Source organism: Bacillus swezeyi (assembly GCF_001969815.1).
Taxonomy (GTDB): domain Bacteria; phylum Bacillota; class Bacilli; order Bacillales; family Bacillaceae; genus Bacillus; species Bacillus swezeyi.
This window is the reverse complement of record NZ_MRBK01000014.1, coordinates 114,105-171,775: the sequence shown is the minus strand read 5'-3', so window position 1 is coordinate 171,775 and position 57,671 is coordinate 114,105. Positions and strand designations below refer to the sequence as shown.

At 44.6% G+C, this 57,671-nt stretch carries 63 protein-coding genes and 1 pseudogene (2 of these 64 cut by a window edge); 54 read left to right on the top strand and 10 right to left on the bottom strand.

All coding sequences use genetic code 11. From position 1 onward, the window contains the following. A protein-coding gene (locus BTA30_RS14005) for a Na/Pi symporter (RefSeq protein ID WP_076761966.1) crosses the window boundary here: on the bottom strand, window positions 1–710 show its 5' portion. Its footprint begins 226 nt before the window's first position; 710 of the gene's 936 nt are visible here — the first part of the coding sequence; it begins with the start codon at window positions 708–710; its stop codon lies off the left edge, out of view. A gap of 185 nt (window positions 711–895) precedes the next feature. Between BTA30_RS14005 and rpsU the strand changes: the two genes are divergently transcribed. The 25 genes from rpsU (at window position 896) to BTA30_RS13880 (ending at window position 24,133) form a co-directional block, all read left to right on the top strand. Further along, window positions 896–1,069: a 30S ribosomal protein S21 gene (rpsU, locus tag BTA30_RS14000; RefSeq protein WP_003152957.1), complete on the top strand. Its 174-nt coding sequence runs from the start codon at window positions 896–898 to the stop codon at window positions 1,067–1,069. Window positions 1,070–1,083: 14 nt separating this feature from the next. After that, window positions 1,084–1,530: a GatB/YqeY domain-containing protein gene (locus tag BTA30_RS13995; protein WP_076761913.1), complete on the top strand. Its 447-nt coding sequence runs from the start codon at window positions 1,084–1,086 to the stop codon at window positions 1,528–1,530. Window positions 1,531–1,667: 137 nt separating this feature from the next. Next, the gene (locus BTA30_RS13990) at window positions 1,668–2,987 is read left to right on the top strand and encodes an NfeD family protein (RefSeq protein ID WP_076761912.1); all 1,320 of its coding nucleotides are present in this window, start codon (window positions 1,668–1,670) and stop codon (window positions 2,985–2,987) included. Window positions 2,988–3,013: 26 nt separating this feature from the next. Next, window positions 3,014–4,006 (top strand): flotillin-like protein FloA, encoded by a 993-nt coding sequence (floA, locus tag BTA30_RS13985; RefSeq protein WP_076761911.1) that lies wholly within the window; start codon window positions 3,014–3,016, stop codon window positions 4,004–4,006. Between the two features lie 29 nt (window positions 4,007–4,035). Then, entirely contained in the window at window positions 4,036–4,473 is a 438-nt protein-coding gene (locus tag BTA30_RS13980; RefSeq protein WP_076761910.1) for a YqfB family membrane protein, read from the top strand. 63 nt (window positions 4,474–4,536) lie between these two features. After that, complete coding sequence (yqfC, locus tag BTA30_RS13975) at window positions 4,537–4,818, top strand: sporulation protein YqfC (RefSeq protein ID WP_006637608.1); 282 nt, start codon at window positions 4,537–4,539, stop codon at window positions 4,816–4,818. Between the two features lie 16 nt (window positions 4,819–4,834). Continuing rightward, the gene (gene yqfD, locus BTA30_RS13970; protein ID WP_076761909.1) at window positions 4,835–6,031 is read left to right on the top strand and encodes a sporulation protein YqfD; all 1,197 of its coding nucleotides are present in this window, start codon (window positions 4,835–4,837) and stop codon (window positions 6,029–6,031) included. Next, on the top strand, window positions 6,028–6,987 hold the full coding sequence (locus tag BTA30_RS13965) for a PhoH family protein (protein WP_076761908.1): 960 nt from the start codon (window positions 6,028–6,030) through the stop codon (window positions 6,985–6,987). Before yqfD ends, BTA30_RS13965 begins: the two co-directional genes overlap by 4 nt. 108 nt (window positions 6,988–7,095) lie before the next feature. Further along, complete coding sequence (locus tag BTA30_RS13960) at window positions 7,096–9,180, top strand: HD family phosphohydrolase (protein WP_076761965.1); 2,085 nt, start codon at window positions 7,096–7,098, stop codon at window positions 9,178–9,180. Next, complete coding sequence (gene ybeY, locus BTA30_RS13955; protein ID WP_076761907.1) at window positions 9,177–9,653, top strand: rRNA maturation RNase YbeY; 477 nt, start codon at window positions 9,177–9,179, stop codon at window positions 9,651–9,653. Before BTA30_RS13960 ends, ybeY begins: the two co-directional genes overlap by 4 nt. After that, window positions 9,631–10,011, top strand: coding sequence for a diacylglycerol kinase family protein (locus tag BTA30_RS13950; protein ID WP_076761906.1), 381 nt, complete (start codon window positions 9,631–9,633; stop codon window positions 10,009–10,011). The genes ybeY and BTA30_RS13950 overlap by 23 nt, the downstream gene beginning before the upstream one ends. Before the next feature lie 134 nt (window positions 10,012–10,145). Next, window positions 10,146–10,556 carry a cytidine deaminase gene (locus BTA30_RS13945; protein WP_076761905.1) on the top strand — a complete coding sequence of 137 codons (411 nt, stop codon included), beginning with the start codon at window positions 10,146–10,148 and terminating at the stop codon, window positions 10,554–10,556. Beyond that, on the top strand, window positions 10,537–11,442 hold the full coding sequence (gene era / locus BTA30_RS13940; RefSeq protein ID WP_076761904.1) for a GTPase Era: 906 nt from the start codon (window positions 10,537–10,539) through the stop codon (window positions 11,440–11,442). The genes BTA30_RS13945 and era overlap by 20 nt, the downstream gene beginning before the upstream one ends. A gap of 161 nt (window positions 11,443–11,603) precedes the next feature. Continuing rightward, window positions 11,604–11,747 (top strand): YqzL family protein, encoded by a 144-nt coding sequence (locus tag BTA30_RS13935; protein WP_076761964.1) that lies wholly within the window; start codon window positions 11,604–11,606, stop codon window positions 11,745–11,747. Window positions 11,748–11,783: 36 nt separating this feature from the next. After that, the gene (gene recO / locus BTA30_RS13930; RefSeq protein WP_076761903.1) at window positions 11,784–12,554 is read left to right on the top strand and encodes a DNA repair protein RecO; all 771 of its coding nucleotides are present in this window, start codon (window positions 11,784–11,786) and stop codon (window positions 12,552–12,554) included. 355 nt (window positions 12,555–12,909) lie between these two features. Beyond that, a complete protein-coding gene (gene glyQ / locus BTA30_RS13925) occupies window positions 12,910–13,797 on the top strand; it encodes a glycine--tRNA ligase subunit alpha (RefSeq protein ID WP_076761902.1) in 888 nt (295 codons plus the stop codon). Beyond that, window positions 13,790–15,829: a glycine--tRNA ligase subunit beta gene (glyS, locus tag BTA30_RS13920; RefSeq protein ID WP_076761901.1), complete on the top strand. Its 2,040-nt coding sequence runs from the start codon at window positions 13,790–13,792 to the stop codon at window positions 15,827–15,829. The genes glyQ and glyS overlap by 8 nt, the downstream gene beginning before the upstream one ends. 202 nt (window positions 15,830–16,031) lie before the next feature. Next, window positions 16,032–16,670, top strand: coding sequence for a transcriptional regulator CcpN (gene ccpN / locus BTA30_RS13915; RefSeq protein ID WP_025804968.1), 639 nt, complete (start codon window positions 16,032–16,034; stop codon window positions 16,668–16,670). Between the two features lie 25 nt (window positions 16,671–16,695). Then, window positions 16,696–17,508 (top strand): pyruvate, water dikinase regulatory protein, encoded by an 813-nt coding sequence (locus tag BTA30_RS13910; RefSeq protein ID WP_076761900.1) that lies wholly within the window; start codon window positions 16,696–16,698, stop codon window positions 17,506–17,508. A gap of 264 nt (window positions 17,509–17,772) precedes the next feature. Then, window positions 17,773–18,264, top strand: a complete 492-nt coding sequence (locus tag BTA30_RS13905; RefSeq protein ID WP_076761899.1) for a YaiI/YqxD family protein — start codon at window positions 17,773–17,775, stop codon at window positions 18,262–18,264. A gap of 33 nt (window positions 18,265–18,297) precedes the next feature. After that, window positions 18,298–20,121 (top strand): DNA primase, encoded by a 1,824-nt coding sequence (gene dnaG, locus BTA30_RS13900; RefSeq protein WP_076761898.1) that lies wholly within the window; start codon window positions 18,298–18,300, stop codon window positions 20,119–20,121. A gap of 206 nt (window positions 20,122–20,327) precedes the next feature. Further along, the gene (rpoD, locus tag BTA30_RS13895; protein WP_076761897.1) at window positions 20,328–21,449 is read left to right on the top strand and encodes an RNA polymerase sigma factor RpoD; all 1,122 of its coding nucleotides are present in this window, start codon (window positions 20,328–20,330) and stop codon (window positions 21,447–21,449) included. Between the two features lie 372 nt (window positions 21,450–21,821). Continuing rightward, window positions 21,822–22,181 carry a cytochrome c550 gene (gene cccA, locus BTA30_RS13890; protein WP_076761896.1) on the top strand — a complete coding sequence of 120 codons (360 nt, stop codon included), beginning with the start codon at window positions 21,822–21,824 and terminating at the stop codon, window positions 22,179–22,181. 121 nt (window positions 22,182–22,302) lie between these two features. Next, complete coding sequence (locus BTA30_RS13885; protein WP_076761895.1) at window positions 22,303–23,019, top strand: tRNA (adenine(22)-N(1))-methyltransferase; 717 nt, start codon at window positions 22,303–22,305, stop codon at window positions 23,017–23,019. After that, the gene (locus BTA30_RS13880; protein WP_076761894.1) at window positions 23,012–24,133 is read left to right on the top strand and encodes a Nif3-like dinuclear metal center hexameric protein; all 1,122 of its coding nucleotides are present in this window, start codon (window positions 23,012–23,014) and stop codon (window positions 24,131–24,133) included. The genes BTA30_RS13885 and BTA30_RS13880 overlap by 8 nt, the downstream gene beginning before the upstream one ends. 28 nt (window positions 24,134–24,161) lie before the next feature. Here BTA30_RS13880 and BTA30_RS13875 read toward each other — a convergent pair whose 3' ends face one another. Continuing rightward, window positions 24,162–25,106: a 4-hydroxy-3-methylbut-2-enyl diphosphate reductase gene (locus BTA30_RS13875; RefSeq protein WP_076761893.1), complete on the bottom strand. Its 945-nt coding sequence runs from the start codon at window positions 25,104–25,106 to the stop codon at window positions 24,162–24,164. 122 nt (window positions 25,107–25,228) lie between these two features. After that, window positions 25,229–25,876 (bottom strand): VrrA/YqfQ family protein, encoded by a 648-nt coding sequence (gene vrrA / locus BTA30_RS13870; protein ID WP_076761892.1) that lies wholly within the window; start codon window positions 25,874–25,876, stop codon window positions 25,229–25,231. Between the two features lie 260 nt (window positions 25,877–26,136). Here vrrA and BTA30_RS13865 point away from each other — a divergent pair, with 260 nt between their 5' ends. Both BTA30_RS13865 and BTA30_RS13860 read left to right on the top strand, forming a co-directional pair. Then, window positions 26,137–27,456, top strand: coding sequence for a DEAD/DEAH box helicase (locus BTA30_RS13865; RefSeq protein ID WP_076761891.1), 1,320 nt, complete (start codon window positions 26,137–26,139; stop codon window positions 27,454–27,456). An 11-nt stretch (window positions 27,457–27,467) separates the two neighbouring features. Further along, on the top strand, window positions 27,468–28,361 hold the full coding sequence (locus tag BTA30_RS13860) for a deoxyribonuclease IV (RefSeq protein ID WP_076761890.1): 894 nt from the start codon (window positions 27,468–27,470) through the stop codon (window positions 28,359–28,361). Between the two features lie 27 nt (window positions 28,362–28,388). Here the strand turns inward: BTA30_RS13860 and BTA30_RS13855 are convergent, their stop codons facing one another. Continuing rightward, entirely contained in the window at window positions 28,389–28,643 is a 255-nt protein-coding gene (locus BTA30_RS13855; protein ID WP_076761889.1) for a DUF2624 domain-containing protein, read from the bottom strand. A 131-nt stretch (window positions 28,644–28,774) separates the two neighbouring features. Between BTA30_RS13855 and BTA30_RS13850 the strand changes: the two genes are divergently transcribed. The 5 genes and pseudogenes from BTA30_RS13850 (at window position 28,775) to zur (ending at window position 31,836) form a co-directional block, all read left to right on the top strand. Next, entirely contained in the window at window positions 28,775–29,656 is an 882-nt protein-coding gene (locus tag BTA30_RS13850) for a YitT family protein (protein ID WP_076761888.1), read from the top strand. Window positions 29,657–29,814: 158 nt separating this feature from the next. Then, window positions 29,815–30,240: pseudogene (locus BTA30_RS24440) on the top strand (metal ABC transporter ATP-binding protein); the annotation flags it as partial. A gap of 6 nt (window positions 30,241–30,246) precedes the next feature. Next, entirely contained in the window at window positions 30,247–30,570 is a 324-nt protein-coding gene (locus tag BTA30_RS24435; RefSeq protein WP_404802516.1) for an AAA family ATPase, read from the top strand. Further along, a complete protein-coding gene (locus BTA30_RS13840) occupies window positions 30,570–31,430 on the top strand; it encodes a metal ABC transporter permease (RefSeq protein ID WP_076761886.1) in 861 nt (286 codons plus the stop codon). Before BTA30_RS24435 ends, BTA30_RS13840 begins: the two co-directional genes overlap by 1 nt. Further along, window positions 31,408–31,836, top strand: coding sequence for a zinc uptake transcriptional repressor Zur (gene zur / locus BTA30_RS13835; protein ID WP_076761885.1), 429 nt, complete (start codon window positions 31,408–31,410; stop codon window positions 31,834–31,836). Before BTA30_RS13840 ends, zur begins: the two co-directional genes overlap by 23 nt. 69 nt (window positions 31,837–31,905) lie before the next feature. Here the strand turns inward: zur and BTA30_RS13830 are convergent, their stop codons facing one another. Continuing rightward, complete coding sequence (locus tag BTA30_RS13830; RefSeq protein WP_076761884.1) at window positions 31,906–32,490, bottom strand: hypothetical protein; 585 nt, start codon at window positions 32,488–32,490, stop codon at window positions 31,906–31,908. A gap of 138 nt (window positions 32,491–32,628) precedes the next feature. On the opposite strand from BTA30_RS13830, the gene BTA30_RS13825 reads away from it, so the two are divergent. After that, a complete protein-coding gene (locus tag BTA30_RS13825; RefSeq protein ID WP_076761883.1) occupies window positions 32,629–33,006 on the top strand; it encodes an MFS transporter in 378 nt (125 codons plus the stop codon). Window positions 33,007–33,045: 39 nt separating this feature from the next. Here the strand turns inward: BTA30_RS13825 and ispG are convergent, their stop codons facing one another. The 3 genes from ispG to BTA30_RS13810 form a co-directional block, all read right to left on the bottom strand. Further along, the gene (ispG, locus tag BTA30_RS13820) at window positions 33,046–34,164 is read right to left on the bottom strand and encodes a flavodoxin-dependent (E)-4-hydroxy-3-methylbut-2-enyl-diphosphate synthase (RefSeq protein WP_094777335.1); all 1,119 of its coding nucleotides are present in this window, start codon (window positions 34,162–34,164) and stop codon (window positions 33,046–33,048) included. 107 nt (window positions 34,165–34,271) lie between these two features. After that, window positions 34,272–34,577 (bottom strand): LysM peptidoglycan-binding domain-containing protein, encoded by a 306-nt coding sequence (locus BTA30_RS13815; protein ID WP_076761881.1) that lies wholly within the window; start codon window positions 34,575–34,577, stop codon window positions 34,272–34,274. Between the two features lie 96 nt (window positions 34,578–34,673). Next, entirely contained in the window at window positions 34,674–35,432 is a 759-nt protein-coding gene (locus BTA30_RS13810) for a DUF1189 domain-containing protein (protein WP_076761880.1), read from the bottom strand. Between the two features lie 146 nt (window positions 35,433–35,578). Here BTA30_RS13810 and BTA30_RS13805 point away from each other — a divergent pair, with 146 nt between their 5' ends. The 9 genes from BTA30_RS13805 to pstB (BTA30_RS13765) all read left to right on the top strand — a co-directional run bounded on the left by BTA30_RS13805 (window position 35,579) and on the right by pstB (BTA30_RS13765) (window position 45,354). Beyond that, window positions 35,579–36,064, top strand: a complete 486-nt coding sequence (locus BTA30_RS13805; RefSeq protein ID WP_076761879.1) for a DUF456 domain-containing protein — start codon at window positions 35,579–35,581, stop codon at window positions 36,062–36,064. Between the two features lie 181 nt (window positions 36,065–36,245). Continuing rightward, window positions 36,246–36,854, top strand: coding sequence for a superoxide dismutase SodA (sodA, locus tag BTA30_RS13800; RefSeq protein ID WP_076761878.1), 609 nt, complete (start codon window positions 36,246–36,248; stop codon window positions 36,852–36,854). A 329-nt stretch (window positions 36,855–37,183) separates the two neighbouring features. Continuing rightward, window positions 37,184–38,470: an MFS transporter gene (locus BTA30_RS13795; protein WP_076761877.1), complete on the top strand. Its 1,287-nt coding sequence runs from the start codon at window positions 37,184–37,186 to the stop codon at window positions 38,468–38,470. Window positions 38,471–38,581: 111 nt separating this feature from the next. After that, a complete protein-coding gene (locus BTA30_RS13790; RefSeq protein WP_076761876.1) occupies window positions 38,582–40,702 on the top strand; it encodes a peptidoglycan D,D-transpeptidase FtsI family protein in 2,121 nt (706 codons plus the stop codon). A 204-nt stretch (window positions 40,703–40,906) separates the two neighbouring features. After that, a complete protein-coding gene (locus tag BTA30_RS13785) occupies window positions 40,907–41,824 on the top strand; it encodes a phosphate ABC transporter substrate-binding protein (RefSeq protein ID WP_076761875.1) in 918 nt (305 codons plus the stop codon). A 73-nt stretch (window positions 41,825–41,897) separates the two neighbouring features. Then, the gene (gene pstC, locus BTA30_RS13780) at window positions 41,898–42,827 is read left to right on the top strand and encodes a phosphate ABC transporter permease subunit PstC (protein WP_076761874.1); all 930 of its coding nucleotides are present in this window, start codon (window positions 41,898–41,900) and stop codon (window positions 42,825–42,827) included. After that, the gene (gene pstA / locus BTA30_RS13775) at window positions 42,827–43,711 is read left to right on the top strand and encodes a phosphate ABC transporter permease PstA (RefSeq protein WP_076761873.1); all 885 of its coding nucleotides are present in this window, start codon (window positions 42,827–42,829) and stop codon (window positions 43,709–43,711) included. Before pstC ends, pstA begins: the two co-directional genes overlap by 1 nt. A gap of 23 nt (window positions 43,712–43,734) precedes the next feature. Then, window positions 43,735–44,562: a phosphate ABC transporter ATP-binding protein PstB gene (gene pstB / locus BTA30_RS13770; protein WP_076761872.1), complete on the top strand. Its 828-nt coding sequence runs from the start codon at window positions 43,735–43,737 to the stop codon at window positions 44,560–44,562. A gap of 12 nt (window positions 44,563–44,574) precedes the next feature. Beyond that, window positions 44,575–45,354, top strand: coding sequence for a phosphate ABC transporter ATP-binding protein PstB (gene pstB, locus BTA30_RS13765; RefSeq protein ID WP_076761871.1), 780 nt, complete (start codon window positions 44,575–44,577; stop codon window positions 45,352–45,354). Window positions 45,355–45,447: 93 nt separating this feature from the next. Here the strand turns inward: pstB (BTA30_RS13765) and BTA30_RS13760 are convergent, their stop codons facing one another. Beyond that, window positions 45,448–45,939, bottom strand: a complete 492-nt coding sequence (locus tag BTA30_RS13760) for an endolytic transglycosylase MltG (protein WP_076761870.1) — start codon at window positions 45,937–45,939, stop codon at window positions 45,448–45,450. Beyond that, complete coding sequence (locus BTA30_RS13755) at window positions 45,936–46,286, bottom strand: hypothetical protein (RefSeq protein WP_076761962.1); 351 nt, start codon at window positions 46,284–46,286, stop codon at window positions 45,936–45,938. The genes BTA30_RS13760 and BTA30_RS13755 overlap by 4 nt, the downstream gene beginning before the upstream one ends. Window positions 46,287–46,460: 174 nt before the next feature. Here BTA30_RS13755 and BTA30_RS13750 point away from each other — a divergent pair, with 174 nt between their 5' ends. The 12 genes from BTA30_RS13750 to BTA30_RS13700 all read left to right on the top strand — a co-directional run. Beyond that, entirely contained in the window at window positions 46,461–46,955 is a 495-nt protein-coding gene (locus tag BTA30_RS13750; RefSeq protein ID WP_076761869.1) for a hypothetical protein, read from the top strand. After that, window positions 46,952–48,076, top strand: coding sequence for a glycosyltransferase family 4 protein (locus BTA30_RS13745; protein WP_076761868.1), 1,125 nt, complete (start codon window positions 46,952–46,954; stop codon window positions 48,074–48,076). Before BTA30_RS13750 ends, BTA30_RS13745 begins: the two co-directional genes overlap by 4 nt. Window positions 48,077–48,181: 105 nt before the next feature. Then, window positions 48,182–48,331, top strand: coding sequence for a 50S ribosomal protein L33 (rpmG, locus tag BTA30_RS13740; protein ID WP_003153056.1), 150 nt, complete (start codon window positions 48,182–48,184; stop codon window positions 48,329–48,331). A 50-nt stretch (window positions 48,332–48,381) separates the two neighbouring features. Further along, window positions 48,382–48,954, top strand: coding sequence for a 5-formyltetrahydrofolate cyclo-ligase (locus BTA30_RS13735; RefSeq protein WP_076761867.1), 573 nt, complete (start codon window positions 48,382–48,384; stop codon window positions 48,952–48,954). Window positions 48,955–48,996: 42 nt separating this feature from the next. Continuing rightward, window positions 48,997–49,170: a protein YqgO gene (gene yqgO, locus BTA30_RS23420; RefSeq protein WP_094777333.1), complete on the top strand. Its 174-nt coding sequence runs from the start codon at window positions 48,997–48,999 to the stop codon at window positions 49,168–49,170. Window positions 49,171–49,274: 104 nt separating this feature from the next. Further along, window positions 49,275–50,813: a rhomboid family intramembrane serine protease gene (locus BTA30_RS13730; RefSeq protein WP_076761866.1), complete on the top strand. Its 1,539-nt coding sequence runs from the start codon at window positions 49,275–49,277 to the stop codon at window positions 50,811–50,813. A 72-nt stretch (window positions 50,814–50,885) separates the two neighbouring features. Continuing rightward, complete coding sequence (locus BTA30_RS13725; protein ID WP_076761865.1) at window positions 50,886–52,340, top strand: spore germination protein; 1,455 nt, start codon at window positions 50,886–50,888, stop codon at window positions 52,338–52,340. Between the two features lie 97 nt (window positions 52,341–52,437). Beyond that, a complete protein-coding gene (locus tag BTA30_RS13720) occupies window positions 52,438–52,635 on the top strand; it encodes a YqgQ family protein (RefSeq protein WP_076761864.1) in 198 nt (65 codons plus the stop codon). A 26-nt stretch (window positions 52,636–52,661) separates the two neighbouring features. Continuing rightward, on the top strand, window positions 52,662–53,636 hold the full coding sequence (locus BTA30_RS13715) for an ROK family glucokinase (protein WP_076761863.1): 975 nt from the start codon (window positions 52,662–52,664) through the stop codon (window positions 53,634–53,636). A gap of 182 nt (window positions 53,637–53,818) precedes the next feature. Continuing rightward, window positions 53,819–55,723 carry an LTA synthase family protein gene (locus tag BTA30_RS13710; RefSeq protein ID WP_076761862.1) on the top strand — a complete coding sequence of 635 codons (1,905 nt, stop codon included), beginning with the start codon at window positions 53,819–53,821 and terminating at the stop codon, window positions 55,721–55,723. 211 nt (window positions 55,724–55,934) lie between these two features. After that, a complete protein-coding gene (locus BTA30_RS13705) occupies window positions 55,935–56,882 on the top strand; it encodes an iron-hydroxamate ABC transporter substrate-binding protein (protein WP_076761861.1) in 948 nt (315 codons plus the stop codon). Between the two features lie 166 nt (window positions 56,883–57,048). Then, window positions 57,049–57,671, top strand: the 5' portion of a protein-coding gene (locus tag BTA30_RS13700) for a M14 family metallopeptidase (protein ID WP_076761860.1). 505 nt of this gene lie beyond the right edge of the window; the window shows 623 of its 1,128 coding nt (coding positions 1–623); the start codon lies at window positions 57,049–57,051; its stop codon lies beyond the right edge, outside the window.

Genomic DNA, 57,671 nt, shown 5'->3' with positions numbered 1-57,671 from the left:
GTTTGTTTGGCGGCGGCGCCTCCTTTGACAGCCGCCATGACAGCTGTGATGCATGTCCCGACATTGGAGCCGAGAACGACGCTCATCGCTTCGGTCAGCCCGACAACCCCCTGATCCATAAAACTCATCAGGATGCCCACGCAGGCCGAGCTTGAATGAATGATAGCTGTCAGCACCATGCCGATGATTAAGGCATAGAGTGATGAATGTTCGACCAGATGAACGATATATGCGCCTGAATCAAGCTGCGACAATGGCACAGCAAGCCGGCTGAACCCGCTGATACAGAAAAAAATCACGCCTAAACCGATCAAGCTCACCCCAACATGCTGAAAAGGGGGTTTTCTTGTTATGACAAGAAACGCTCCTAAAGCAAAAAGGGCGAAAATCAAAAATTCGAGCTTTACCGCCAAAAACTCCGTGGTGAACGTGGAGCCGATGTTTGTCCCCAAAATGAGCGGGATTGAACGTTTAAATGAAAGGGCGCCAATGCTGACAAACCCGATGACGATCACCATAAATGCCGAGCTGCTTTGCAGAATGCCTGTAAACACAATGCTGACCAAAAAAGCTTTTAATGGATGATCCGTGAAAAAAAGCAGGCGTTTTTCAATTTTTTCAAACGTCAGGGAAATCAGGCCTTTCCTCAGCATGCTCATGCCTGCGAGAAAAAGAACGATCAATAACACAAATAAAATAAAGATCATCATCAGATTTTCCAACAGCCTCCTTTTTAGATGTATACAGACAAGCTGCCGGAATCATGACTAAACAATAAAACAATCTCGTTTGGTTGACCTTACCGAAGGCTTATATTATAATGTCAAAGTACATGTTTCAATGTATGTCTTTTTTTAAAGCAGTCGATTGGTGTATTCGGAGGGAGGGAAAGAGAATGTCAAAAACGGTCGTTAGAAAAAACGAATCGCTTGAAGATGCTCTTCGTCGCTTCAAACGCAGTGTATCAAAGACAGGTACTTTGCAAGAAGCAAGAAAGCGCGAATTTTATGAAAAACCTAGCGTAAAGCGCAAGAAAAAGTCTGAAGCCGCTAGAAAACGCAAATTCTAAAAGAGGGTGGATTTATGAGTCTTCTTGAGCGACTTAATCAGGATATGAAGCTCTATATGAAAAACCGTGAGAAGGACAAACTGACTGTCATTCGCATGGTAAAGGCTTCGCTTCAAAACGAGGCAATCAAGCTTAAGAAAGACAGGCTGACCGATGATGAAGAACTGACTGTTCTTTCTCGTGAATTAAAACAGCGTAAAGACTCCCTCCATGAATTTTCAAACGCTAATCGTTCAGATTTAGTAGATAAAGTTCAAAAAGAGTTAGACATTTTGGAAGTTTATATGCCTGAACAGCTGACAGAAGAAGAGCTGCTGGACATCGTCAATGAAACGATCGCCGAAGTCGGCGCCTCTTCAAAAGCGGACATGGGCAAAGTGATGAGCGCTGTCATTCCGAAGGTTAAAGGCAAGGCGGACGGCGGCCTCGTCAATAAGCTTGTCAGCAAACAACTGTCTTAAAGAAAAAGACATCTTTCATCATTTGAAAGGTGTCTTTTTTTATGTGCCGTCATAAAGTAGTAGAAAACTGAAACCTTTGATACATTTGTAACGTATGTAATGTTAATGATAATAGAGGAAGGAGGAGTCAAAAACCGTTGATATTGAAAAAATTTAGAATTTTAGTTGCTCTGGCCTGTGGTTTTGTTTTATTCTTATTATTAGGCGTTCATTTGACCGTGAAAGCGGACGGAGAGACTGTATATGTGATTCCGATCGAAGAAACGGTTGAAAAGGGACTTTCTCAATTTCTTGAGCGCTCTTTTCAGGAAGCAAAAGATATGAATGCCAAGCACATTATTCTGGATATCAATACCCCTGGCGGAGCGGTCGACGCAGTCCTTGACATGGCTGATACGATACATAACTCCGACATTCCGGTGACCGCTTATGTCAATAGAAGAGCACTTTCCGCAGGCGCGTATCTCGCATTGAACGCAGATGACATTTATATGGCGCCGGGCGGGAAAATGGGAGCCGCAGCGATCATTGACACACAGGGAAATGCCGCTGATAAAAAATCGGAATCTCTGTGGCTGGCGGAAATGGAGGATGCGGCCAAAAAAAACGGCCGTGATCCAAAATACGCGCTCGCGATGGCCGATGATGACGTCGATGCCAAAGAAGTGGGAGCGCCAAAGGGGGAATTGTTGACCTTAACTCCTGATAAGGCATTGAAAGTCGGCTACTCGGAAGGCACAGCCTCAAGCCTTGATGATCTTTTACAAAAGCTGAATGTAAAAGATGCCAAGATTGAGCGGGCTGAGGTGAGCTTTGCCGAAAAAGTGGCGCGGTTCATCACCCATCCGGTTGTGATTCCGATCCTCCTTTCGATCGGAAGCCTGGGTCTGGTTGTGGAGCTTTATTCACCCGGTTTTGGAATACCCGGCTTCATGGGTCTTACGGCGCTGATGCTCTTTTTCTACGGCCATCTTGTGGCAGGGCTTGCCGGAATGGAGACACTCCTTCTTTTTATCGCCGGAATCATTTTGATTTTTTTAGAGATTTTTCTGCCGGGCGGAATAGCAGGAATTACAGGCCTTATAGCCGTTGTTGCAAGCCTCTTTTTTGCTTCTGGAAGCTTTACGGTGATGGCCGTATCCATTTTGATTGCAACTGCTGTTTCGATAGCGGCATCCATTCTACTGACAAGGGTGTTGGGGAAACGAATGAAATTTTTTAAAAAATTGATATTAACCGACTCAACAAATACGGAAAGCGGATATATTTCAAACGAGAGCCGGCATGATTTAGTCGGAAAGGTCGGCGTCACATATACACCGCTCAGACCTTCAGGTACGGTCATTATCGGCGATGAAAGGCTCGATGTCGTTTCTGAAGGCTCGTTCACCGCAAAGGATAGAAAAGTCAAAGTGGTTAAAGTGGAAGGCTCACGAATTGTTGTGAGAGAAATATAAATTAAATCTTTTTTAGGAGGAATACTATGGATCCGTCAACTCTATTACTTTTAGCATTAATTGCAGCCGGGATCATTTTATTAGCTGTCTTCTTTACATTTGTTCCAGTCATGCTGTGGATCTCGGCCTTGGCCGCAGGAGTTAAAATCAGCATTTTTACGCTGATCGGAATGAGGCTTCGCCGAGTGATTCCAAACCGTGTCGTCAATCCTTTGATCAAAGCGCACAAAGCGGGATTGGATGTTTCTATCAACCAGCTTGAAAGCCACTACCTTGCAGGCGGTAATGTCGACAGGGTTGTCAACGCGCTGATCGCTGCCCACCGCGCAAACATCGAACTGACTTTTGCTAGATGTGCGGCAATCGACTTGGCCGGCCGCGATGTTCTGGAAGCGGTTCAGATGAGCGTTAACCCTAAGGTCATTGAAACGCCGTTTATCGCCGGTGTTGCGATGGACGGGATCGAAGTCAAAGCGAAAGCAAGAATCACTGTTCGTGCAAATATTGACCGCCTTGTCGGGGGAGCCGGAGAAGAAACGATCATCGCCCGTGTTGGCGAGGGGATTGTTTCGACAATCGGTTCGTCACACAACCATAAAAAAGTGCTTGAAAATCCGGATATGATTTCGCAGACCGTCTTGAGCAAAGGCTTGGATTCAGGTACGGCGTTTGAAATTCTATCGATCGATATCGCTGACGTGGATATCGGCAAAAACATCGGAGCCATTCTTCAGACTGACCAGGCTGAAGCGGATAAAAACATCGCACAGGCCAAAGCGGAAGAACGCCGCGCGATGGCGGTTGCCCAAGAGCAGGAAATGCGCGCCCGCGTCGAAGAAATGCGCGCCAAAGTGGTCGAAGCAGAAGCCGAAGTTCCGCTTGCCATGTCTGAAGCCCTTCGCAGCGGAAAAATCGGTGTCATGGACTACCTCAATATGAAAAACATCGATGCCGACACGGATATGCGCGATTCCTTCGGAAAGATGACGAAAGACCAAAATGAAGAGGATCATAAATAAACAAGCCCCTGTAAAAAGGAGGGAGCTCATTGCTTGATATACTGTTCGACAATCCGATCATAATGGCGGCTATCATCGGAATCATTTCCGTCATATTTAACAAGATAGGAAAAAATGATGAAAGCGAAGAAAAAAATCGCAAACCAGCATCTGAACGGCCCAAAACACAAGCGCCGAAGCAACCGGAAAAACGCCGGCAAACAGCCGGAAAAGCTGCCCCGCAGCCAGCCGCTATGAAAAAGAGCAATGACCTGGTCACCGAGCTTGAAAGGATCAAAGCGGATGCTGAGCGGTCGATGCCGGCTGTTGAACGGTCGATAAAAAAGAAAAGCAGCCAGATGATGAAACCTAAAAAAGAGCTGCTTGACATGAATAAAAACACCGTTGTACAAGGAATTGTCCTCGGTGAGGTATTCGGCCCTCCGCGTGCGCGAAAACCGTATGACACAATGAGGCGCCGCCCTTAAAAATTAAAGTGTTAGAACCCCCTGTTCACTCATACATATGAGATGAAAGGGGGTTCTTTTTTTATGGCGCAAAGAAAAAACCGCATCAAAGCGTGGCTGACAAGAACATTGGAAATTCCCCCTGATGTCATGATGGATCTTCCGAGAATTACAATGATAGGGAGACTTCACATATATATTGAAAATCACAGAGGGCTCTTGCTTTTCAGCGATCGTGAAGTCAGACTGATGCTGAAACAGGGGCAATGCATTATTCAAGGCAAAGACTTTGTCATTAAAACGATTTTGCCTGAGGAAATTTTGCTTGAAGGCACAATCGAGCTCGTTCGTTATATCGATTCATAAGTCAGGGGGAAGAGACGTGAAGAATAAATGGCTTTCTTTTTTTTCGGGAAAGATTCAGCTTGAAGTAACGGGAATGGGAATCGAACGTTTATTAAATGAATGCACAAGGCGAGGCATCCCGATGTTCAATGTGAAAAAAAAGAAAGACGCTGTCTTTCTTTATATTCTGCTTTCTGATGTACATGCCTTTCGAAGAGTCATCAGGGATTTTGACTGCAAATGCCGTTTTGTCAAACGGAAAGGCCTCCCCTTCACAGTGCAGAAATCAAAACGAAACAGCGGGTTCACTCTCGGAGTTGCAGCCTTTTTCATCATCATGTTCATTCTTTCCAATATGCTGTGGAAGATTGAGATTTCCGGCGCCAATCCAGATACAGAACATCAAATCAGACAGCAGCTGGATCAAATCGGTGTGAAAAAAGGGCGGTTTCAGTTTGCCATGCTGACTCCCGAGAAAATTCAGCAGTCGCTGACGAAGAACGTTGAAAATATCACTTGGGTAGGCATCGAATTAAACGGGACAGCCCTTCAGATGAAAGTGGTTGAGAAAAATGAGCCTGACAAAGAAAAATACATCGGTCCGAGGCATATCGTCGCCAAAAAAGGGGCGACCATCTCCAAGATGTTTGTTGAAAAAGGCGAGCCGCTCGTCATGGTGAATCAGCACGTCGAAAAAGGCCAGATGCTCGTTTCAGGGCTGATCGGAAGCGAGGATGAACAGCAAAAAGTCGGAGCCAAAGGAAAAATCTACGGTGAAACATGGTACAAATCGAAGGTGACGGTTCCGCTTGAGACATCATTTGATGTTTTTACGGGTAAAGTAAGGACAAGGCACAAGCTCTCCATCGCCTCTCTTTCCGTGCCTTTCTGGGGATTTTCTTTCAAAAAAGAAGAGTTTTCGCGTCCGAAAACGGAAGTGGAAAAACATACGTTTCATTTTATGAATTTTAAACTCCCCATCGCTTATGAAAAGGAATCGACGAGAGAGAGCGAGCAGGTCAAAAGGGTATATACAAAAGAAGAAGCGGTCCAGGAAGGGATCAAAATGGGAAAAAGAGACGTCCGGAAAAAAATCGGCGAAGATGGGGACATTATCAGTGAAAAAGTTTTGCACGAAACGAGCGAGAATGGTAAAGTTAAATTGATCATCCTTTACCAGGTTATTGAAGACATTGTTCAAACAACACCAATTGTTCAGGAGACTAAAGAATGACAGAACATTTACTTGCGATTAATCAGCAACTGGAAAGTCCGAATGAAGCTCAGGCGCTGTTTGGAAATCAGGATTTACATCTGAAGATGATGGAGGAAGAGCTGGGCATCTCGATTGTCACACGGGGTGAAACAGTATATGTGACGGGTGACGAGGATACATTTCAAATCGTGGACAGTCTGCTCGCTTCCCTCTTGAATCTGATACGCAAAGGAATTGAGATATCTGAACGGGACGTCATATACGCGATCAAAATGGCGAAAAAACGTAAGCTTGAGTTTTTTGAAAGCATGTATGAAGAGGAAATTACGAAGAATGCCAAAGGAAAGCCGATCAGAGTCAAAACGATCGGCCAAAGAGAATATATCAACGCTATGAAAAGGCATGATTTAATCTTTGGCATCGGCCCCGCAGGAACAGGAAAAACCTACTTGGCGGTCGTAAAAGCCGTTCATGAACTGAAAAACGGACGCATTAAAAGAATTATTTTGACGAGACCAGCTGTTGAAGCAGGAGAAAGTCTCGGTTTTTTGCCGGGGGATCTAAAAGAAAAAGTCGACCCTTATTTAAGGCCTTTGTATGACGCCCTCCACGATGTGCTCGGTACGGATCATACAGCGAGGCTCCTTGAAAGAGGAACCATCGAAATCGCGCCGCTTGCCTATATGAGAGGGAGGACGCTTGATGACGCTTTTGTGATTTTGGACGAAGCGCAAAATACAACACCGGCACAAATGAAAATGTTTTTAACTAGATTGGGTTTTGGCTCTAAAATGGTCATTACAGGCGACATTACGCAGATCGATCTGCCGAAGGGAGTCACATCAGGACTTGCCGTCGCAAAAAGCATGCTCCTTGATATTGAAGGGATTTCATTCGTTGAATTGGATCAGACAGATGTGGTCAGACATCCGCTTGTCGCCCGAATCATTGAAGCATACGAAAAGACAAAATAACTGGAATGACCCGATCACCCGCTATCGGGTCATTTTTTAGTTTCCCGCCGAAAAGAGGTGCTTTTTTTGAAGAAGAAAAAAAGAGACGGAAAGAATCGGCTCATCCGGATGAAAAACGTCCGGTTTCTCCCTGTCGTTCTTTATGCAGCCATATCCGCGCTGATGTTTATCCTGCTTTTTTTTCATGTCAAACCAGAATCGCTTGATCTTGATTTATTTTCAATCAGTGAAAATACAATTTATGCGCCGGCAACGGTCGAAGATCAAAAGGCGACAGCCGCTAAAAAGCAGGAAGCAAGGGAGGAGGTGCCTGATCAGTACACCCTTAAAAAAGAGTATTCCGACAACAGGGTTGATCTGGTATCTTCTATATTTGACATCATCAAAGAAGTGAAGAAAGAGAGTACAAAGGAATCTGAAAAAGAGCAGATCAAATCTGTGGAAGGCAAGCTGACTTCCGATGTGACGGACTCGCTCTCACAAGACTCGGTCAAAAACCTGTTGGGGGCAAGCGATGGAGAGCTTTCCATGACGCAGGATTCGGTCATTACGGCTGTCAATGATGTCATGAGCGAAGAAATTCCCGCCGGAAAACTTGATCAAGCAAAAGATAATGTCACAAAAGAGCTCAAAGGCAACTCCGTCCCATCCAAATTAAAGAATGCCGCCAATGAAATCGGACGCTTCGCCATTATCCCCAATTATGTTTATGACCCTGACAAAACGGAGCAGAAGCGTCAAGAAGCGGCGGACAGCATTCAGCAGATCCAGATTAAGCAGGGGCAGATTCTTGTTGAGGAAAACCAGCTGATTGACAGGGAAGTATACCGTAAGCTTGAATTGACAGGGCTTTTAAGCGGAGCCAATATATTTAAGCCGGTCGGCGGACTGCTGCTTTTGATCGGGCTTTTCATCTCAGCTTTGGTTTACTATTTTGAAAAACAGTATAACAACCGGCTTCCGAAGAACAAATCGCTGATGCTGTTTTCATTGGTAACGGCGATGGTATTAATCGTGATGGAAGTGATCAGCCTGTTTCAGGAGCTCGAATTCAGCCATATCGGATACATTGTGCCAATCGCGATGGGCGTCATGCTGATAAAGCTTTTAATTAGCGAACGGCTGGCGATTCTGGCGAGCATGATGTTTTCCATCTGCGGAAGCATGATGTTTAATCAAGGGGTTACAGGCACGTTTAATTACGCGATCGGAACGTATTTCTTAATTAGTTCGATTGCGGGTATACTGTTTTTAGGAAAGCATAACGCGAGGGCAAAGATCCTTCAGGCGGGACTGTTTGTTTCGTTTGTCAACATTGTTGTTATGTTTACCCTGCAGATGATTCAAAATACGGCCCAATCCGGTCTGGAGATGGGCACATATCTCATCATGGGAGCTGTTTCAGGCATCGGTTCTTCCGTTCTTGTGCTCGGCTTTATGCCGTTTTTTGAAAGCGGGTTCGGTATTCTATCGACGATGAAGCTTCTCGAGCTCTCAAATCCGAATCATCCGCTGCTCCGCAAAATCCTGACGGAGACACCCGGCACTTACCATCACAGCGTCATGGTCGCCAATTTGTCGGAGGCGGCGTGTGAAGCGGTCGGTGCAAACGGATTGCTGGCAAGGGTCGGTGCATATTATCATGATATCGGAAAGACGAAGCGGCCCCAATATTTTATCGAAAACCAAATGAACATTGACAACCCGCATGACAAACTGTCTCCGCAGCTGAGCAAAAACATTATCATTGCTCATGCGACAGACGGGGCGGACATGCTCAGAGACCATAAAATGCCGAAAGAGCTGGTCGATATAGCCGAACAGCATCACGGCACGTCTCTGCTGAAGTTTTTCTACTATAAGGCGAAGGAAAAAGGAGATCAGACGACAGAAGAAGAGTTCCGCTATCCGGGGCCTAAGCCGCAGTCAAAAGAAGCGGCGATCATTTCGGTGGCAGACAGCGTGGAAGCAGCCGTCAGGTCGATGCACAACCCGAATCCGGAAAGGATTGAAAAGCTTGTGCGCGGCATCATTTCTGATAAACTTCAGGACGGACAGTTTGACGAATGCGATCTGACGCTAAAGGAACTCAATTTGATAGCCAAGACGCTTTGCGAAACGTTAAAAGGCATTTTTCATTCCCGGATCGAATATCCGGAGGCTAATCCAAAACAGAAGGTGAAACATTCATGAGTTTAATACTTGATATCGCAGATGAGACAGAGCGCCTTTCAGATGAACAGCTTGCTGAAATGGAAAAGCTCCTTCAATTTGCTGCAAAAGAAGAAAATGTCGCCGATCAGGCGGAAGTATCCGTTACGATCGTGACGAATGAGGAAATACAGAAAATCAATAAAGAATACCGGGGAAAAGATTATCCGACCGATGTCATCTCATTTGCTCTTGAGGAAGACGGCGAAGGAGAAGTTGAGATCATCGGCGCTGATATGCCTACCGTTCTCGGCGATATTATCATCAGTGCGGATAAAGCGAAAGAACAGGCTGAAGAGTACGGACATTCATTGATGAGAGAATTGGGGTTCCTGACGGTTCACGGCTTCTTGCATCTGCTCGGATATGATCATATGACAGAGGAAGAAGAGAAAGAAATGTTCACTAAGCAAAAGGAACTTTTAAATCGATATGGGCTCTCAAGATCCTCATAAACAAACAGAATGGCGCCGGCTCAAAAAAAGCTTTTCACACGCCTTTACTGGAATTTTCAAGACGTTCATTTCCGAGCGCAACTTTCAAATTCACACCGGAGCCGCAATCATTGTGATCAGTTGCGGCTTCATCTTTAGGCTGACTGTTTTGGAATGGGCCGTCATTTTTATCCTCATCGGCGGAATGTTCGCATTGGAGCTGATGAACACCGCCGTTGAACACGCTGTCGACCTCATCACAAAAGAAAGCCATCCGCTGGCAAAAGCCGCAAAAGATGCAGCAGCAGGTGCGGTTTGCGTGTTTGCCGCTGTTTCGTGTATCATTGGGTTACTCATCTTTTTGTCAAAATTATTTTGACCAATACTTCCCGCCCTGGCAAAAGATTCTTACAAAAATTTTACATTTGCGATTTGGGCGTGAAATAACAGCCATTTTTATGTAAAATAAAAGTGTTAGCGGTATCATAGCCGCTATAGGAAGGGATACACATATTGAATAAACAAGAATTGATTGCAGAAGCGTTAAAAGCAAGGGAATTCGCATATGTTCCGTATTCAAAATTCAAAGTCGGAGCTGCTCTCCTGACAGAGGACGGTAAAGTGTACAGGGGCTGCAACATTGAGAATGCTTCATACAGCCTGTGCAATTGCGCCGAGCGGACAGCATTATTCAAGGCTTGCTCTGAAGGCGAAAAAGCCTTTAAAATGCTCGCCGTTGCCGCTGATACGCCAGGCCCCGTGTCACCGTGCGGAGCGTGCAGACAGGTGATTTCTGAACTTTGTTCACAAAACATGCCTGTTGTTTTAACGAACCTGAATGGGCAAGTGAAAGAAATGACCGTTCAAGAATTACTGCCAGGAGCATTTTCATCGGAGGATTTACATGACACAGGAAAGCTTTAAATCAGGATTTGTGTCCATTATCGGACGACCAAACGTAGGAAAATCTACTTTTTTGAATCGCGTGATCGGCCAAAAAATCGCCATTATGAGCGATAAACCGCAAACGACAAGAAACAAAGTGCAGGGCGTATTGACAGCCGGCACATCACAAACGATTTTTATCGATACGCCGGGCATTCATAAACCAAAGCACAAACTTGGCGACTTCATGATGAAAGTCGCGCAGAACACGTTAAAAGAAGTCGACTTGATTTTGTTCATGATCAATGCGGCGGAAGGCTACGGAAAAGGCGACGAGTTTATTATCGACCGCTTGAAAGGATTGAACACCCCGGTTTTCTTAATCGTCAATAAAATCGATCAGATTCATCCTGATCAACTGCTTCTGCTCATTGATGAATACAGAACCAGGTACCCGTTTAAAGAAATCATCCCGATTTCCGCTCTTGAGGGAAACAATATTGACACTCTTCTAAAGCAAATTGAAGAATATTTGCCGGAAGGTCCGCAGTTTTACCCGAGTGACCAGGTAACCGATCATCCAGAGCGTTTTATCATTTCTGAGCTGATTCGGGAAAAAGTGCTGCATCTGACAAGGGAAGAGATCCCTCACAGCATTGCGGTCAGCATCGATTCCATCAAAGAACGGGAAAACGGTTCTGTTCATGTCAGTGCGACCATTGTCGTCGAACGCGATTCGCAAAAAGGCATTGTCATCGGTAAAAGGGGCAGCCTGCTCAAAGAAATCGGCAAACGGGCAAGGGCCGATATCGAAGCTTTGCTCGGCTCATCAGTTTATTTAGAACTATGGGTCAAAGTGCAAAAAGACTGGCGCAACAAGATGTCTCAGCTTCGTGATTTTGGATTTAGAGAAGACGAGTATTAACCGGCAGAACTTGACCGTGGTTGAGTCGTTACAAAATCTCTCGAAATCAAAGCGATATTAGAAAAAATTGTTTAACATGAAATGGAGGACACAAGGTCAAGATAATCTTAAGAATTTGGATGTTTAAAAAGCTAGTTATAAACAGAAAGGTGGGGCTTTTTATGTTGAATTTTACTTGGAATGTATTTTCACAAACAGGAAACGTTGATACGTACCTCCTTTTTAAAGAATTGGAAAAGGAGAACCTGGAAAGACCCGAAGTACTTGAGAAAGAGCTAGCGCAAGTTGACTTTCCAATTTTGTGATAACGCTTGACCCCTCCAATTTTGGATGGTGCACATATGCTAACGAAATGTGAAGGTATCGTCCTTCGTACAAATGACTACGGTGAATCAAATAAAATCATCACATTATTGACCAGGGAACATGGAAAAATCGGCGTGCTGGCAAGGGGCGCAAAAAAACCGAACAGCCGCTTGTCGGCCATTTCCCAGCCGTTTCTCTACGGTTCGTTTTTATTCCGGAAATCATCAGGCCTTGGAACTTTGGAGCAGGGAGAGATGATCGATAGCATGCGCACGATCCGGGAAGATCTGTTTTTAACAGCGCACGCGGCATATATCGCAGAATTAATCGATAAAGGAACTGAGGAAAAGAAACCGAATCCGTTTTTATTCGAACTGCTTCTTCAGTCGATGAGGAGGCTGAACGATGGTACAGATCCCGACATCATCACCAATCTCATCGAAGTCAAAATGCTCAGCGTCATCGGCCTGTACCCGGAATTGAACGAATGTGTACACTGCAAAAGCAAAGATGGCACATTTCATTTTTCAATCAGGGACAACGGCTTTATCTGCCACCGCTGTTTTGCGAAAGATCCGTACAGAGTACCAATGTCTCCTGCTTCCGCAAGGCTCTTGAGGCTGTTTTTTTATTTTGACTTGTCAAGGCTTGGGAATGTATCGGTCAAGCAGGAGACAAAGGAAGAGCTGAAAAAGGTCATCCAGCTTTATTATGATGAGTACTCCGGGATTTTTCTAAAGTCGCGGCGCTTCATCGAGCAAATGGACAATATGAAAAAAATGCTCGGTAAAGAAAACAAAAGTTGACATCCTCTTCATCTTTTTATAAGATCATGTCATAAAGATCGCGGGCTTGCCCGCTTTTTAGATTCAATAAAGACGTTGCGGTGACGGAAAGAAGTAGTTGCGCCGTCTCATTGAAGCGACCTCGGGATGGTGAAAGCCGGGGATGAGAGCGTAATGAAAGGCATTCCATGAGCAGCTTTAAAAAAAGAGGCTGAGAGACGTAGGATCTCAGCAATTAGGGTGGAACCGCGGGAGAACTCTCGTCCCTATGTTTGTGAGAAAACAAGCATAGGGACGGGAGTTTTTTTTCTGCCCAAACACAGCCCTATGCGGAAATGTAAAATCTGAAAAAACACGTTTTGTGGAGGTGCTTCATTTGAATATTCAAGATATGATTCTTACACTGCAAAAGCATTGGTCTCATGAAGGCTGTGTACTTTTGCAGTCTTACGATGTGGAAAAGGGAGCGGGAACGATGAGCCCCTATACATTTTTACGGAGCCTCGGGCCGGAGCCGTGGAAGGTCGCTTATGTTGAGCCGTCAAGGCGTCCTGCTGACGGCAGATACGGAGAGAACCCAAACAGGCTTTATCAGCACCATCAGTTCCAAGTCATCATCAAACCGTCTCCGGATAACATTCAAGAGCTGTATTTAGATTCATTAAAAGCGCTCGGAATCGACCCTTTGGAGCACGATATCCGCTTTGTTGAAGACAACTGGGAAAACCCTTCGCTCGGCTGTGCCGGACTTGGCTGGGAAGTATGGCTTGACGGCATGGAAATCACTCAGTTCACTTATTTTCAGCAGGTCGGCGGGCTTGAATGCAAACCGGTTTCCGTTGAAATCACATATGGCATTGAGCGCCTGGCCTCATACATTCAGGACAAAGAAAACGTCTTCGATCTGGAATGGACCAGCGGCTATACGATCAGAGACCTGTTTATGATGGCTGAATATGAGCATTCTGTTTATACGTTTGAGACGTCTGATGTAGAGATGCTGTTCGAATTGTTTGCCACATACGAGAAAGAAGCCAACCGTCAAATGGATCAGGGACTCGTTCACCCAGGCTATGATTATGTCCTGAAGTGCTCCCACACGTTCAACTTGCTTGACGCCAAAGGAGCCATTTCTGTTACGGAAAGGACAGGATACATCGGAAGGGTCAGAAATCTGGCCAGAAAAGTAGCCAAAACGTACTACAATGAACGCGAAAAGTTGGGCTTTCCAATGCTGAAGGAGGAAGAGGCTTCTCATGAGTAATAAAGATTTGCTTTTAGAAATCGGATTAGAAGAAATGCCGGCGCGTTTCATGCTCGACAGCATGACTCAATTGGGAGATAAGCTTGAAGGCTGGCTGAAAGACAAAAATATCGCCTACGGTGAAGTCAGACTTTTTAACTCACCGAGAAGGCTGGCCGTCCTTGTTAAAAACGCAGCAGAAAAACAGGACGATGTGAAAGAAGAAGCGAAAGGACCTGCCAAAAAAATCGCCCTTGATGAAAACGGCGAATGGACGAAAGCAGCGATCGGCTTCTCACGGGGACAAGGAGCAAATCCGGAAGATTTATATTTTAAAGATGTTAAAGGAACAGAGTATGTGTTTGTACAGAAATTCCAGAAAGGCCAGAATACGGTGACATTGCTTCCCGAGCTTCGCGATTTGGTGGCAAGCCTCCACTTCCCGAAAAATATGCGCTGGGGCAGTGAAGATCTTAAATATATCAGGCCGATTAAATGGATTGCTGCCCTTTTCGGCAGCGAAGTTATTCCTTTTTCTGTCGCCGATGTCGAAACCGGCCGGGTGACACAGGGGCATCGCTTCCTCGGAAAAGCGGCTGAGCTAAGCGCCCCTTCAGAGTACGAAGCAAAACTGGAAAGCGAGTTTGTCATAGCTAATCCAGACAAACGGAAACAGCTGATTACAAAACAGCTGGACGAATTGGCCGCAGAAAAGTCATGGAGTATTCCGAGAGATGAAGGTTTATTGGAGGAAGTCAACAATCTTGTTGAATATCCAACCGTTCTGTTTGGAGCATTTGAAGAGGCGTTTCTTTCAATCCCTGAAGAAGTTCTCGTGACGACGATGAAAGAGCATCAGCGCTACTTCCCTGTCAAAGATGAAAGCGGCAGTCTGCTCCCTTACTTTGTGACGGTGCGCAATGGAAATGACCACGCTCTGCAAAACGTTGCGAGAGGAAACGAAAAGGTATTGAGAGCAAGGCTTTCAGATGCCGCCTTCTTCTATAAAGAAGATCAAAAACTGGATATTGATGAAAATGTGAAAAAACTTGAAAAGATCGTCTTCCACGAGGAGCTCGGTTCACTTGGGGACAAAGTAAGGCGGTCAGCTGCCATTGCCGAACGCATCGCGCGAGAAATCAGCGCAGATGAAGAAACGGCCGGGCTGATTAAGCGCGCTTCACACATTTCCAAATTCGATCTTGTCACCCAAATGGTTTACGAGTTTCCTGAGCTGCAAGGCATCATGGGCGAAAAGTATGCGCGGATGCGCGGTGAAAAAGAAGAAGTGGCATTCGCGGTCAACGAGCATTATATGCCGAGACAAGCCGGCGGGGAGACACCTTCTTCAGTTGTCGGCGCTGTTGTCGCTTTAGCTGATAAACTCGACACCGTTGCTTCATTTTTCAGCATCGGGGTGATTCCGACAGGATCTCAAGACCCGTACGGATTAAGGCGGCAGGCGAGCGGAATCGTTCAAATCCTGCTCGACCGAAATTGGGGCATTTCGTTTGAAAAACTGGCTTCTTTTGCAGAACAGGGAGAACACAGCGAGCTGCTTGATTTCTTTAAACAGCGCCTCAAATATGTGCTGACAGCAGAAAACATCCGCTATGACGTTGTGGACGCCGTGCTTGAAAGCACCGGTCTTGAGCCATACTCAGCGCTTAAAAAAGCGGCTGTGCTGGATGCAGCGGCAGGCGGGCCGGAATTTAAAGAAACGGCCGAAGCGCTCGCAAGGGTGATTTCCATCAGCAAGAAAAGCGGGACGGGCGCCATTGATGAGTCCCTGTTTGAAAACCCTCAAGAAAAAGAGCTCTTTAAAGCTTATGGAGAAAGCAAACAGCAAATCGCCGCTCTTTATGAAGCAAAAGATTATGAAGGCGCCTTCCGTGAGCTTTCTAAACTGAAAGAGCCGATCGAAGCTTATTTCGATCATACGATGGTACATGCCGAAGATGAAAGATTAAAAGAAAACCGCCTGGCGCAAATGGCAAGTTTGGCGGAGCTGATCCGATCTTTTGCAAACATAAATGCCATCATTGTAAAATAAACGGCAGAAGACGGTTGCTGGCAGGCTGGCAATCGTCTTTTTGTTGTAAAACAGGAGCTCTCTTTCACAACCTTGTCAAAATGTGCCTGTCTTTTTCATAGAATTCAAATATAATGGCTGTTATTTTAACCTTCATATGCGTTATAATATGTTATCGACTTTTATACATATTGCACGAATTGTAAGCTTCGGCTTAAAGGTGGTGAGTACGATCGAACTAAATAAACGTCAGGAGCATATTTTGCAGATTGTCAAAGAAAACGGACCGATTACCGGAGAGCATATAGCCGAGAAACTGAATCTGACAAGAGCCACCCTTCGCCCGGACTTGGCGATTTTGACGATGTCAGGCTTTTTGGAAGCGAGGCCGAGGGTCGGATATTTTTACACAGGAAAGACAGGCACACAGCTCTTGGCCGACAAGCTTAAAAAGCTGCAGGTGAAAGACTTTCAGTCGATCCCGGTGGTGATTCATGAAAATGTTTCCGTCTATGATGCGATCTGCACGATGTTCTTAGAGGACGTAGGAACGCTTTTTGTCGTTGATGATAATGCCATCTTAGTCGGTGTACTTTCACGAAAAGACTTGCTCAGAGCAAGCATCGGCAAACAGGAGCTCCCTTCTATACCCGTCCATATTATTATGACGAGAATGCCGAACATTACTTTATGCAGGCGTGATGATTTTATTTTGGACATTGCCAAAATGCTGATTGAAAAACAAATTGATGCACTGCCCGTTGTAAAGGATACGGAAAAAGGCTATGAAGTGGTGGGAAGAATCACCAAAACAAACATGACGAAAATCCTTGTCGGCTTATCCGAAAATGAAATCATGTAGTGTGAACAACAAATGGGGGGATATCATGAGCAATCGGACGATTTATGTTGTATCCGACTCTGTCGGCGAGACCGCCGAGCTGGTTGTTAAGGCGGCCATCAGTCAATTTAACGGTTCATCTGAACAGACCAATATCAGGCGTATTCCTTACGTGGAAGACCGCGGAACAATCAGAGAAGTGATTTCTCTGGCTGAAGCGGACGGCGGCATCATCTGCTTTACGCTCGTTGTGCCGGAGATTCGCGAGTTTTTAATTGCCGAAGCTGAGAAAGCAAACGTCGTGTATTACGATATTATCGGTCCATTGATCGAAAAAATGGAGTCGGTGTACGGTTTCAGCGCAAAATATGAGCCGGGCCGCGTTCGCCAGCTTGATGAAGATTATTTTAAAAAGGTAGAGGCGATTGAATTTGCCGTAAAATATGACGACGGCAGAGATCCGCGGGGGATATTGAAAGCGGATATCGTGCTGATCGGAGTGTCAAGAACGTCCAAAACCCCTTTATCACAATATTTGGCGCATAAACGCTTAAAGGTGGCAAACGTGCCGATCGTTCCGGAAGTGGATCCTCCTGAAGAGCTCTTTACCGTTGATCCGGCCAAATGCATCGGATTGAAAATCAGCCCTGATAAGCTGAATCATATCCGCAAGGAGCGCCTGAAATCGCTTGGACTCAATGATAAAGCGATTTATGCGAACATTAACCGCATCAAAGAAGAGCTTGAATACTTCGAAAAAATTGTGGGCCGGATCGGCTGCGATGTCGTAGATGTATCAAATAAAGCGGTGGAGGAAACAGCCAACATTATTCATAACATGATGACAAAAAGGGTCTAAAGAATAAAACTCAGGACACCACATCCTGGGTTTTTGCTTTGACGGTTTTGGGAAAAGTGAAAATGATAGCATCTTTGACCCATTTGTATTATAATAAAAAATTGTGATAAAATAATTAACTTTTAGGTTTAAGCTTAGTACAGAACGAATAAACTATTATGGGTATCGTGTCAAGAATTTCAAGAAAAAAACTTTCGACAAATTCTTATAGAGCGATTATTTTGAAATCTGTGTGATTTTGCCTGTATTTATAGCAGGAGATTGATGGAGGGATGGAGAATTAGTCTTCTTGAAAAAGAAAGGACGATTTTTGTCGATGCAGACGCATGCCCGGTGAAAGATGAAGTGCTGAAAGTAGCGGCGGACTTCCGAGTGAATGTGATTTTTGTGGCCTCATTCGAACATTTTCAAGTCACAAGGAAAGAAGAAGAGAATTGGAAATATGTCGACCCGCATAAAGAAGCTGCGGATCTGTATATAGCCAATCATGTTCGCCCCGGCGATTTAGTCGTCACACAAGATATCGGGCTGGCATCACTCTTGCTTGGCAAAAAGGTCTTTGTGATGTCGGAGAGAGGATTTCTTTTCGAAGAGAATTCCATCGACCTTGCTCTTTTCCGCCGTCACATCTCACAAAAACTGAGAAGAAGCGGACATTACACAAAAGGCCCAAAAAAACTGGTCAAAGAAGACCGGGAGCGATTTGTCAAAGAGCTGCAAAAAATCTTGTCGAAAAATGAAGGATTTACGTGCTAAAGCAGCGAATTATGTACGACGGAGTGTTGGAACATGGGCAATCGTATACCAGATGAAATTGTGGAACAAGTTCAGAAATCAGCTGATATCGTTGAAGTTATTGGAGAGTACGTCCAGTTAAGAAAACAGGGGCGTAATTATTTTGGACTTTGTCCATTTCATGGTGAAAATACACCATCTTTTTCCGTTTCTGGAGAAAAACAGATTTTTCATTGCTTCGGGTGCGGAGCCGGAGGAAATGTCTTTTCATTTTTAAGGCAAATGGAAGGTTATTCATTTACTGAAGCAGTGTCTCACTTGGCGGACAAATACCACATAGATCTGCCGGATCAGGTAACTGCTGTTTCAGCAAACAGTGCGGGCAGCTCAGATGAACAGAAAATGGAGGAGGCTCATGAGCTGTTAAAGAAATTTTACCACCATTTGCTGGTCAATACAAAGGAAGGACAGGAAGCGCTGGATTATTTGCTCGAGAGAGGCTTTAAGATGGAGCAAATCGAGCAGTTTGAAATCGGATGCGCTCTTGATTCATGGGATTTCATAACAAAATTTTTGGAACGGAGAGGTTTTGATGCCGAACTGATGGAAAGAGCAGGGCTCATCATCAGGCGCGAAAACGGGGATGGATATTTTGACCGTTTTCGAAACCGGATTATGTTTCCGATTCATGACCATCACGGCAAAACAGTCGCATTTTCCGGGCGGACTTTCACAGGTGAGCATCCGAAATATATGAACAGTCCGGAAACACCTCTTTTTCGCAAAAGCAGGCTGCTCTATCATTTCCATCAGGCCCGCCTTCATATTCGAAAGGAAGAAAGGGCTGTCCTTTTTGAAGGATTTGCAGATGTCATTTCCGCCGTCCGTTCCGGCGTAAAAGAATCGATTGCGACGATGGGAACATCGCTGACTGAAGAGCATGCAAAAATCATCAGGCGAAATGTAGGTGAAGTCATCCTTTGCTACGATTCGGATCAGGCAGGCTACGAAGCTACGCTTAAAGCAGCTGACGTTCTTCAGAAAAAAGGCTGCACTATCAAGGTTGCCATGATACCTGACGGATTGGATCCCGATGACTACATCAAAAAATTCGGCAGCGAAAAGTTTAAGCAGGATGTCATAGGGGCCAGTGTAACCTTGATGACGTTTAAAATGCATTATTTTCGCAAGGGCAGAAATCTGTCAGATGAAGGAGACCGTCTAGCCTACATCAATGATGTACTCAAGGAAGTCAGCCTTCTCAGCGGGCCTTTGGAGCAGGAAATATACATCAAACAGCTTGCAAATGAATTTTCAATCTCATTCGATTCCCTGAAGGATCAGCTTTCTGTTTTTGAAAAGCAGGCTGCCGGCCGCAGCAAGGAAAGCAGCCGCCAGGAATCAAAAGAAAGACGCGCGGCCGTCTCGCGTTCCCCGCGAAAAAGAACAGGGCTTCGGCCGGCCCATGAGAACGCGGAACGAATGCTGATCGCTCACATGATTCATGACCGGGATGTCATCCGAAAGGTTTTGGATCGGGTGGGCTTTGAATTCAATCTTGATCAGCATCGCGCTGTAGTCGCTTATTTGTATGCCATGTATGAAGAGGGAGCTGAAATTTCCATCCAGCAGCTCTTCAAAAGAATCGAGGATCAGGAGTTAAGCCAGCTTCTGACGGATATTTTAATGCTTCAGGTCAATGAGGAATTGGGCGAAGCAGAATTATCTGATTATGTAAAAAAAGTGTTGAATCATCGAAATTGGTCAATGATAAAAGAAAAAGAAGCTGCAAGAGCCGAAGCTGAAAGGCAAAAAGACTTCATCAGGGCGGCAACCTTGGCTCAGGAAATTATAAAGTTGAACCGTTCGCTAAAATAAACCGTTATATATAATAGGAAAAGCTTTTGGCAATGAATCCTTAAGGAGGAGCAAAAGCTGCGAATCCTAATCACATATTGTCAATTTATGATTTGCTTTACGTTAAGCTCTAGATAGAAATAAGGCTTTAACCGTGAAATAGGAACAAAATAAAGCGGAACGCTTTTTAGAATTCGTCTGTAAGTTTTGGAAGGAGGGATCCATGAATGGCTGATAAACAAGCACCAGAGACTGAAACTGAATTCACGTTTGAACAGGTCAGGGACCAATTGACAGAGGCCGGAAAAAAACGTGGGGTGCTCACATATGAAGAAATTGCTGAGCGCATGTCCAGTTTCGAGATCGAATCAGACCAAATGGATGAGTATTATGAATTTTTAGGAGAGCAAGGTGTTGAATTAATTAGTGAGAACGAAGAAAACGAGGATCCTAATATTCAGCAGCTGGCCAAGGCCGAAGAAGAATTTGACCTGAATGATTTAAGCGTGCCCCCGGGCGTTAAGATAAACGATCCTGTCCGGATGTACTTGAAGGAAATCGGACGGGTAAACCTTTTGTCTGCGAAAGAAGAAATTGAATACGCGAAAAAGATTGAGGAAGGCGACGAGGAATCAAAGCGGCGTCTGGCTGAAGCCAACCTAAGGCTTGTCGTCAGCATCGCAAAACGGTATGTCGGCCGCGGCATGCTTTTCTTAGACCTCATTCAGGAAGGAAACATGGGTCTGATGAAGGCGGTTGAAAAGTTTGACTACCGTAAAGGATACAAGTTCAGCACATATGCCACATGGTGGATCAGACAGGCGATTACAAGAGCGATCGCTGACCAGGCGAGAACAATCAGGATTCCTGTGCACATGGTTGAAACCATCAATAAACTGATCCGTGTTCAGAGACAGCTTCTTCAGGATCTCGGCCGCGAACCAACGCCTGAAGAAATTGCAGAAGACATGGATCTGACACCGGAAAAGGTTCGTGAAATCTTAAAGATTGCCCAGGAACCGGTATCACTCGAAACTCCGATCGGAGAAGAAGATGATTCACATCTTGGAGACTTCATTGAAGATCAGGAAGCGACTTCACCGTCAGATCATGCAGCATATGAATTGCTGAAAGAACAGCTTGAAGATGTGCTTGATACACTGACAGACCGCGAAGAAAACGTATTGCGCCTTCGCTTTGGTCTTGATGATGGACGGACAAGAACATTAGAAGAAGTTGGTAAAGTGTTTGGGGTAACAAGAGAACGAATTCGTCAAATAGAAGCTAAAGCACTTCGTAAATTAAGACATCCAAGCAGAAGCAAACGCTTGAAAGATTTTCTCGAATAAATTTGAACGGGTCACAAGATCCGTTCTTTTTTATTGCCTGACTGCCTTTCTTTTGTATGAAAGCGCTATTATTGGTAAACTCGATTATATTTTACTTAATTTCTTTCGATTTTGCAAATATCCAAAAGTCTATTTTAAGACATTATAACCTTGAGATCATAGGAAAAGCCCTTTATAATGATTGTTGTAACCGTATTCAAAAAATGGATTTCAGATGGCAAATCAAACAATCAGCTTCCTCATTCATCATTTTGTCTAAAATGTGAACTTCATCAGCTTTTGTTTCATAACCGGTTTACTTTTTGTAAAATTAAAGTAGAATTAGAATTGTTTACATAAGGGGCTGGGGTAAATTAAAAAGGGGGATGTAAAATGAACCGCAATCCATTGATACCATTTTTGTTAATTGCCATTATGGGAATAGGCCTGGTTTTTATCCTATCTATTAAAGGGCTGTATGATGAAAAAGAAATTGCCGGCGAAGGGAACAAGACCGCTCAAGAAGACAAAGCGGATGCCTCGCCTGAAGAAATTTATAAGGCGAGCTGTGTATCCTGTCACGGTGAAAATTATGAAGGGGTATCAGGTCCTAAACTGCAAGGAGTCGGGGACCGCATGGATACAGGAGCAATTAAAGAAAAGATTGAAAAAGGCGGAAACGGAATGCCGGCCGGCCTCGTCCCGCAAGAGAAGCTTGATGATATGGCCAAATGGGTTTCCGAAATTAAATAGCAGCAAAAAGTCCTTTATTCAAAAGGACTTTTTTTGCGCAGGTATAGGCGCTTGGAAAAAAAGCAATTTTTTAATATGATGGTAAGGGATAAAATGAATATAGAAAAGTAGTGATGGTTTAGTGAATGAATTAAAGTTGTCAAAAAGACTTGAGACGGTGGCAAAATACATACCTGAACATGCGGTGCTGGCTGATATCGGATCAGATCATGCCTATTTGCCTTGCTATGCCCTTTTAAATGGATTGGCCAAGCGGGCGATCGCCGGCGAAATTACAGATGGCCCGTTCAATTCTGCCAAAAATCAAGTGGAACGGCTCGAGCTGTCCGAACTCATATCGGTGCGGAAAGGCGACGGCCTTGAAGTGGTCAAATGCGGTGAAGCGGATGCGATTACGATTGCAGGAATGGGCGGAGCCTTGATCGCAGATATTCTGGAAAAAGGAAAGGACAAGCTGGAAGGGGTTAGGCGTCTGATCCTGCAGCCCAATATACATGCTTATCACATCAGGGAATGGCTCTACAAAGAGAACTATGAACTGTTAGATGAAGAGATTCTTGAAGAGGACGGCAAATTTTACGAAGTCCTTGCCGCTTCACCGGGCGACAAAGACCGTCCGTATAAGGGAATCGATTTTGAGATTGGCATGTTAACAGGACCGTTTCTGTCCAAAGAAAAAAACGCCGTTTTTATTAAGAAATGGTCAAGGGAGCTTCATCATTTGGAAGGAATTTACCGAGGCCTGGAAAATGCGGCTCCGTCAGCAGAAAATCAACAGAAACAGGAAGACATTCTAAAACGCATGAAACAGCTGAAGGAGGTTCTCGATCGTGGTTAAATCGATAAACGGAAATGAGATCATTCAATTGTTTGAACAATTTTCACCAAAATCTTTTGCCGTTGAAGGGGATAAAATCGGCCTGCAAATCGGCACGCTCAACAAAAAAATCAAAAATGTCATGGTCACGCTTGATGTGCTTGAAGAAACAGTGGATGAAGCGATTGAAAAGAACGTTGACTTGATCATCGCCCATCACCCTCCGGTTTTCAGGCCGCTGAAACATGTCATCACAGATCAGCCGGGCGGGAGGCTGATCGAAAAATGCATCAAACATGATATTGCGGTTTATGCGGCTCATACGAATCTGGATGTTGCCGACGGCGGCGTCAATGACATGCTTGCAGAAGCATTGGGTTTAAAGGAAACAAAAGTGCTGGTTCCAACCTATGAAGAGCCTCTCAAGAAGCTTGCCGTCTATGTTCCGACAGATTACGAGGAACAGGTGCGGACGGCGCTTGGCGATGCCGGAGCAGGTCATATCGGCGTATACAGCCACTGTGCCTTTTCCGCAGAAGGAGTCGGCAGCTTCCGTCCGCTCGAGGAAGCTGATCCGTTTATCGGCGAGTCGGGAAAGCTTGAGCGGGTTGAGGAGGTAAGGGTTGAGACCGTCTACCCTTCAGGCATCGAAAAAGCCGTTATAAAAGCGATGAAGAAGGCTCATCCGTATGAAGAAGTCGCCTTTGACATCTTTCCGGTCGAGCAGACTCCGCTTCAAAAAGGGCTCGGACGGATCGGTGAACTGCAAGAAGAAATGACGCTTCAAGAATTTGCCCGCCATGTAAAGGAAAAGCTTCAGGCGAATGGAGCCCGGATGGTCGGAAAGCCTGATGCTAAAGTGAAAAAAGTCGCCGTGCTAGGCGGAGATGGGAATAAATATATCCACCAGGCGAAAAGAATGGGAGCAGATGTGTATGTGACAGGTGACCTTTATTTCCATACCGCGCATGATGCCATGATGATCGGCCTGAATGTCGTGGATCCGGGGCATTATGCCGAACAGATCATGAAAGACGGGGTTACAAAAAAACTGTCGGCAATGTGTGAAAAGAAAAAGTATGATGTTGCGATTTTCCCTTCGGAAACCAATACAAACCCGTTTGCGTTTATATAAAAAGAAAACCTGAAGCTGATCAGCGGCTTCAGGTTTTTGTTTTTACTTTAGGGAGTATTTTTTGCAGCGGAACATGATGACCGATGCTCCATGTGGATGGATCATCATGGTCAAACTGCTCTAAAAAGCGTATGACTTCTTTTGTAATCGGCGTCGGTGTCGACGCTCCGGCTGTCACAGCCACCGTCTCAACACCTTCAAGCCATTCCAGTTTTAATTCGCTTAAATCCCCGATCCGATATGCTTTCGTCCCGGCAATTTCTTCAGAGACTTGTGCGAGGCGATTGGAGTTATTGCTTTTCGGGTCGCCGACAACGATCGTCAAATCGGCTTTTTTCGCCTGTTCAGACACCGCTTCTTGCCGAACTTGGGTTGCCAGGCAGATTTCCTGGTGAAATTCGACGTGCGGGTACTTTTCTTTTACCATTTCCATAATATCATAGACATCCCATTGAGACATCGTTGTCTGGTTTGTGACGATCAGTTTGTCTGATTCAACCTCCAGGCGCTCCACATCTTCCACGGTTTCGACAAGATGAACGATATCAGGGGCGACGCCCACGGCGCCTTCGGGTTCAGGATGCCCTTTCTTTCCGATATAGATGATGTGGTAGCCTTCCGCCTTCATTTTCCGGATTAAGTCATGTGTTTTCGTTACATCAGGGCAGGTGGCGTCAATGGCGACGAGCCCCTTCTCTTCAGCCGCTTTGCGGACTTCTGGAGATACACCGTGAGCGGTAAAAATAACGGTTCCTTTGTCAACCTTATTCAAAATGTCAAGCCGGTTTGGACCGTCAAGCGTATAGATGCCCTCTTTTTCAAATGCATCTGTGACATGTTTGTTATGAACGATCATTCCTAAAATATATATAGGTCTTGGCAGACTTTTATCAAGAGCCGCGTTTTTAGCGATGACCATGGCATCAACGACCCCATAGCAATACCCGCGCGGCGAAATTTTAATTACGTCCATCCTTTAGTCCTCCTAAAAAGAAGTAAGAGCCGGGCATGATAAAAAGCCGTAAAAAACGGCTTATATTGTTGCAGTCTCTTAGACCTCATTATATCTGATCCAGGAGGAGATATCAAAGAATGTTATATATACAGTTTGGGTTTTGATCCTCCGGTTTTTCTTTGTTTAGGCGAAGGCGCAGAGCGGCCGGATGTTTGAAGACTGTCTTTTTCCGGTTTTGAGGACTCCTTTTTTTCCTCTTGCTTTTTACTGGTTTCTGCTTTCACTTCCGGTTCGTCTTTTTCCTTTTCTTGATCCTCCGTTTCACTGTCTTCAGAATTCAGCTGTCTAAACATTTTCACCATTCCCGGCAGATTGCGGACGAGCGGGCCGTATTGCTGTATCATCGGGGTCACTTGCTGGGCCACTCCCAGCGCTTTTTGCACATTGCCGAGCAAGCTTGATAGTGAAGCAGGGTTGGCGAGCCCCTGTATTCCCCCAAGGCCGCTTCCTGTTCCTCCGAGACCGGCTCCTGTTCCTCCGAGACCGGCTCCTGTTCCTCCTGATGCAGCTGATCCGCCGGGCAGAAATTTGGACAGCAATCCTTGAATCCCGCCTCCGCGGGTTCCGGCTTGCTGCTGAGCCTGGCCCATCTGATTCAAAAATGGCTGAAATCCCTGCCGCTGTCCGTGAGGCTGGCGCACTCCCATTCCTGGATTTCTCTGCAGTACAGTTCTGCTTGGCCTCTGCGGCCCAGGCGGTCTGGGTCTCATAGGCTGCTGTGAAAACATACTTGTACCCTCCTTTCAAACTCCTTCTCTTGATAGGGTATGCAGACCTTGCACAAAGTGCTTTTGTCTCGGGCCGCAGAGCTCGGCGGCAAAGATGGTTTTTTTCCGCAGAATCAGTTATAATTTAATGATGGACATGATATCAGCCTTTTTTTAGCTGTCCGGCATAAAAAAGGATACATAAGCGCACAATTCAGCCATATAGGATAAAGCTTGGGGCGTCTTTCAAAACAGGCGGTTTCCAAGAAGGAGTTGGGAAAATGAAACAAACGAAATTCGAAATGTATGATCTAAAGCCGTTTATCATAGAGGCCGTTCACCAATTAGGGTTTTATGAGCCGACAGATATCCAAAAAAGATTAATCCCGTCAGCACTGAAAGGGGAAAGCGCCATCGGGCAGTCGCAGACAGGGACAGGGAAAACCCATGCTTACCTGCTTCCGCTTTTAAGCAGGATCGATCCCAAAAAAGAGTTCGTTCAAGCCGTGATTACGGCTCCGACAAGAGAGCTCGCAAATCAGATTCATCAGGAAGTGCTGAAAATCACCAAGTTTTTAGGCCCTGATGAAGCGATTCGCTCAAAATGTTTTATCGGCGGAACGGATAAGCAAAAATCGATCGATAAATTAAAAACACAGCCTCATCTTGCAGTCGGAACGCCGGGAAGGATCGCCGATTTGGTCAGAGAGCAGGCGCTGAGCGTGCATAAAGCGGAATCGCTCGTCATTGATGAAGCGGATTTAATGCTGGATATGGGCTTTTTAGAAGATGTTGATTTTATCGGATCACATATGCCTGATCATCTGCAAATGCTTGTGTTCTCTGCAACGATTCCCGAGAAATTGAAGCCTTTCTTGAAAAAGTATATGGCCAATCCGAAATATGCGCACGTCGAGCCGATGCATATCACAGCTGAAAAAATAGAGCATGTTTTGATTCCTTCGAGACACAGAGATAAAAATCAGCTTTTGTTTGAGGTTATGACGCATTTAAATCCATACTTGGCGATTGTTTTTGCCAATACAAAAACAACGGCTGACGACATCGCCGCCTCTCTGGCCGAAAAGGGGATGAAAGTGGGGCTTCTTCACGGCGGCCTTACCCCGAGGGAACGCAAAAAAGTCATGAAGCAAATCGGCGACCTTGAGTTTACCTACATCATTGCCACTGACTTGGCGGCAAGAGGCATCGACATTAAAGGCGTCAGCCATGTCATTAACTATGAGCTGCCGGAGGACCTTGACTTTTACGTGCACCGCGTCGGCCGCACAGCGCGCGCAGGGTCATCGGGAACGGCGATGACGCTTTATGATACATCTGATGAAGATGCACTCGCAAAACTTGAACAGATGGGAATTGTGTTTGAAAACATGCGGATTGAAAAAGGCGAGTGGAAAAAGATCGACGACCGCAAGCGCCGTCAAAATCGCAAGCGAACGCCTGATGAGACGGATGAAGTCGCCAAACGGCTTGTGAAAAAACCGAAAAAAGTCAAGCCGGGCTATAAGAAAAAAATGAAAACAGAAATCAATAAAATAAAAAGACAGGAAAAAAGAAAACAATTCAGAAAAGGAAAGTAGGGGAAACAGTTTTGTTGAAAATCGGTTCACACGTCTCAATGAGCGGAAAACATATGCTGCTTGCCGCCAGCCGGGAAGCAAGCTCTTACGGTGCCAACACGTTCATGATCTATACCGGGGCGCCGCAAAACACGCGCAGAAAAAAAATAGAGGATTTGAATATTGAAGCGGGACGGGCTCACATGGAAGAGCACGGCATTTCTGAAATCGTCGTTCATGCGCCGTATATCATCAATATCGCCAATACGACAAACCCGGCTACATTCGAGCTCGGCGTTGATTTTCTCCGTTCTGAAATTGCAAGGACGGCGGCGATTGGCGCTAAACAAATCGTTCTTCACCCAGGAGCACACGTAGGCGCAGGAGCTGAAACAGGCATAAAAAAAATCATCGAAGGACTGAACGAAGTCATAGACCCGGACCAGGGTGTGCAAATCGCCCTGGAAACGATGGCGGGCAAAGGTTCGGAATGCGGCCGGACATTTGAAGAGCTTGCACAAATCATCAACGGCGTCACTCACAATGAACATTTGTCCGTCTGCTTTGATACGTGCCATACCCATGATGCAGGCTATGATGTGGTTTCAGATTTTGACGGCGTGTTAAACGAATTTGATAAAATCATCGGGATTGACCGTTTAAAAGTGCTTCATATCAACGACAGCAAAAATGTAAAAGGTGCAAAAAAAGACCGTCATGAAAACATCGGTTTTGGGGAAATCGGCTTTGATGCACTTCAATATGTCGTTCATCACGACCAGCTTGCAGATATTCCAAAAATCCTTGAAACGCCTTATGTAGGGGAAGATAAGAAGAATAAAAAGCCCCCATATCGGTTCGAAATCGAAATGCTCAAGAATAAAGCGTTTGACGAAGGGCTTTTGGAGAAAATTAAACAGCAATAACAAAAGGGGCCTTATTTTAGCCCCTTTTTATGATAAGTATTGTGCGAACAGCTGATTCAGCAGCTGGACGGCTTCTTTTGAGGTGACCGCCTCAACCTGCCGAAGCAGTTTATTTCGCTCTTCTTCATTAAAAATATTAATGTTTTTTCCGTTGACGAGCTTTTCCACCTCGAGCGCCTGCTGTTTTGTCACATGAATTTCGTATTGTTTAGCGTACTTCAGCACCTCATCAGCCGTCACCTGATTTAAGCGCTGCAGTACGATTTTTTGAAATAAAATCACGTCCCATTCCTCCCCTCTGAACTAATGTATGGCGGAAAATTAAAAATGTGTCATTTTTTTATTTCTCCCTGTTAAATGATATGATGATGAATAGGAGCAGTTGGCCAGTTCGGATAAAAAGGAGAGACAGCATGGCAACAAAAAAACAGCATAAAAAAGAATCAGCGGTCCGTTTGTTGTTTCGGATCATCATGATTCTGATCGGTGCTGCCTGTGCAGCCGCAAGCATTGAATTATTTTTAGTTCCGAATAACATTATCGACGGGGGCATCATCGGGATTTCTTTAATTTTAGACTATATTTTTAAAGACACTCCTTATATCAATTTTGCCCTGCTCGTCGTGGTCCTCAACATTCCATTCATGATTTCCGGATACAAGCATATCGGAAAGACGTTTTTAATCTCCACGCTGATTGGAATTCTTAGTTTGTCAATTATTGAAACGTTGTTGCATCATGTAGAAGGGGTTACGACTCAGCCTGTATTGGCAGCCGTTTTCGGCGGTTTATTGCTCGGATTTGGCGTAGGGCTTGTCATTCGTAATGGCGGTTCTATGGATGGAACGGAGATTCTCGGGATCTTGCTCACAAAAAAACTGCCTTTTTCAGTCGGCGAATTTGTGATGATGGTCAATGTCTTTATTTTTGCCTGGGCCAGCTTTGTATTTGGCCTGGAACAGGCGATGTTTTCAGTCATGACGTACTACATTGCCATGAAGACGATCGATGCCGTTATCCAGGGGCTTGATGAGACAAAAGCAGTCATCATTGTATCTGAACAATATGAGGAAATCTCTGATGCCCTTTTGCATCGTCTTGGCCGGGGGACAACAAAGCTCCGAGGAAAAGGCGGCTATTCAGATGAGGACACAGAAGTGATTTACGCCGTTGTCACAAGGCTTGAAGTGACAAAGCTTAAATCAATCGTATTCGATATTGATAAAAACGCTTTTATTACGATTATGGACACGCATGAAACGCGGGGAGGCAGGTTTAAAACGGCCATCCATTAGGCTTTTATTTACTTTTTTAAAGATTATATGTATAATTGAACTGGTCAATCGGTGAAAATGGCTTGCTGGAATTCGGCTGCCATTTTCTTTTTGTGTGATAAATCGGAATGATTCTGGAGAATTTGAAGGTGAGCGAAGTGAAACAACCCATTATCGAAATGAGACATATATCATATTCCTATGATCATCGCAATGTGATAGAGGATATTAATTTAACGGTTGATGAAGGGGCTTTTCTCGGTTTGGTCGGTCCAAACGGATCGGGAAAAACAACTTTGTTGAAGTGCATACTCGGTCTGATAAAACCGCAAAAAGGGGAGCTTAAATTATTCGGTGTCTCTCTTAAAAAATTCAAGGATTGGAGCAAGATCGGTTTTGTTTCCCAAAAGGCAAACAGCTTTAACACCGGGTTCCCGGCATCAGTGCATGAGGTGGTGGCAAGCGGTTTAACCGCAAAACTCGGCTTGTTTAGACGAATGTCAAAAGCTGATAAGCAAAAAGTGGCAGAGGCGATTGAGGCCGTCGGGATCACTCCGCTGAAAGACAGAAACATCGGCGAGCTATCCGGAGGGCAGCAGCAGAGAACATTTATCGCAAGAGCGCTCGTAAGCGAACCGAAGCTGCTTATTCTTGACGAACCGACGGTCGGAGTCGATCAAAAAACGGTTGAAGGCTTTTATCAGCTCTTGGAAAAATTGAATCGGGAAAAAGGGATTACGTTGATTCTTGTCACCCATGATGTCGGCACAGTTTCTGATAAAGTCACACATGTTGCCTGTATGAATAAGCATCTTCATTTTCATGGCAATACAGACGAGTTTGAGTCGATGACAGATCAAGACCTCTCGCAGTTTTACGGGCATGATGTCCAGGCCATCAGCCACAACCACCATCATCATGGAGGACACGAATAATGCTGACACCTTTTTTTCATTATGAATTTTTGCAAAACGCATTTATTTCAGGAATATTAATCGGTCTTATCGCACCGCTGCTCGGCGTCTTTATCGTTGTCAGGCGCCTCTCGCTGATCGCTGATGCGCTCAGCCACGTTTCTTTAGCCGGAATTGCTGCGAGCCTATATTTAGGGAAGCAATTTACGATGCTGGCAGGAGTCAGCCCGATCTATTTCGGAATGATGTTTTCGGTTGCTGGGTCTTTAATTATTGAAAGGCTCAGGACGGTTTATAAGCATTATCAGGAGCTGGCGATTCCAATCATTATGTCGGGAGGCATCGGTGTTTCCGTTATTTTTATTTCGCTTGCGGAAGGATTTAATACAGATCTCTTCAGCTACCTGTTCGGCAGTGTGAGTGCGGTGTCAAGGGAAGACCTGCTTGTGATCATCGGAATTTCCGCCGCAGTTCTGATCGTGATTTTCTCCCTTTTTAAAGAGCTGTTTTTGCTTTCGTTTGATGAAGAGCATGCCAAAGCATCAGGAATTTCCGCCAAATGGATTCATTTTATTTTTATTTTGATCGTGGCGCTTGTGATTGCTGCTTCCATGAGAATCGTCGGCACATTGCTCGTTTCTGCGCTAATGACGCTCCCTGTAGCGGCAAGCATGCGGATTGCAAAAGGATTTAAGCAGGCGATTTTCTTTTCCGTTTTGTTCGGGGAGCTGTCCGTCATTATCGGACTCGTGCTCGCTTATCATTTGGATCTTGCGCCGGGCGGAACGATCGTGCTGCTGTCTATTTTGATACTGGTGTTATGCATCAGCTATAATAAAATCAAAAGGAGGGTTCGCCGTGAACGTACAGGAAGCGCTTGATTTATTGAAGGAAAAAGGTTATAAATACACAAGCAAGCGGGAGGATATGCTTCAGCTTTTTAGTGATTCTGATAAATATTTAACGGCGAAAAATGTACTTTCCGCTTTAAATGACGATTATCCGGGTTTGAGTTTTGATACCATATACCGAAATCTGTCTCTGTTTGAGGAGCTTGGCATTTTGGAAACGACAGAGCTTTCAGGTGAAAAGCAGTTTCGTTTTAAATGCTCTTCTGTTCATCACCACCATCACTTTATCTGCATGGTTTGCGGCAAAACGAAAGAAATTGAATTGTGCCCGATGGAAAAGCTGACCGATGACCTTGACGGCTATCATATCAGCGGACATAAATTTGAAATCTACGGCACATGCCCCGGTTGTGAAGCGAACAGGATGGAAGCGTAGAACTTATCCGGTGCGATGGATGGTGATTCATCGCACCGGTTTTTTATTGCAAAAAAGCATGTAAGGCGTTTACATGCTTTTTGCGGTTTCAATGGACTTCTCGTTTTTCCTGAGCCAGTCTGCTGCTTCATGCCAGCTGTTGACTCTGATAATGTTTGAATCGGTCGGCAGCTGATTGTAAGGCGTATTGAACAGCAGGACGGGGATATTGGCTTCTTTAGCGATCATTGTAGCATTTCCATGGTGATCTTCAAAGAAAACATCAATTTTATGTTTAAACACGGCTTCCAGTTTATCATGGCCGCCGACATGTTCAATATGGTCGTAATGAACGTCTTTTTTGTGAAACCAGTCAAATGTAATATTTTCAAGGTGGCGTCTTCTCGCTGTAATATATATCAGTTTGTGCTGATTTTTCAGCTCATCAAGCGTCTGTTTGGCGTATTCTGCAAGCAATGCTTCCTGATAGATGCGCGGTTCGTTCTCATTCATCCATTCCCAAAAATCTCCATCGGAAATGTTCAAAATTTTTGTCAAGTCATAGTCTTTTATATCTTCCAATGTGATGGAAAGGCTGAATGACTCGTTTAAGTAGGGAACAAAAGTATCCTGGGCTGTGATCGTTCCATCAATATCGATTCCTAAATGTAACATGTCCACACTCCTTATCATCCATTCCTTCAGTGTATCATAAACTTTTAACAATTACAGTAAAGTTTAGCAAACATGAATTAGCTCCGGAATGCTTAAACTATAAATGCTCCTTTATGGACTAAAGAGGGGGGATAACGAATGGAAAAGGAACGAAAAGTTCAAGATCGTGGCCGCAACGGTTATGATGCTGATTTAGTCGATGCGACTTTAGATAATGATGAATTTTTAGAAGAAACAGCAGCAGAAGTTGCGCCGCAGCCGTATCGCGCGGAAAATGGCCGCAATGGTGAAGCGGGCAATGATGATGCCAATGTAGCTGGCGGACGTGTAACCGGATATATCGCCTTAGCGCTTTCGATTATTTCTTTGTTCATGCTTCCTGTACTGTTGGGAATTGCAGGGATCATTGTCGGTTATATAGCCAGAAGACAAGGAGCAGCTGGCTTAGGAGCCTGGGCGATGGGTATCGGTGCAGTTTCTCTCGTGCTTGGCATATTTATAGCACCATTTTTCTAACAGAAAAGCTTGACGGATTTCCGTCAAGCTTTTTGTATGTCATGTGTTTAATTTTTGTTTTTCAGCTTCTTGTTTGGCATAGTGTTCTTCGGCAAGCTTGTCGATTTCTTTCTTCAGCTCTTCTACCATTGTTTCCTCAGGTACTTTTCTTACGATTTCCCCTTTGCGGAAAAGAAGACCTTCGCCGCGGGCGCCTGCGATGCCGATATCCGCTTCACGGGCTTCACCAGGACCGTTTACAGCACAGCCGAGTACCGCGACTTTGATCGGCGCCTTAACTTTTGCGATATATTCTTCGACTTCATTTGCGATGCTGATCAAATCGATTTCGATCCGCCCGCAGGTCGGGCAGGATATCAATGTCGCCGCATTGGATGCAAGACCGAAGGATTTCAGCAATTCTCTTGCCACTTTCACTTCTTCAACCGGGTCTGCACTTAAAGAAATGCGAAGGGTGTTGCCAATGCCTTTGGAGAGTATTGCGCCAAGACCGGCGGCGCTTTTAACCGTTCCGGCAAACAATGTCCCGGATTCTGTGATCCCTAAATGAAGCGGATAATCAAATGCTTTTGCCGCTTTTTCATAAGCCTCAATGGCCAGGTTGACATCTGAAGCCTTCATGCTGACGATGATATCATGAAAATCCAGATCCTCAAGAATTTTGATGTGATGGAGGGCGCTTTCTACCATGCCGTCCGCTGTCGGATAACCATATTTCTCAAGAATCCGCTTTTCAAGAGAGCCTGCGTTGACACCGATGCGGATTGGAATGCCTTTTTCCTTCGCGGCATTGACGACAGCCTCGACTTTTTCACGGCGGCCGATATTCCCCGGGTTAATGCGGATTTTATCGGCTCCGCCTTCAATCGCTTTCAAGGCGAGTTTATAGTTGAAATGAATATCCACGACAAGCGGAATGGATATTCGTTTTTTAATTTCAGGAATGGCGTCGGCCGCCCGTTCATCCGGACAGGCAACCCGGACGATTTGGCACCCGGCTTCAGCAAGCCTGTTGATCTCAGCGACCGTTGCCTCGACATCATGCGTTTTGGTTGTTGTCATGCTTTGAATGACGACTTCATTATTGCCGCCTATTGTTAACGGCCCCACTTTAACAGGGCGCGTTTTTGTACGATGTGTGATTTCACTCACTTGAATTCGCTCCTTAAGTATAATTCTGGAGCCGGCTGCTCCTTTTCTTATACCAAATCGTTTACAAGTCTTATTGTAACAGCCCGTTCATTAAACTGACAAGAAATTAACGTTCAATCCGGATAAACGGGGAACTTGTAGGTAGCCCCGGCCTGAATGCTGCCCGCCTTTACTTTCGGATTAAGCGCTTCAAAGTCTTCGGCGATTTGGTCTGCGGGAATATGTTTTTGTCCGATGATTGAAAAGACTGTCTGGCCGGGTTTGACGGTGACAGTCTTATATTGGAGGCTGTCTGCGGGAGCTTCCGCTGCCATAGTCGATACAGGCAGAGCATTTGGCGGGATGGTGCCTGATTTCAAGTCATAGTAAACAATGAACAAGGTTAGCAAAATGGAAAGGAACACGATAATACGCTTCATTAAACTTGTCCCCATTTCATTCATTTTTTACTATTTTACGCTTGTCCTCTTTTTAACATGACAACAAAATGAAGCACCAACCAATTAGGGCATCGTTTATCCTGTCGTTTTTTGTGACGGTGTTTCTTTAATGGCAAGAAACAGCATGATGAAATTGACAGCCCAATTTAATAAAAATTCACTCGGAACTACCGCTTGCAGGCTGTCCATAATCGCAAAAAAGACAGTCGCCAGTGTGATGGAATATGCCGACATGACCCAAAGCTGCTTATAAGCAAGCTTTTTCTTCAGTCCGTTTCGAACCAATAATCCGATCACGGCAAGCACTGTGACATCGATAAATTTGCCCGCCGCGGTTGCCAAGAACAACAGGATGCACAATACCGGGACAATCACGGATTTATTTTGTTCGACTAGCGTCAGGATGTCCTGTTTTGTCATTTCCTCGGGCAGCATCGTATACGGCATTTCCTGGACTTGTCCGTCTATGGCGATGACGAACTTATCTTTCAGAATACCGACGGAATTCTGCTTGTCTTTAATCTGTTTTGTTCCATAAGAGTCGGTCGGATCAAAGACAATAACAAATCCGAATGACTGTGATTCAGTCGCTTTCTGTGCATCTGTGTGCAGTGAGCCGTCTTTAATGGTGAAATCGGGAATTTCTTGAACAGCAGATTGAAAGCTGTTCATTGTCTTCACGACACCGCTGCTCATGTGGTAAAGGTTTGGAAGAGCGGCAATGACGCTCAGTAAAAACACATATAAAATGGTTTTTCCTATTCCCTGAAATCGCGTTTTAGCAATCGCAGGAGTCGAATATGTACTTTTGTAAAACTGCTGGAATAAATTCATTCGGTTTTCACTTCCTATTTATATAGTGTATCTGCATTATTGTATCGTCAGGAAAGAATGAACACAAGGAACTTATGCCGGAAAGAGTGTTCCTGAAAAAAATAAGGTATAATAAAAACCATCATCATGATTGGAGGTGATCTGGAATGGACATTTTATACTGGCTCATCATTGCGGCAATGTTTGGAATTGCTTTTGTCGGCCTCGTCTATCCAATCATTCCGAGTGTCGTTTTTATCGTTGCCGGATTTATATTGTATGGATTTTTATTTACATTCGGGCATTACTCATACATATTTTGGATTATCGAAGGGGTTTTTACCGCTGTTTTGTTTGCGGCCGACTACATCACAAACCTTCTCGGGATTAAACGTTTCGGCGGCAGCAGGGCGGCGATATGGGGCAGCACGATCGGGCTTCTCATCGGGCCGTTTGTGATCCCTGTGGCTGGCATTATTCTCGGCCCGTTCATCGGAGCATTGGCAGGGGAGATGATCGTCCATCGAAAAGACATCAAAACCGCGGCCAAAATAGGAGTCGGTTCACTGATCGGCTTCATCTCGGGCGTGTTTGCAAAAGGCGTGATTCAGCTGATCATGATCGGCTACTTTTTATTTGCGGTTTTAAAATAATGCCGAATGATGTTTAAAATAAAGAGGGAAAGGTTAAAGTTTAGTATGTCCGCTGAAATGATTTGTGATCATTTTGTGAGCATTATCATTGAAACAAGCCCTTTCTTTTGATAAATTGAAATAGGAAAGGCTTGCTAAATGGCGGCATTTCAATACATACAACTTTAAGGAGGAATTGATAATGGCTTACAAACTTCCAGAACTACCTTATGCTTACGACGCGTTAGAACCGCACATCGACAAAGAAACGATGAACATTCACCATACGAAGCACCATAACACATATGTAACAAAATTAAACGATGCAGTGGCAGGCAAACAAGATCTCGAAAGCAAATCTGTTGAAGAGCTTGTAGCAAACCTTGATGCTGTTCCGGAAAGCATCCGCACAGCGGTCCGCAACAATGGCGGCGGACACGCCAACCATTCACTTTTCTGGACGCTTCTTTCACCAAACGGAGGCGGCGCTCCTTCCGGCGAATTGGCTGAAGCGATCGATAAAAAGTTCGGCAGCTTTGATCAATTCAAAGAAGACTTCGCTGCTGCTGCGGCAGGCCGCTTTGGCTCCGGCTGGGCATGGCTTGTTGTCAACAATAGAGAGCTTGAAATCACAAGCACACCAAACCAGGATTCTCCGCTTTCAGAAGGCAAGACGCCTATTTTAGGCCTTGATGTATGGGAGCATGCTTATTACCTAAATTACCAAAACCGCCGTCCAGACTACATCAAAGCATTCTGGAATGTCGTGAATTGGGATGAAGTAGCACGTCTTTACAGCGAAGCAAAATAATATAGGCTGCAAAAAGGTCCGCGAAAAGCGGGCCTTTCATATTGTTGACAAAATCCTAAAACGGTTTAAAGTTTTAGGATTTTGTCATCCTTTCAGCTCAGCGTGATTGAAAACCTTTGCAGTCTAGGAAGGGCGAGCATCGGAGCAGAGCGAATGTTGGAATTCGTGAGCACCGACGCACAGGCCTGACAACGAATGCGAAGGTTTGTCAACACGCTGAAAGGTCCGCGAAAAGCGGGCCTTTTTTGTTTTTCGATTCTTTTGTTCTCAAGTACATAACTGACTTTTGATGAGACAGACTAATGTGTATCAGTAAAGGGGAGTCAGTTATGAGCAGAATCAAAAACATTATAGGCGATGTTGAAGTAAACAGAGATCTGCTGCTTTTGCTTACTGTCGGCGGCCTTTATTCGCTGAGCATTGCGCTTTCAAATACGTTTGTAAATGTGTACCTCTGGAAGCAGTCGGGAAAGTTTTTTGACTTGGCCATTTACAATCTGTCAATCGTTGTCATGCAGCCGTTGACTTTTATGCTCGCCGGTCGCTTGGCGAAGAAAATCGACAGAGTCTTTATTCTGAGGTTCGGCGTATCTTTTTTAGCCGTCTTTTATCTAACCGTCCTTTTGGCGGGAGAAAATGCCGGATCACGGCTGATCCTGCTTGGCGGTGTGCTCGGAATCGGCTACGGGTTTTATTGGCTTGCATTTAATGTGCTGACATTTGAAATCACTGAACCGGATACAAGGGATTTTTTTAATGGTTTTCTCGGCGTTTTAAACTCAGGCGCCGGCATGATCGGCCCGATCGTCGCTGGTTATGTCATTTCGAGACTTGCCGACAATACCGGATATACGGTGATCTTCAGCCTTTCTCTGGCTTTGTTCACGGTGGCCGTCGTCACTAGTTTCTTTTTAGGCAGAAGGGAATCGCGCGGCAGGTATATTTTGAAAAAAATCTGGGCGGAGCGAAATTCGGATGCCAACTGGCGCAGCATTACCAATGCCCACTTTTTCCAGGGGCTGCGAGAAGGGATTTTTGTTTTTTTAATCAATGTCTTTGTCTTTATCACGACAAAAAGCGAGCTTGCCTTGGGAAAATTCGGACTGGTGAATTCGGCTGTATCTTTTTTTGCCTACTATTTTGCGACAAGGTTCATTAAAAAAGGAGGGCGAAAAAAAGCCATTCTAATGGGCGGTCTCGTCTTATTTGGAGCCCTTTTCCTGATTTTGTTTCATATGACTTATGTGACACTGCTGCTTTACGCTGTGGCCATTGCGATCGGCTATCCGATTCTGCTTGTTCCTTACTCATCGCTGACGTATGATGTCATAGGAAAAGCGAGGTATGCGAGAAAGGCAAGAATTGAATATATTGTCGTAAGAGAGGTTTTTTTAAACATCGGGCGGATTATTTCCATTTTAGTTTTTTTGCTGCTTGTTTCGTTATTAAAAGAGGATTTAGGCATTCCGGCCTCTTTAGTGCTGCTTGGCGCCGGCCATACGCTGATTTATTATTTCATTAAAGATATTCGCTTGACAGAGCCGGCCCGGGAAACGGTCGGAAAGGATCCGCATAAACAAACAGCGGAGCCTAACTTTTTAGAAGGAAAAAGATAATTCATTTTTAAATCCAAGTGAAAATAGTAGAAAAATGCCGAAAAAAACTTTACAATATATTTGGCACCTTTTCATAAGGTGTCTTTTCTTTATTTAAAGAAGGTGATGCAAATGATGAAAAAGAAACAGAAAACTGAAAAACGAAAGTCGCTGCCAATCAGGCTGAATATATTGTTTTTCATGGCGTTTCTAATATTTACAGCTGTGATCGTGCGCCTTGGAATGGTGCAGATCGTGTTTGGCGAAGACTATACAAACGAAGTCCAAAAACAGGATGAAGTAGAAGTCTCTGCGACCGTCCCAAGAGGGAAAATATATGACAGGAACTTAAATACCATCGTAAAAAATAAACCGCTTAATGCTGTTACATATACAAGAACATCGTCAACCTCACAGAAGGAAAAGCTGAAAGTGGCCAAAAAACTGGCGGATATGATCGATGTTGATACTGATAAAATTACGGAGCGGGATAAAAAGGACTACTGGATTTTAACAAGGCCGAAAAAAGCTGAAAAACTGATCACCGCTCAGGACCGCCAGAAAGTTAAGGACGGAAAAATCTCCGAAGATGATTTATATCAGCTTCAGCTTGACAGAATTACGGAAGACGTGCTGAACGAATTAACTGACGAGGATTTGGAAATATTGGCGATCAAACGTGAGATGGATTCCGGTTATGCGCTGACACCGCAATATATTAAAAATAAAGGTGTAACCGCAAAAGAAATGGCCGTTGTCAGCGAACATCTTGACGAGCTTCCGGGTGTGGACGTGACTTCCGATTGGAAGCGCGATTATCCTTACAATGGGCTGCTCAGAACGATGATCGGCAGCATTTCCGACTCGAGTGAGGGGCTGCCGAAAAACCTGCTTGATCATTATTTGTCGCTCGGCTATAACCGGAATGACCGGGTCGGAAAAAGCTATCTTGAAGCTGAATATGAAGATGTGCTGCAGGGCCAAAAAGAGAAAGTGAAAAATATTACCGATCAATTAGGCAATGTCGTCGACACAGAAGTCGTTTCAGAAGGAAAAAGCGGAAAAGACTTGGTGTTAACGATCGATGTTGAGATGCAAAAAGAGATTGAAAAAATTATCGGGGATGAGCTGAAAAAGGCAAAAACCCAGCACAGCGCGCCTTTTCTCGACCGCGCATTCGTCGTCATGATGGATCCTAGAAATGGCGAAGTATTATCGATTGCCGGCAAGCAGCTTAAAAACGAAGGCGGCAAATTAAAGCTGGACGACTATGCCCTTGGCACGATGACATCCTCATATGCAATGGGTTCGGCTGTCAAAGGAGCGACCGTTTTAACGGGTCTGCAAACGGGAGCGATTAATTTAAATACGTCTTTTCTTGATGAACCGCTTTATATTGGAAAAGGTAAACCGAAAAAATCATGGTCAAGCAACTTGGGAACTCTGGGCATCCAGAAAGCCCTTGAGCAGTCTTCAAACGTGTTTATGTTTAAAACAGCGATAGCTGTCGGCAAGGGGCAGTATAAGCCGCATCAGCCGCTTGATCTGAACACGGAAGCGTTCGATACATTCAGATATTATTTCAATCAATTCGGCCTGGGCGTTAAAACGGGTATCGACCTTCCGAATGAAGCAACAGGATACAAAGGCTCTCAAAGGCTGCCTGGTTTCCTCCTCGACTATGCCATCGGTCAGTATGATACGTATACACCGCTGCAACTGGCGCAGTATGTCTCAACGATTGCCAACGACGGCTACCGGATGAAGCCCCGGATCGTTAAGGAAATCAGAGAGCCTGATTCGAAAAAAGGCATTGGAGCCGTCACTGAGTCGGTGCAGCCTGAAGTGTTAAACAGAGTGGATATGAGCAAGGAAGAAATTGAAACCGTCCAAAAAGGATTCAAACGAGTCATGACAAATGGTACGGCAGCTGGGCAATTTGCTTCTGCAACATATAAACCTGCCGGTAAAACGGGAACGGCTCAGTCTTTCTATGATGGACCTGACAAATCGAAAACCGGAGAGTCCACATACAATACAACACTTGTTGCTTATGCGCCTTACGACAACCCCGAGGTTGCGATTTCCGTAGTTGTTCCATGGGCTTATAATGATTACAGCAAGAGATATACAATTACGAACGATATCGGCAGAAAAGTGCTGGATAAGTATTTTGAACTGAAATCTAAACAAGCCAAAAATAATACAATCGAAAAAAATAAAGACAAGATAGAAGAAGAAGCAAATGAATAGGTCTTAAGTGCCTTTTTTCGAAAAACACCCGCATCATGCATGCGGGTGTTTTTTTGCTCTCTTTTACTTTCTTTCGTGCGGCCATTTATACAAAAATCAAGCTTATTTTACAAAACCTTAATAATTCATTTAAACAAGATTAACACTGAAAAGTTACGCTATACACGTAGGACAAATTACACATTTACGCGGGAGGATTAAGAAGTGAAACCATTTAAAAAAATCACACTGATGTTCATCATGTCCGTTTTAGTTGTCTTCGCAGCAGCTTGTGGGAGCGGTAGTACAAACGGGAGCGCAGATGAAGGCAAACAAAACGATAAAACAGAGGATAAGGCTTCAGGATCGTTAACGATTTCCGGATCTTCAGCGATGCAGCCGCTTGTCTTAGCCGCGGCTGAAAAATTTATGGATGAGAATCCAGATGCCGATATTCAAGTGCAGGCTGGAGGTTCTGGAACAGGCCTTTCTCAAGTGGCTGAAGGAACCGTTCAAATCGGAAACTCCGATGTCTTTGCTGAAGAAAAAGAAGGCATTCCTGCAAAAGAGCTGACTGATCATCAAGTAGCCGTTGTCGGAATGGCGGCAGCCATCAACCCTGAAGTGGGCATCGATGATATTTCACAAGATGATCTTAAAAAGGTTTTCACAGGGAAAATCAAAAACTGGAAAGAGCTTGGCGGGAAAGATCAACAAATCACTCTTGTCAATCGTCCGGATTCTTCAGGAACCCGTGCGACCTTTGTAAAATATGCCCTTGACGGAGAAACACCTGCTGAAGGAATCACTGAGGATTCTTCCAACACGGTGAAAAAATTAATTTCTGAAACGCCGGGAGCCATTGGATATCTTGCTTTTTCATATATCACAGATGACTCTGTCACTGCCCTGTCTATTGACGGCGTGAAACCAACTGCTGAAAATGTACAAAAAGGCAAATTTCCGATTTGGGCTTATCAGCATTCTTATACAAAAGGCGAGCCTGAAGGTTTGGCCAAAACATTTTTGGATTATCTGATGAGTGACGAAGTTCAAAAATCCATCGTTACGGATCAGGGCTACATTCCAGCGACAGATATGGAAGTAAAACGTGACGCAGATGGAAAGCAAACCGATAAATAATGAAAATTGAAGCAGGGAAAGTGTGCTCCTGACACTTTCCCTATTATCACTTGTTTTTATAGGAGTGTAAAAAATGGTTCAAAAAATAGAGAAACTGTCCGCGAAAGAGCGGCTGATCAGCTCCAAACAAAATCGTAAAATGGATGAATTCCGGGGGAGAATGCTTGTTGCTTCATGTGCTTTTATTATGATGGCAGCTGCGATTTCAATCACCATCTTCCTTGGAAATAAGGGGTTGCAATCTTTTCTGGCCAATGGTGTAAGCCCAATTGAGTTCTTAACCAGTTTAGATTGGAATCCAACGAATCAAAACCCTCAATACGGGGCGCTTCCGTTTATACTCGGATCTTTTGCAGTGACCCTTCTTGCATCTTTGATTGCTGCACCGCTGGGAATCGGGGGCGCGATTTTCATGACGGAAATCGCACCTTCATGGGGAAGAAAAGTACTGCAGCCGGTTGTGGAATTGCTTGTTGGCATTCCTTCCGTCGTTTATGGATTCATAGGCCTTACAGTATTAGTGCCGTTTATTTCACAGTTTAAAACAAGCGGGTCAGGGCACAGCCTGCTGGCAGGAACGATCGTCCTCGCTGTCATGATTTTGCCGACGGTCACCTCTATTTCAACGGATGCGCTTATGTCGCTTCCGAAAAATCTGCGGGAAGGATCATATGCTTTGGGGGCGACTAGATGGCAGACGATTAGAAAGGTTCTGATTCCGGCAGCTCTGCCATCGCTTCTTACAGCGGTCGTGCTGGGAATGGCAAGGGCATTTGGCGAGGCTTTAGCCGTTCAGATGGTCATCGGAAACTCACGGAACCTTTTTGAGAGCTTGTTGGATCCTGCAGGGACATTGACAACGATTATCACGTTAAACATGGGTCATACAACTTACGGAAGTGTGGAAAACAATACGCTTTGGTCAATGGGACTTGTACTGTTGCTCATGTCGTTCTTGTTCATTCTGCTGATCCGTTATCTGTCATCCAGGAGGAAACTGTAATGAACAGCAAAGTAACCGATCGTATCGCAACAGGTGTATTTGGATTGATTGCCGCGGTCATTACGGCCATTCTTGTCGGCTTGTTTGCTTATATAATCACAGGCGGTGTTTCACACATCAGCCTCGACTTTCTCACATCGCGCTCCAGCGCGCTTTCAAGCGGGGGAGGGATTCGTGATCAGCTGTTCAACTCATTTTATATTTTAGTGCTGACAATGCTGATTACCGTTCCGCTTGGGGTCGGCGGCGGCATTTATATGGCTGAATATGCACCCACCAATAAACTGACGGATTTTATCCGCATCTGTATTGAAGTTTTATCATCCCTTCCTTCGATTGTTATGGGGATGTTCGGCATGCTGATGTTCGTCAATCTCACCGGCTGGGGATACAGCATTATCGGCGGAGCCCTGGCATTGACAGTCTTTAACCTTCCAGTGATGGTGCGGGTGACTGAGGATGCAATCCGCTCCGTACCAAAGGAACAAAAAGAAGCTTCTCTTGCTTTGGGCGTATCCAAGTGGCATACGATCAAAACCGTTTTGATCCCGGGTGCCGTCCCGTCGATCATCACAGGTGCAATTCTCGCGTCAGGGCGTGTATTTGGCGAGGCTGCTGCATTGCTGTTTACAGCCGGCCTGACAACGCCGAGGTTGAATTTTGGCGATTGGAACCCATTTTCGGAAACATCTCCGCTTAATATTTTCAGACCGGCAGAAACGCTTGCCGTTCATATTTGGAATGTTAATACACAAGGCATTATTCCCGATGCAGAGGCGATTGCAAACGGTGCATCAGCAGTGCTCGTTTTATCCGTCTTGCTCTTTAATCTGGCTGCAAGATGGTTCGGCTCCTTTATTCACAAAAAATTAACGGGAAGATAAATGAGAAGGAAGGGTGAAATTTTATGGTTCAGGTCCAAATTCCGACTTTGGAAATCGTGCGTGAGAATATCGGAATTGCCCCGTTTCCTGAAGCGAAAGAGCACATTTTAGAAGTGCAGAATTTAAATATTCATTATGGAGAAAAGCGGGCTGTCAACAACATTTCTTTCAATATTGACAAACAGGCTGTAACGGCGCTGATCGGCCCCTCAGGCTGCGGAAAATCGACTTTTTTGAGAAGCATCAACCGGATGAATGATCTGATTCCATCCGCTAAAACGACGGGGGCAATATTGTATGAAGGACTGAATATTCTTGATTCCAATATTAACGTTGTCAATCTGCGGAGAGAAATCGGTATGGTTTTTCAGAAGCCGAATCCTTTTCCAAAATCGATTTACCACAACATTACCCATGCTTTAAAGTATGCCGGGGAACGAAAGAAATCAGTTCTGGATGATATCGTGGAAGAAAGCCTGACGAAAGCCGCGCTGTGGGATGAAGTGAAAGACCGCCTTCATCAGTCAGCTCTTTCACTGTCAGGCGGTCAGCAGCAGCGCCTCTGCATCGCAAGGACGCTTGCCATGAAACCTGAAGTGCTCCTGCTGGATGAGCCTGCTTCTGCGCTTGATCCGATCTCAAACTCGAAAATAGAGGAATTAATCGTCGCTTTAAAAAAGGAATATTCCATCATTATTGTCACGCATAATATGCAGCAGGCTTCAAGGATTTCAGATCAGACTGCATTTTTCCTAAACGGAGATTTGATTGAATATGACAGAACGGAAAAAATCTTTATGAACCCTTCAGAAAAAAAGACGGAGGATTATATCAACGGCAGATTTGGATAAGGAGGACGGCATATGAGCGCTCTAACGGCAGCAAAGCCAAAAGAAGTATACCGGATCAGCGATTTGAATTTATGGTACGGAGAACATCACGCATTAAAAAACATTAACCTGACAATTCCTGAATATGAAATTACGGCGATTATCGGACCGTCCGGCTGCGGAAAGTCAACTTTCATTAAGACGCTGAATCTGATGATCAATATGGTGCCGAATGTCAAAATGACCGGCCAAATCAGCTATAACGGCAGCAATGTGCTGAACAGCAAAGTCGATCTTGTAGAATTAAGAAAAAAAGTCGGCATGGTTTTTCAAAAAGGAAATCCATTCCCGCAGTCCATTTTTGATAATGTCGCATACGGACCGAGAATTCACGGGCTGAAAAATAAAAAAGAACTGAATGAAAGGGTGGAAAAAGCGCTGGTTGATGTGGCGCTGTGGGATGAAGTGAAAGACCGTCTCCATGCCCAGGCGCTCGGACTTTCCGGAGGGCAGCAGCAGCGCCTCTGCATTGCAAGAGCGCTGGCGACAAATCCGGATGTATTGCTGATGGATGAGCCGACATCTGCTCTTGATCCCGTCTCCACTTTGAAAATTGAAGAGCTTATGCTGAAGCTGAAAGAAAAGTATACGATTGCCATTGTAACTCATAACATGCAGCAGGCCTCCCGTATCTCTGATCAAACCGCTTTTTTCCTCATGGGAGAGCTCATTGAGTGCAATGATACGATCAAGATGTTTTCAAGTCCTGATGACTATCGGACAAAAGATTATATTACCGGCCGTTTTGGCTGAAAAAACAGGCTGTCGATCTGATCGGCGGCCTGCTTCTTGGTGCGTGGAAATGAGAGGTGAAAAAAACAGGCTGAACTTGAACAGCCTGTTTTTTTATTTGGACAGCGTTTTGACAATGTTTTTTAAACTGTCTCCGCGTTTTAAATCATATTTACCTGCGCGGATCTTGGATTCGTTTCCGGTTTTTTTCACATAATCTTTGAAGTCGTCAGCAGAAGAGATCACCTTTTCTTTTGCAAGGATGTCAGCAACCTCTGCAGTGCTCATGCCGCTCTTAATTTCAAGCTTATATTTGGAATCTTTTTTGGTGTTTTCTTTATCTTTTTCTTTGTCTTCTTCTTTTTGCTTCGCATCATCCTGCTTGAGTGCGGTCTCTTTATAATTCAGAAGCTCTTGATATTCTTCGCGCTTAAGCGAAACTTGCTGGTTGGCCTTCAAATACGTTTTGACGTCTGCTTCACTGATCTTTTGACTGTCTTTTGAAGCCTCGGCTTTTCCGTTGTCGGTCAGGTAAAATGCTCCGGCAAGAACCGCCGTAGCTAAAATCATTCCTCCGGCAAAGGCCTGTACACTTTGTCTCGTCATACAAGCACCCTCTCGTTGTCTTTAATGATCGCTTTTACATCTTCAACAGAGACATGCTCCGCTTTCGCGATGGCATCCACCGACATGCCGTTTTGATACTTTGAAAGAATCTGTTTTGCGATATGCTGGCTGATTCCTACGTTTGGTCTGCGGACGACAACATTTGAATCGATAAGCTCTTCTTCAAGCACCTTCATTTTCTTTTTCAGCTTATAGATTTCCTGCATGGCCGACAGCTGAAGTGTTTCCAGCTCTTGTTCAACTTCTTTAATCGGTTCTCTTTGAAAATATGAGAATGCGATCAGCGCAATACTGACAACAATCAGCGCAATGATAGCAACTTCCACGTTCATCACCTTCAATTCTTATTTTCTCCTTCTTTTTTATACCATAAAAACGCTTGCTTCAAAAGGAGTTAATGAAAAAAATAAAAATTTTGTCGAAAAAATTAATTTTCATTGCGTCCCAGAAGACGTTTCAAATAGGATAGGAAATAAAGGGTTTCCAGGGAGGGCATGGCGGTGAAAAGGAAATACGGGAAAAAACCTTTTCAGAATAGTATTCGAAATGATGTATTGTTTTCTAACGATATTTTAAAAATATTTTCGGAAGAACATGAAGAATTGACACTGACATGGGAATTGACAGAGGCTTCGCTTGCAGCTGCCGAAGCTGTTCTGTTTGAAGATATAAAAGATGTAGAAAAACAAATTTGGCTCATGTGTATAAAAGACGGGCAAACAAAAGTGCGAACCATACATACCGGGGCGTTTAAAGGAGAAGTAACGGTTTCTCCAGCCTTAGGGGACGCTTTTTACAAAGCGGAATACCGGATTTATAATTCGCTGAACATTTCGCTGACGGCTCTCGCCTCTGACCGTTTTTATCTTAAGAAAAACAGAGTCAAATCCAATGAGCGTTTTTTCATCCAAGATAAACGGCATGACTGGACTGATCAATTTTCCGCATATACAGGCTATTCTCTAAAAGAAGGAAAGGGGCCTGCATCTTCGTGAACATTTTGGTGCTGTCGCTTGAAAATCCGTGCTCGCTGAAAAGCGGAGCAGGCCGTTATCTGAAAAACCAGCTTGAATTATTGAAGGATGATATCATGTTTACGGTCTGCACGCTGCGTCCTGAGGAAAGCTGTTTCGAAAATAGCGACGGGGCATGGAAAACGATTGAGATACCGCTTAAGTTCGGGGCTTGCGCTTCTTTTGAAGATGCTTTGGCAGAGATGAATTTTCAGATGATCAAAAAAGTGCTCGAATTTACAGGGCGTTTTGATCTGATTCATGCAAACGATGATGTCACGGCTCCTGCTGCCGTCTACCTTAAACACGCCTTGCAGCTTCCGCTTATTTCGACGATACATGGCCTTGAAAGCGACCGAAAAAAAGCGGCTGGCGAAAAAGCGCATCCATACAGGATGCTGTTTGAACGTTTGATTTTGAAAGAAAGCCGGCGAGTGATTGTTTTGAGCAGCATGATGAAGCAGGCGATAAAAGAGAAATCTTCACAGGCCGCAGAAAACGTTCAAATCATTCCAAATCCGTGCCGAAAGACAAAAACGGCAAAAAAACAGCTGAAAGCCGTCCCTTATCTTTTTTCTTACGGCCGATTTGTTCCGGAAAAAGGATTTTTCCGACTGCTCCGCACTTTTAAAGAACTCGCCATGCTGCAGCCTGATCTTGAACTTGTCATTGCCGGAGAAGGCCCCCTCAAAAGCGAATATGAGAAAGAGGCAAAAACGTTGGGAATCGAGAGACGTGTCACGATTCTTCCTTTCATCTGTGACCAAGAAAGGGAAAGCTGGCTCGCTTACAGTGAAATGGCTGCTTTTCCAAGTGCATATGAACCATTCGGCATTGCCGTTCAGGAGAGCATGACGGCAGGCGTTCCCGTTGCTACGGGAAAAAATGGGGGGTGGAATGATTTCGTCATTGACCGTGTCACCGGCTTTCGGGTCGATTTTGAGAATCCGTGCCAAGCCGCCCGGACGCTGGACGACCTTCTTCGCGGCGAAGCGATCAGGAGGAAAGTCAAACAGACGGGAAAGGCGTTCATTTTGCAGCTTCATAACCCTGAGAAGATAAGAAAATTGTTTTTGGAACGCGTATATACACCGTCTTTTTAGCAAACAGCAGGCAAACTAAAAAAAACGCCTGGCATTCCGGCGTCATAAGTGGTATTATAGATAAGTCTGAACAGCAAATGATATATAGTTTGGAGGGAAAAATAAATGCGCGTAAATATTACTTTAGCTTGCACTGAATGCGGCGAGCGTAACTATATTTCTAAAAAGAACAAGCGTAATAACCCAGATCGCGTTGAATTCAAAAAGTATTGCCCACGTGACAAAAAATCAACTTTACACCGTGAAACAAAGTAAGCAGCAGGGATTTTCCTGCTGTTTTTTCAATTTTATAAGGGGGGAGAAAAGTGAAGCGCGTTTTAAGGAACGATGTCAAAAAAGCGCTTGCGAAGCTGACTGACCAAGAATTTCGGCAAAAAACGCGAGCGATTCATCAGTCTTTTTTTCAATCAAAACAGTGGAATGAAGCCTCTGTCATCGCTCTTACCATATCGAAAAAGCCTGAAGTGCCGACAATGCCGATTATTGAACGGGCCTGGCGGGAAGGAAAGACGGTCTGCATTCCAAAATGTTTGCCTGAGACAAAGGACATGCACTTTCGCCGGTTCAAAGATGAGAGCGAACTGGAAGTCGTTTACTTCGGTTTGCAGGAACCGATCGCTCATAAAACCGAGCTGATCGCGTCCGAAGACATCGATTTCATGCTTGTTCCAGGCATATGCTTTGATCGAAGGGGGTATCGAATCGGCTATGGAGGCGGATATTATGACAGATATTTGGCCGATTTTACGAAAGAGACGGCATCCCTCGCTTTTCATTGCCAAATCATCGGCCAGATTCCCTATGAAGTGCATGACATACCGGTCAAACAAATTTTCACTGAAGAAACAACCTTCATCTGCGGGGTTTCTCCTGAATAAATATTAAAAAATGAGATACGATACGGTTATAGGAGGGATCATATGAGAAAAGTTACTTTTATTGTATTAGGCGCACTCGCCGCTCTCGTGTTTTTTCAAAACCGCTATCGTGTCATCAATTTCATTCTTGGTCAGAACAGAATCCGCCACTATTTCATTCATTGGATGATGAGGATTCCGTTTATTCGAAATAAATTTATCCAGCAGGCTTTTTAAATCCCGGTTCAAGCGGGATTTTTTTAAAATACCGAAGGCGTTCATGCCAAGCAATCAGACGTGTTTCCTGTTATAATGGACAAAAACAATTGTGGAGCGTCGCGATGTATTTATTTGATTATACGTACTGGAATTTAATCGGGAACCTTTTGAAACGGGATTTTGAGCTTGTCCAGGCGCCTGCTTCGTACGGGGAAGCGTGGCTTGAAGCGAGGGGGAACGCCCCGTATGATTTGATCCGCATATACCGAAAGGATGTCGATTTCAGGCAGGAGCTCGTTCGTGATCTTGAGTCTCTTTCTGAAAGGGCAGAACGGCTGAGAACGGCTTCGGGCAGACGAAAGCTTTCTATATTGAATGTGTATTTATCAATGCAGGCGCCGGTTGATGAATGGGAGGATGTTGTCAGCCATCCGGTTGCAGATAAGCGAGTCAGCATTGTGCCGATTTTTATCGATCAGGCATCAGCTGAAGAGGGCTGCCGAAAAATCGCCCTGGCATTAAACTTGAACCCCGATGATTTAACAGGCCTCATCCGGGATGCTTCATATGAAGAAGTGGAGCAGATCAAAGCTGAGGTTTTAGCGGCCGCTGAGAAGAGAGAGGAAGAAAGGCGGCGGGAAGCGGCGATGTTTGATAGAGGAAAACCGATTCTTACCTGGTTTTTCGCCGTACTTCAAGTGATCATGTTTCTCCTCTTGGAAATATCAGGAGGGAGCCAAAATACCCATACGCTGATTCGTTTTGGGGCCAAGGAAAACAGCCTGCTTTTAGCGGGTGAATGGTGGAGGCTTCTGACGCCGATCGTCCTTCACATCGGCCTTGTCCATCTCATGTTTAACACATTCGCATTATTGTCGGTAGGCGCCGCTGCGGAAAGGGTTTACGGTTCGTTTCGTTTTCTTGTGATTTACATATCAGCCGGCATCTTCGGTTCGATCGGCAGCTTTTTGTTTAGTCCATACCCTTCAGCAGGAGCGTCAGGAGCCATTTTCGGCTGCTTGGGCGCCCTTTTATATCTCGCTTTTTCGAATCGGAAAGCTTTCTTAAAAACGATCGGAACGAATATTATGGTGATTATCATCCTGAACCTCGGGCTGGGCTTCACCGTTTCAAATATTGATAATGCGGGCCATATCGGCGGATTGATCGGCGGGCTTTTGACGGCGCTTGCGGTCGGACTCCCGGGAAAAAGAAAGCCTGTCCAGCGGCTGGCAGGCTGGACCTTAGTGCTGGCCGTAGGCGGAGGCGCCCTATATTGGGGAATACATTCAGCGCCAATGCAGGAAAGTTCCATGCTGTATCAGGCAGGGAAATGGTATGAAGAAGGAGAGTATCAGAAAGTAAAAGAGGTGTTGCAGGATGTCGCTGAACAGCCGGATGTTTCAAGCGACGCATTGAGGCTGCTCGCTTCTTCAGAAATTCAGCTCGGCCAATATGAAGAGGCTGAAAAGCGGCTTGAAGTGATTGTGAAAAAAGACCCTTCAGACCATGTCTCCCTCTATAAACTGGCTGTACTCTATGCAAGAAAAGGCGAATTGACAAAAGCGGAGCAATCCGTTGAAAAAGCTTTAAAAGAAAAACCAGATGAAGATATGTATCAAACGCTTCGGGACAAAATAAAAAAAGAAACAGCCCAATAATAAAGTATGAAAAGCTTCCGTTATGTTAAAAATGGTTTGAAGAACAGATTCATTTGACGGGAGCTTTTTATAATGGAAAAAAAGCATTTTGTTCAGGAGAATTTAGCTGAAAATGTCGACTATTTAAATGAAAAGCTTGGGGTCGATAAGAGCTTTGACATGATCAGGCTCGATGTGGTTTATGCGGGGAGAAACATGGCGCTCTATTTGGTCGATGGATTTGTAAAAGACGATATTATGCACTATCTGTTGAAAAATCTGTCAAAACTCTCTCCGGATTGTTTAGAAGAAGATCCGCTGGAAAAGCTGATTAAAACCCACATTCCCTACGTTGAAATTGATACCGAGGAAGACCTTGACAAAGTCGCTGACCAGGTGTTGTCAGGGCCGACCGTCCTGCTTGTCGACGGCATTGATCACGCAATTATTATAGACGCGAGAACATATCCGGCCAGAAGCCCTGAAGAACCTGATAACGAACGTGTTGTCAGGGGATCAAGGGACGGTTTTGTCGAAACGATTGTATTTAACACCGCATTGACGAGAAGAAGAATCCGCGATCGATCATTAAGAATGGAATTCCTTCAGATCGGCAGAAGAAGCAAAACAGATGTCGTCATCTCCTACCTCGAAGACATCGCCGATTTAGAAAATGTAAAAAAGCTCAAACAATCATTGGAAGCGATCGATACGGATGCCCTGACAATGGCGGAAAAAACGCTGGAAGAATATATCGGCGGCAGACATTGGAACCCATATCCCACGGTCCGTTATACAGAAAGGCCGGATACTGCGGCCGTTCATTTATATGAAGGGCATATTCTCGTCTTTGTCGACGGCTCGCCAAGCGCTTTGATTACCCCGGCTACCTTTTGGCACCATTTGCAGCACGCTGAAGAGTACAGGAACAAGCCTCTTGCGGGCGCTTATATGAGAATGGTTCGTTTTATATCGGTACTGGCATCAATCTTTTTGCTGCCTTTATGGTTCTTGCTTTCTATTCATCCTGAACTGCTGCCTGATGCCCTTCAATATATAGGCCCTGAAAAAAAAGGAGCCCTTCCCTTGCTGGCGCAATTTTTAATCATCGAAATAGGCGTCGATATGATGAGGATGGCCGCGATTCACACGCCATCGTCGCTTGCTACAGCTCTCGGTCTTGTGGCGGCACTAATGATAGGGGAAGTTGCTGTACAGGTTGGACTCTTCTCACATGAGGTCATCCTGTACTTGGCTGTCGCGGCAATCGGCACATTTGCCACGCCAAGCTATGAAATGAGTGTGGCAAACCGGCTCGTCAGAATCGTGCTTCTCATCGTTGCCGGAGCATTCGGCCCGATCGGATTCGTCATCGGCATATTCTGCTGGATTGTTTATTTGGTCAGGATGAAATCTTTCCATGTGCCTTATCTGTGGCCGTTTATTCCTTTTGACTACAGAGCGTTTCGCGATATTGCGATCCGCACGCCAATGCCTTTAAAGAATAGAAGGCCCGTATTTTTAAATCCCCAAGATCCGGACCGCTAAAAGCCAGCTTTCAGTCAGAAAGCTGGCTTTTTTTTGCTTGACGCAAGACAGCTTTATTTATAACCTATTGTTAGACGTGAAAAGAATGGTGAATAAGATGAAAACAGCATATGATGTCCAGTTATTTCTGAAACGATTCGGATGCTTTGTTTATTTCGGAGATCGCGAGCTGGAGCTCGAGTTCATGATGGAAGAACTGAAAGAAATGTTCCTATCAAATCTGATCGAAAAAGAACAGTGGGCGCAAGCCATGTCAATTTTGCAGAATGAACTGACAAATATAAAGAGAAAATAAAACAGTTGGAGTAGGGGGATTTAAACATGAATGACAGCTGGCTGGTCGGGATCGACCTTGGAGGAACGACCGTGAAACTCGCTTTTGTAAGCGCTTATGGCGAGATACAGCATAAGTGGGAAATCCCGACGGACAAGTCGGGAAACACCGTTACATTAAGCATTGCCAAAGCGATTGACAGCAAACTGGAGGAAATAGGAAAGCCGAAGCGGATATTGAAATGGATCGGTATGGGAGCACCCGGGCCCGTCGATACAGAGACAGGCATTGTTTATAAAACGACCAATATGGGCTGGGAAAACTACCCTTTGAAAGACCACTTAGAGGCTGAGACAGGATTGCCGGCAGTCATTGAAAATGATGCGAATATCGCCGCTCTCGGCGAAATGTGGAAAGGGGCCGGAGACGGCGCAAAAGACTTGTTCCTCGTCACTTTGGGAACCGGAGTCGGCGGCGGTATTATTGTAAACGGTGAAATTGTCCACGGAAAAAACGGAGCGGGCGGAGAAATCGGCCACATCTGTTCGGTTGCCGAAGGCGGAGCGCCATGCAACTGCGGCAAAACCGGCTGTATTGAAACAATCGCATCAGCTACCGGAATCGTCAGAATCGCCAAAGAAAAAGTCGAGGCCGGCGGCTGTGAATCGGTCTTGACAGGATTCCCCGACTTAACGGCCCGCCATATCTTTCAAGCGGCTGAACAAAACGATCCGGCTGCAGTGCAGGTCGTCGAATATGTCACAAACCATTTGGGGCTTGTCCTCGCCAATTTGGCGAGCTCTTTGAACCCTTCCAAAATCGTGATTGGCGGCGGCGTCTCCAAAGCCGGCGAAATCCTTCGCTCAAAGGTTGAAAAATCGTTTGGAAAATATGTATTCCCAAGAGCCGGAGAAGCTGCTGATATTGTCATCGCTTCCCTCGGTAATGATGCGGGCGTTATCGGGGGCGCATGGATTGCAAAAAACGCATGGCTGAAAAGTGAGGCGCAGCCTGTTATATAAAGCTTTTAAGGGTCTAAAAAGGCGTTTTATTAATACTTTTAAACAATTGTTAAAAATGATTGATTTTTTTGTACAGACAGGTTAAGATATGGTTTAGTAATTTTAGCGATTTTTCTAAAAAAAACAATATGTGGAAATATCATTTGCTGAAACATGTGTCTTGCTGCATAGGGAGGTTTGGAATGCGAAAGCCATTTTTATCGAAAATTTCATTTTTGCTAGTTGCGACATTGCTGATGTGGCTGAAAACGTATGTCGTCTACAAAACCAGCTTCAATATTAAAATAGAAAATTTCATGCAGGAATTTATATTGTTTATCAACCCTTTAAGCTTTTTGCTTTTTGTATTCGGAATCGGCCTGTTTTTTAAAGAGAAAAACAGAAATCGGTTTATCATTGGAACCAGCATCGTTCTGACGTTCGTTCTCTTGGCAAACATGGTTTTCTACCGTTTTTACAACGACTTCTTGACGATTCCTGTACTGTTCCAGACGAATAATATGGGTGATTTGGGAAGCAGCATCAACTCTTTGTTTATGCCCACTGATCTGCTCCTCGCCGTCGACATTGCCATTTTGATTTGGCTGTACAAGCGCCAGACGGATAAAACCGGCCGTACGGCGACAAGAAAAGAACGAGCGGCTTATTTTCTATTTGTCGCTGCTGTTTTCTTTTTCAATTTAGGGATATCGGAGACAGAAAGACCGCAGCTTTTGACGAGATCGTTTGACAGAGAAGTGCTGGTAAAGAACATCAGTCTTTACAACTTTCACATCTATGACGGCCTAATCCAGTCAAAGCAGACTGCCCAGCGCGCCCTCGCTGACAGCAACAGTCTCACAGAGATTGAAAACTATGTCGATGCGAACCGGACGGACACTAACAAAGATTTGAACGGAATTGCCAAAGGGCGCAATGTCATTCTCGTCTCTTTGGAATCCACTCAAAGCTTTGTCGTCAACCAAAAATTGAACGGTAAAGAAATCACCCCTTACTTGAACGACTTGATCAAGAAAAGCTACAATTTTGAAAATTTTTACCATCAGACAGGCCAAGGAAAAACCGCCGATTCTGAATTCATCGTCGATAACTCTCTTTATCCGCTGGGAAGGGGAGCGGTCTTCTTTACGAATGCAGGAAATGAATATACGGCGATGCCGGAAATATTAAAAAATCATGGCTACTATTCTTCGATCTTCCATGCAAACAACAAAAGTTTCTGGAATCGGGATATCATGTATGAAACTTTAAAGTATGATAAATTTTACGATATCAATTCATATGACGTAAATGAGGAAAACTCCGTAGGATGGGGATTAAAAGACAAAGAATTTTTTGAGCAGTCGTCAAAGCTGATGAAAGAGCTGCCTCAACCGTTTTACACCCGTCTCATTACCTTGACGAATCATTTTCCGTTTGAACTTGATGAAGAAGACAAAATGATTGACGAGTTTGATTCAAAGAGCCGAACGTTAAACAGATATTTCCCGACTGTCCGCTATCAGGATGAAGCACTCAAGCGCTTTATTGAAAAGCTGAAAGAGGACGGCCTTTATGATAACTCAATCATCGTTTTATACGGTGATCATTATGGAATTTCCGAAAATCACAATGAAGCAATGGGGCAGTACCTCGGAAGAGAAGTGACGCCTTTTGAGGAAGTTCAGCTTCAAAAAGTGCCGCTTGTGATTCACATTCCTGGAGTAACCGATAAAGATCCGAAAACGATTGATACGGTCGGGGGCCAAATTGATATCCGTCCGACTCTGCTGAACTTGCTTGGAATTGATTCAAGCGATCAGATTCAGTTCGGAAATGACCTGTTTTCCAAAGACAAAGCGGCGTTCACAGTGCTCCGTGACGGCAGCTTTATCACGAAAGACAAAGTATACACTGACGGTGTATGCTATGATAAATCGACTGGACAGCCTTCGAAAGATAAAGAAAGCTGTGAACCGTACATCGAAAAGGCTAAACAGGAGCTTTCGTTCTCAGACCAAATCATTTACGGCGATTTGTTGAGGTTTTATGACAGTGAACGATTAAAAAAGCCATCTGATCAAAAGAAGGACAGTGAAAAAGAATAAAAAAGCTTCCAGCCTTTACGGGCGGCAGCTTTGATGGGCCGGTTTCCGAAACCGGCCTATTTTTTTATTACGTGGTTTCATAATGATCTGATATATGATCCGGTCTGTACCGCTGCAGATATAAAAAAACAGTGTGCCAGCCATGAATTGCCATGGTATAATTGATAATGATTCTCTTTATCATATTTATCGCGGAAAGAAGGTATGGAAGATGACGTTTCAATACAAAAAATTCGGAGCTGCTTTTTTCGTCTTATTATTGATTGCGGCATTGGCGGCATGCGGAAATAAATCAGAAAGCAAGGGATCTTCTTCTGAGTCAAATCAGGAAGAGACGATTACATACGAGGCTGAAAACGGATCGGTTAAAGTCCCTAAGCATCCTAAAAGGGTGGTTGTTTTGGCCGACGGCTATTACGGCTATTTCAAGACACTCGGCATTAATGTCGTTGGTGCGCCTGATAGAGTATTCCAAAACCCGTACTTCAAAGGAAAAACCGATGGCGTTGAAAACATTGGAGATGGTGCCTCCGCCGAAAAAATCATTAAATTAAAACCCGATCTGATTGTCGTTTGGACAACTCAAGGGGCTGATATTGACAAGCTTGAAAAAATTGCACCGACCGTTGCTTTGAAATATGATAAGCTGGACAACATCGAACAGCTGAAGGACTTTGCAAAAATGACAGGCACGGAAGATAAAGCAGAAAAATGGCTGGACGAGTGGGACAAAAAAATTGCCGCGGCAAAATCAAACATTCAAAAAGCTGTCGGGGACAAAACGGTTTCCATTATGCAAACAAACGGCAAAGATATTTATGTTTTCGGTGATAAATTCGGAAGAGGCGGCAGCATCATCTATAAAGACCTTGGACTAAATGCTACAAAGCTGACAAAGGAAAAAGCCATGCAAAAAGGCCCCGGATATGCAAGCATTTCTATCGAAAAACTGCCTGAATTCGCCGGTGATTATATTTTTATAGGCCCTTGGGAATCAAGCGGAGACGATGAAGGCGTGTTTGACACTTCCATCTGGAAAAACCTTGATGCCGTCAAAAATGATCATGTCTATCAAATCGATCCGGTAGCCTTCTATTTTTCTGATCCGATTTCATTAGAAGGTCAGCTGAAGTTTATCACTGAAAGTTTAACGAAGTAGACTGAAAACAGAACCTTTAATTTTTGACGCTTCCGCATGACGCGGAGGTTTTTTTTTGCGATGTTTGAAATCGCTCTCACTTTTGATGAAAAACGCTTTTTTAGTTGCAAACGGGGAGAGTAGTTAAACAAGCATGCTTCATATGCTATTGTGGGAGGGATCATTGATGGCATTCATCAAAATAAAACCGGATTTAAAACAAAACATGTCAAGGCTGTCTGACATCCTGAACATACCCGAACAGCTCTTAATCAGCGCAAACCTTGGCGCATCATTAGACGAATTTTATTTTCCGGGAGTGAATCAGCAAGCAGGAAAAGATGCTCCACCAGCAGAAACATATGAACAACTGGAATTATTGGTGAATGAACGGCCAAGGCTTGATGAAGAACAATGGCTGACAGAGACGATTGTTTATGATTCAGCAGCGCTGAAAAATGAAATCGAAAAGTTAACGGAATGCTTTCCGTTTGTCACTTCTCACATCCTTGGCCGCTCTGCATTAGGTCAGCCTATTTATGAACTGTGCCTTGGTGCAGAAGACGCTGAAAAAACAACCCATATCAATGCTTCTTTTCATGCCAATGAATGGATTACCACATCAGTGCTCATGAAGTGGCTTAAAGAATATTGTCTGTTTTTATGTACCGGCCAGCATGTTTTAGGTTTTTCGCCGCCCGAGCTTTTTCGCCAAACGAAGCTTTCAGTCGTTCCGCTCGTTAATCCTGATGGGGTTGACCTTGTTTTGCTCGGCCCCGAACATCTTGGCATAGAGCGTGATGCGTTCGA

Bases quoted from the DNA above. Each gene is read 5' to 3' on its own strand.
- rpsU (WP_003152957.1), top strand. From the start codon at position 896: ATGTCAAAAACGGTCGTTAGAAAAAACGAATCGCTTGAAGATGCTCTT.
- BTA30_RS13995 (WP_076761913.1), top strand. From the start codon at position 1,084: ATGAGTCTTCTTGAGCGACTTAATCAGGATATGAAGCTCTATATGAAA.
- floA (WP_076761911.1), top strand. From the start codon at position 3,014: ATGGATCCGTCAACTCTATTACTTTTAGCATTAATTGCAGCCGGGATC.
- yqfC (WP_006637608.1), top strand. From the start codon at position 4,537: ATGGCGCAAAGAAAAAACCGCATCAAAGCGTGGCTGACAAGAACATTG.
- BTA30_RS13965 (WP_076761908.1), top strand. From the start codon at position 6,028: ATGACAGAACATTTACTTGCGATTAATCAGCAACTGGAAAGTCCGAAT.
- BTA30_RS13960 (WP_076761965.1), top strand. From the start codon at position 7,096: ATGAAAAACGTCCGGTTTCTCCCTGTCGTTCTTTATGCAGCCATATCC.
- ybeY (WP_076761907.1), top strand. From the start codon at position 9,177: ATGAGTTTAATACTTGATATCGCAGATGAGACAGAGCGCCTTTCAGAT.
- BTA30_RS13950 (WP_076761906.1), top strand. From the start codon at position 9,631: ATGGGCTCTCAAGATCCTCATAAACAAACAGAATGGCGCCGGCTCAAA.
- era (WP_076761904.1), top strand. From the start codon at position 10,537: ATGACACAGGAAAGCTTTAAATCAGGATTTGTGTCCATTATCGGACGA.
- BTA30_RS13935 (WP_076761964.1), top strand. From the start codon at position 11,604: ATGTTGAATTTTACTTGGAATGTATTTTCACAAACAGGAAACGTTGAT.
- recO (WP_076761903.1), top strand. From the start codon at position 11,784: ATGCTAACGAAATGTGAAGGTATCGTCCTTCGTACAAATGACTACGGT.
- glyS (WP_076761901.1), top strand. From the start codon at position 13,790: ATGAGTAATAAAGATTTGCTTTTAGAAATCGGATTAGAAGAAATGCCG.
- BTA30_RS13910 (WP_076761900.1), top strand. From the start codon at position 16,696: ATGAGCAATCGGACGATTTATGTTGTATCCGACTCTGTCGGCGAGACC.
- BTA30_RS13905 (WP_076761899.1), top strand. From the start codon at position 17,773: ATGGAGGGATGGAGAATTAGTCTTCTTGAAAAAGAAAGGACGATTTTT.
- dnaG (WP_076761898.1), top strand. From the start codon at position 18,298: ATGGGCAATCGTATACCAGATGAAATTGTGGAACAAGTTCAGAAATCA.
- rpoD (WP_076761897.1), top strand. From the start codon at position 20,328: ATGGCTGATAAACAAGCACCAGAGACTGAAACTGAATTCACGTTTGAA.
- cccA (WP_076761896.1), top strand. From the start codon at position 21,822: ATGAACCGCAATCCATTGATACCATTTTTGTTAATTGCCATTATGGGA.
- BTA30_RS13875 (WP_076761893.1), bottom strand. From the start codon at position 25,106: ATGGACGTAATTAAAATTTCGCCGCGCGGGTATTGCTATGGGGTCGTT.
- vrrA (WP_076761892.1), bottom strand. From the start codon at position 25,876: ATGTTTTCACAGCAGCCTATGAGACCCAGACCGCCTGGGCCGCAGAGG.
- BTA30_RS13865 (WP_076761891.1), top strand. From the start codon at position 26,137: ATGAAACAAACGAAATTCGAAATGTATGATCTAAAGCCGTTTATCATA.
- BTA30_RS13850 (WP_076761888.1), top strand. From the start codon at position 28,775: ATGGCAACAAAAAAACAGCATAAAAAAGAATCAGCGGTCCGTTTGTTG.
- BTA30_RS13840 (WP_076761886.1), top strand. From the start codon at position 30,570: ATGCTGACACCTTTTTTTCATTATGAATTTTTGCAAAACGCATTTATT.
- BTA30_RS13830 (WP_076761884.1), bottom strand. From the start codon at position 32,490: ATGTTACATTTAGGAATCGATATTGATGGAACGATCACAGCCCAGGAT.
- BTA30_RS13825 (WP_076761883.1), top strand. From the start codon at position 32,629: ATGGAAAAGGAACGAAAAGTTCAAGATCGTGGCCGCAACGGTTATGAT.
- BTA30_RS13815 (WP_076761881.1), bottom strand. From the start codon at position 34,577: ATGAAGCGTATTATCGTGTTCCTTTCCATTTTGCTAACCTTGTTCATT.
- BTA30_RS13810 (WP_076761880.1), bottom strand. From the start codon at position 35,432: ATGAATTTATTCCAGCAGTTTTACAAAAGTACATATTCGACTCCTGCG.
- BTA30_RS13805 (WP_076761879.1), top strand. From the start codon at position 35,579: ATGGACATTTTATACTGGCTCATCATTGCGGCAATGTTTGGAATTGCT.
- sodA (WP_076761878.1), top strand. From the start codon at position 36,246: ATGGCTTACAAACTTCCAGAACTACCTTATGCTTACGACGCGTTAGAA.
- BTA30_RS13795 (WP_076761877.1), top strand. From the start codon at position 37,184: ATGAGCAGAATCAAAAACATTATAGGCGATGTTGAAGTAAACAGAGAT.
- BTA30_RS13790 (WP_076761876.1), top strand. From the start codon at position 38,582: ATGATGAAAAAGAAACAGAAAACTGAAAAACGAAAGTCGCTGCCAATC.
- pstC (WP_076761874.1), top strand. From the start codon at position 41,898: ATGGTTCAAAAAATAGAGAAACTGTCCGCGAAAGAGCGGCTGATCAGC.
- pstA (WP_076761873.1), top strand. From the start codon at position 42,827: ATGAACAGCAAAGTAACCGATCGTATCGCAACAGGTGTATTTGGATTG.
- pstB (WP_076761872.1), top strand. From the start codon at position 43,735: ATGGTTCAGGTCCAAATTCCGACTTTGGAAATCGTGCGTGAGAATATC.
- pstB (WP_076761871.1), top strand. From the start codon at position 44,575: ATGAGCGCTCTAACGGCAGCAAAGCCAAAAGAAGTATACCGGATCAGC.
- BTA30_RS13760 (WP_076761870.1), bottom strand. From the start codon at position 45,939: ATGACGAGACAAAGTGTACAGGCCTTTGCCGGAGGAATGATTTTAGCT.
- rpmG (WP_003153056.1), top strand. From the start codon at position 48,182: ATGCGCGTAAATATTACTTTAGCTTGCACTGAATGCGGCGAGCGTAAC.
- yqgO (WP_094777333.1), top strand. From the start codon at position 48,997: ATGAGAAAAGTTACTTTTATTGTATTAGGCGCACTCGCCGCTCTCGTG.
- BTA30_RS13730 (WP_076761866.1), top strand. From the start codon at position 49,275: ATGTATTTATTTGATTATACGTACTGGAATTTAATCGGGAACCTTTTG.
- BTA30_RS13725 (WP_076761865.1), top strand. From the start codon at position 50,886: ATGGAAAAAAAGCATTTTGTTCAGGAGAATTTAGCTGAAAATGTCGAC.
- BTA30_RS13720 (WP_076761864.1), top strand. From the start codon at position 52,438: ATGAAAACAGCATATGATGTCCAGTTATTTCTGAAACGATTCGGATGC.
- BTA30_RS13715 (WP_076761863.1), top strand. From the start codon at position 52,662: ATGAATGACAGCTGGCTGGTCGGGATCGACCTTGGAGGAACGACCGTG.
- BTA30_RS13710 (WP_076761862.1), top strand. From the start codon at position 53,819: ATGCGAAAGCCATTTTTATCGAAAATTTCATTTTTGCTAGTTGCGACA.
- BTA30_RS13705 (WP_076761861.1), top strand. From the start codon at position 55,935: ATGACGTTTCAATACAAAAAATTCGGAGCTGCTTTTTTCGTCTTATTA.